We start from the raw sequence: 48,496 nt of genomic DNA, 5'->3' as shown, positions 1-48,496 counted from the left end.
TGCTGTTGGTCGTGCTCAGGCCGGTCGACAGCGATGTAACGCCGCTTTGCGCCGTGCTGATACCCGTCGACGCCGACGTCGACAGCGACGTGATCGAGCTGTTGGCCGTCGACAGACCCGACGATGTGGACGTCGACAGCGAATCCAGGTTGCTGTTGGTCGTGCTCAGACCCGTTGACAACGAGCCCACGCTGGATGCCGTCGAGGTCGACAGCGAATCCACGTTGCTGTTGGTCGTGCTCAAGCCGGTGGACAGTGACGTGACGCCGCTTTGGGCCGTGCTGATGCCTGTCGATGCCGACGTCGACAGCGAGCTCACCGAGCTGTTGGTCGTGCTCAGGCCGGTCGACAACGACGTGACGCCGCTTTGTGCCGTGCTGATGCCGGTCGACGCCGACGTCGACAGCGACGTCACCGAACTGTTGGTCGTGCTCAGGCCGGTGGACAGCGAACCCACGCTCGACGCTGTCGACGTCGACAGCGACGTGACCGAGCTGTTGGTCGTGCTCAGACCGGTGGACAACGACGTGACACCGCCTTGTGCCGTGCTGATTCCCGTCGAGGCCGACGTCGACAGGGAACTCAACTGACTATAGTTCACGGCGTCAGTCGGGTTCACGCCGGCCGCCACATTGGTCAGCGTGACGGGTGTCGCTGCGCCCACCCCACCCAACGTAACGGAAGAGTGTGCGGAATTGTCGTATTGGACTGAATTCGCAATACCTGTCGACAACGAGCCGACTGCGGTCGATGTCGATGTCGACAGACTTGCCACGTTGCTATTGGTTGTGCTCAGGCCGGTGGACAGCGACGTCACGCCGCTTTGTGCCGTGCTGATGCCCGTCGATGCCGACGTCGACAGCGAGCTCACCGAGCTGTTGGTCGTGCTCAGACCGGTGGACAACGACGTGACGCCACTTTGTGCCGTGCTGATCCCCGTCGATGCCGACGTCGACAGCGAGCTCACCGAGCTGTTGGTCGTGCTCAGACCGGTGGACAACGACGTGACGCCGCTTTGCGCCGTGCTGATCCCCGTCGAAGCCGACGTCGACAGCGACGTCACCGAACTGTTGGTCGTGCTCAGGCCCGTCGACAACGACGTGACGCCGCTTTGTGCCGTGCTGATGCCCGTCGATGCCGACGTCGACAGCGAGCTCACCGAGCTGTTGGTCGTGCTCAGGCCCGTCGACAACGACGTGACGCCGCTTTGTGCCGTGCTGATCCCCGTCGACGCCGACGTCGACAGAGAATACAGTTGAGAGCCGTTCACCGCGTTAGTACTGGTCGCGCTTATCGCACCGGCTGCCACCCCATTGAGGAGAACACCGCCCGAGACGCTAGCCATGGTCAAAACATTACCGCTTGTATTACCCGAGGTGGTGCCGCCGGGCCGGAAGTATATGAGACCGGTATCAGCACTGACTTCAACCATCGTTCCGCCAGCGTCCATAACGACAAACTGGCCGGAGCTGGCGTAGGAGCCAACAATAGCTGTTGAACGATTACTGCAGTAGTTCAGCCCCCCTGTAGTACTATAGTCATAACAAGTGGTACCCATATTTACGGCTAAACCGGGCGCCGCATGCACCTTCGACAAGAAAGCACCTCCGCCAGAGAAAGCCAAAGCCCCCAACGCAACAGCGATTGCAACTTTATTTTTACTCGGCTTTCCTCTCGACGCATCATTTTCCGAGGCGGCGACCCAAGCACCAAGCGCTTCGTTCCAGATGGTTTTGTAGCACTTATTCATTTCATTTCTCCGCCAAAATCGCCGCCCAACGGCCGTTACACATCAATAAATATCGTTAAATTGATAACGAGAACATAATCGATTACAGAAGGCTAGCCGGGTGCAAATAAGACTTACCCAACCATCTGAATTTTGGTGTGATTATGAAATTGAGGATGACGAGGGAATCTGAACAAATGTCACATCCGCTTGACTTGGCAGACAAATTACGCAGAACCTTTAAACAATGTTAAATGTCGCCGTCTTTTCCGGCTTTCATATGACAATATGATGGCGACACCACCGGTCAGCGCCACCAAAAATGTAACGCCGCCCTTGCGCGATGAGCGCTTGATATTGAAGTTTGTCGAATCCGCCAGTGGCGAACGTTAGAGTCGCAACCGTCGCCCTTTGACGAACAAGCAACGGCACACCTTGGGCGAAGTATTTCGGCGACGCGCGTTGAACTCAAAATGATCGTCTTGAAGCGCGTATATGCGCACGCCAAGTCCGAACTTAGACGACCATTAGCGCTTGCAGAACGGACGTAGTATTCGCCATTGCGGTAAGTTATTAGATAGGTATTGTTTCGAATGCGGCAAGTTTTTCTCTCATCGATTTCACGCGAGCCATAATCACGCCATCAGCAAATTTTCCTCTTTAAACCGTTCACGAGCCACTACTTGGATCTATGAGCTCATGAAGGTCGGATAACAATGAGAACATCCTTTCCGTCCATTTCCGACGGAGCCGCCGCAGGTTTACCCTTTAGCAGTATCTTTGCTCATCGTTAGCAGAAACCTCGAGCGCCAACACTCGTCCGTTCGACGCCACGTAGATCTACCGGGATGAACAGCATGGTTCACTGCCTGCGGGCCCTCGGCATTGATCGCGCGCGCGGATCTGGCGACCGTCTTGCCGCCTCGCGCGGCACTTCCATGTGGTAGGCCGACGAATATACGGGGGCACCTCGCGCATCTTTTACATGCCGTGCCAGCCGTCGTCCGCTTCCTGCGAACTGCCATTTCGGAATGGCGCACACGACATCGCGGCACCGGCAGACAAGATCCTCAACGCCCTCGCGCCACGCCACCACATCGGTCACCTGACGCTATGCGAAGGTGCCTGGCAAGTGCTGGGCGGGTGTGCGAACCTGGAAGATTTCCGCAAATTGAGCAACACGCTCAAGCGGGGGTTAGGTATTCCGATCGCCAGTGCGTCAGCGCGAACGAGCTGGCGGCACGCATCGGTTCGCGACCGCCACGCGCCGCTGGCCGATCCCTAGTGCGTCCGTGAGCGGCGGCCTCAATTCTCAGAATTTGCTGTGATCGCGCGACATTCTAGTACCGCTTCGCCATGCGGTATGGCTCAAAGTGAGCTCACTCGTGACAATAGTTCAGAAATACATCGGTCATCCTATATATTATCTTCTTGCCGATTCCTCCAGTTTCGGTCCTGACGCGCCGTAGGTTACGGAGCTTCATGGTTGTCCCAAGTGTTTGGTATACGACTAAGCCCGCATCAGCATGCTGGTGCGGGCTTCTTTTTTTGTCATAATCTATTGTGACGAGTCGACACTTCGTCCCGCCAAGATTTCTTTGGATTTTTCACATCTTCAGGCAAAAAATAGCGAACGGTGACCGTCGAACGTGCCAGCGATATCGCATCCCGCCACAGTCTTCGCGCGCCATAGCGCTCCACCCTGCCTCAATCGCGGAAAGTCGCCGAACATTTCGTCGAACCCATATCCGCTGACGCTGTCTCTTCGGTTCCGTGGTCGAACGCTTTGCTCGTCACTTGCGGACTGGTCGACAATTGAGAACCCATTCGGCACTGAACCAAATCTCTCCTCCCCTAGGATAGGCCGGTCGAGGACCGAGGCGAGAATTCCAGAACTCGCTGGCCGGCGTATCAAAAGTTGGAGCAACAGTTGGCTGACAGTTCTAACGGTGTGCCTGCCGACATTGTCATCGACCAGCAGAACGTCCATCTCGATCAATAATTCGGTCCAACGCGTAAAACTGCCATGCCAGACATCTCTTGCTTCGACACCGAAGCGACACGAACATTCGACATCGAGGGGCACGAGGGTATTCCCGCTGGACATATCCGCGCGCCGACGCGCGTCCGCATCCGCGCGCGGTCAGGAACAGCTTCTTTGACTTGAAGACCCAGTCAGAAACCTTCAAGTGGAGTCGCCTTGGTGGCACGCGGTCGATCGTAGGCCGATTGGTAACGGCCGCGATTTTAGCGAGCCGCCAAATGTCATCTGCGGTACTCGAATGCCAATTTTTAGATTATATTTATGAATGAGTTATCGACTTTCCGTCGAACTCCGGCTGAAAAGCTCACAGATTCAGAATTAACTACGGTTATTCTGCGGATGCACGAAAATCGGAACGCTCCCCCGGCCTGCTGCGATTACGGCGCTATCGTGCAAGGTGAAAAGGCGAAAATGCTGGCTCGAATGTTCGGCAGAATTTCTGGCTATACCCCCCATCCCCGCGAGGATATTGGCCAGAGATTGAGTATGGCAATGTGGAAAGGGGATCCGCTATGTGATGCGGCAATGCTCAAGATGGTCGACCGAGGCGAGAGTCCACACGCCATCATGGAAAATTTGATCACTCGTGGCATTGACGCAATCGCTGATCCTACCGAAGAGCTTGTAGAACTTTGGAAGCAGATCAGCACTCGGCCGGAGTGGGTCGACTGGGATCGGATCGAGCGTGGAGCCCGCGTCTACCGCCGCTACGGCGTCCAGGGGTTCACCTTTCAAGGCATCGGCAGCCTCGACACATACCGCTTCGAGTCCATTGCCCGCACATTGATGTCCACAGGACAATACTCGGACGGAACAGCATTCGGCCGTTTTCTGCTTACGTGCAACTTCTGGATGGAGGTGTCGGAGCCTGGGGGTATGAATCTGTTCGCGCCAGGGTGGCAGGTCGCTGTCCGCGTTCGGTTGCTGCATTCACTGATTCGCCGATCGGTTATAGCGAGTGGCAAATGGGACGCGGAGAAGCTCGGCATGCCGATCAACCAAGTAGGCTTGCACGGTGCACCGATCGTGAGTTCCATCATGCTCGGACAGTTCACGAAGATTCTCGGCTATCGCCCCACAAACGCCGAGATCGAAGACATGACTCACCTCTGGCGTTACATTGCATACATCATGGGGGCCACGACAGAGTTTTTACCGAAGTCGGTACACGAAGGAATTCAGATCTCGTTCGATGCGTTCAATGTGGAACGTCAAACCGACGATGAAGGCTCGATCCGGCTTTGCCAATCGTTCATGAACTCGTTCAGCCCTAGGGGCAATTCTACCCATTGGGAGCGAGTGAAAGATTGGGTGCATCACAAGAGCGTTGTCGGACAGACGCTGCTTTTCGTCACACCAGAAACCATCAAGGTATCCAGCTTGCCCAACCCGTTGTTCTGGGGCCTGTTGTTTCTTCTTCTGCAGTTCCCCCGCAACTTCGTTCAGGACCTACTGCGCCATCGTTTCCCCCGGTATGCTGAACGCTTGGACGCGCGAAAGCGTCGTGAGCGCCGTGCTTGGATCAATCGTTATCTCGGGCCCTCTGTCAGAGAGTATCGCTACCAGCCGAAACAGTATTAACAGGGACTCGATCTGACAGATAGTCGGACCGACAAAGAAGGAGACATCAATGGGGGATGAGTTTCTCCGCCTTGGCGAGCTCGAGCGAATCGAGGAAAGTGCGCATTGGTGTCTTGTCGTAACACCAGCGCCCCTGATGCTCTCGGTCATTGTTGTACTGGTCGACCCACGCATCAAGATCCATCTGCAAGGTGGCGCTACGGTAGCCTAGACGACCGCGCCCACCGTCGTGCCCGCCTCAAGCTGGGCATGCGCGATGAACCTATGTTGCGAAAATCATGCCGATGATCCAGCATCAGGAAAGCAAAGTCCTGCTTCCCGCATCCTTCCATACGCCGGTGGTTGCCAAATACGCGCCCATTGGCAGCTAAGCCACCACCACGGGTACGGCCACACCATACCCGTGGTGCGATCAGCGACGCACGTCGAACACCGCGAAGGGAGCCGTCGCCGTGGCAATGCAGCGTGTCCTCGTCGCGTCATACAGTTCACCGCCCGCGAACGCCACACGCCCGCCAAGCCGCTTGATCCGCGCATTGGCCACAAACTCGCCGACGTAGCCGGGTTCCAGCATGTTAATCGTCAGGCTGATCGTGGCGCACGTGCGCCCATGCGGCAATTCCGACAGCAACGCAAGCGCCATCGCGAAATCGAGCATCGACGCCAGCGTGCCCCCCGCCACGACACCGTTACCCTGTACCGAGTGTGCGGGCGCAGTGAAGCCAATGGACAATACCCCCGGGCGCCCTGCCAGCAATGTGGCGCCGAGCGACGCCAGCGCCGGATTCATATCGAGCTTGATGTTCCGGGCCTGCGTCGCCAAGAGCGTATGGAGAAATGCGCGATCCGGGTTGTCTGGCATCCCAGTGTGGGCGCGAGACTCCTTGTTCGGTTGTGGATCACTCATCACGATGCGCGATGCAGACCTGCCGCTGACGCCCGAGCCCCTCGATCTCGCTTTCCATCACGTCACCGTCCTGCAGAAAGCGGCCGTAGTGGGTACCGTTACCCGCCGGCGACCCGGTGCAAATGATGTCGCCGGGCAGCAGCCGCGCGTAGCGGGAGATGTACTCGATCTGCCGTTCAATGCCGAACAGCATGTCCGCCGTAGTTTCGTCCTGCATCGTCCTGCCCGATACAGTCAGCCGCATCGACAACTGGTGAGGATCGGACACGAACTGCTTCGGGACGAAATACGGACCCAGCGGCAGGAAGCCCGGCTGCCCCTTCGAACGCAGCCAGTCGGTGCCGAGCATCTTGTAGTCGGTACGTGGAATAAGGTCGCGCGCAGAAATATCGTTGACGATCGCATAGCCGGCCACGTGATCGAGTGCACGCTCGCGGTCGATCATATAGCCGCCGCGACCAATCACCACGGCCAATTCGAGCTCCCAGTCCGGCTTCGTGGTGGTCGGCGGCAGCACCAGCGGATCGAACGCGCCGGATACCGCGGACACGGGCTTCGTGAAAACGTACGGCTCGCCGTTCGCGACACGCTCGTCCATCATGTTCTCGGCCCAGCGGCGCAACTCCGCATCGTTCAATCCTTCCGGCCCGACCTTTGCATCGACGGTGAGATCGACCACATGCTTGCGATAGTTGGCACCGGTGCAGAAGATCTGGCGCGGCAGGTCGATCGCCGGATGCGTATGCAGCTCGCGCAAGGCATACCAACGCACGCCGTCTACCGGCATCGCATCGACGATGCTCGCGAGCTTCGGCTCGCTGTCGCCCCACGCGTCGAGCAGCGACAGGACGGTCGTTGCATCGGTAAACGACTGCTCGCCGACCGACGCAGCGGCCCGGGCCAGCGGCGCGATTCGATCGTCGACGACGAGCCCGGCAAAGCGGGCGCCGTCGCCCGCGGAAAACGTACCCAATGCATATCGCTTCACTGATCTTCTCCCACCCATCCTTCGACTAACGAATCATCGACGACCGCCGCATGGTCGTCGTCACCGCCGACGAGCCCCAGCGCACGTCGATGCGCGATCAGCAACGCGATACCCGCTCGATCGGGGCTCAACGACACGGGCGTGGTGGCCAGCATTGCGTTACCGGCAGCCGGCGGCAGGCCGGCAGCAATCACCGCGCGTTCGGCACGTTCAGCGTTTGCTGCAACGACCAAGCGCGCGCGCTCGAGATCGGCAAGCCATGCAGCAACGCTGGCTCGTGCCGCACAACCGGTGCGCATCACGACGCCCTGCCCGGGAAATGCCGGATAGATTTGCTGAACACTGGAGATAGAAGTTAGGCCCGCGCGAACAGCCATCGCATCGAACGGTGGCCCCAGCAATGTTGCCGCGCCCTGCCCGGCCACCAGCGCGTCCAATCGCTCTTTCACGCCACCGCACGGGACGAGCCCGTACTCATCGTCCATCAATCCGGCGTCGCGCAGCAGCATGCGCAGCGCCACGACGAATCCGTTGTCGACGGCGTCGACGAGGATGTCGGTGTCGCGCAGATCGTCCAATGTGGCCCGGGACGCTTGCCCGACCACGCTCAACGGTGTCGTCCGCTCGATCTGCGCCACCACGCGAAAATCGCGCGGCCCGGCGCGGCGGTTCCAGCCGATCACGTTGTCCATCGATGTGACGACCGCGTCGACCTCGCCCGACACGAGCGCGTCGAATTGCTCGTCTGACGAGCGGTTGCGACGCGCGTCGACGCGGATCGCGCCCGGCTCGCCGCCAGCCACGAGCGCGAGCAGCGGCGGCACGAACCACATGACGCGCACGGGTGTTGTCTCCATGAATTCCACTCTTGTTGTCTGTCAATGGGATCTATTACAAAACGCATCGTTCCGTTTTGTCAAGAAGAACCATGGCCATAACGTACGCGCCTTTTCCCTATTGACATGCCTCTGTCGGTCATTAACGATACGATACGAATCGACTCGATAATGAAGGAAAACATGGAGGCAACATTGATGGATAATCACGCGCGACAGGCGGACGTCGACGACTATCGGCCGGTCCGGCGCATCGTCACGGGCACGCGCGCCGACGGCAAGTCATGCATCGTGTCCGACGGACCGACGCCGAACCGGACCACACGCAAGGGGTTGCCGCTCGCGCATGTCGTGTGGGCGACCGGCGAAGCACGAGCGGCGGGCGGCGAGCCCGCGCCCGCCGGGCACGCATTCAGCTTCCATTCGAAAGGCGGCTCGTTGCTGCGTATCGTCGATTTTCCGCCGGACGAAACGTACGACGAAACACAGCTCGCGCAATTTCTGGACGCGAGTGGCGTGCGCGACTCGAGCGGTGCGCGGCATTTCTGGTTCCACAAAACCGAATCGCTCGACTACGCGATCGTCCTCGACGGCGAGATCTGGGCGCTGCTCGACGAAGGCGAGACGCTGATGCGCGCGGGCGACGTGCTCGTGCAGCGGGCGACGAACCACAGCTGGGCGAACCGTTCGGGCAAGCCGTGCCGCATGGCGTTCGTGCTGCTCGATCTCGTCGAAGGAGAGCCGCTGTGAGCAAGGCGATCATTACCTGCGCAGTCACCGGCGGCGCGCATACGCCGTCCATGTCCGAGTTCCTTCCGATTACGCCCGAGCAGATCGCGGCCGAATCGATCGCCGCCGCCGAGGCCGGCGCCGCGATTATTCACCTGCACGCCCGCGATCCCGAAACCGGGCGCCCGTCCGGCGATCCCGCGCTGTTCCGGCGCTTCGTGACTGCAATCAAGTCATCGACGGACGCAGTGATCAACATCTCGACGGGCGGTGGCGGCCCGAACATGGTGATCGCAGAACGCGCGGCCGCGGGCGAAGCACTCAAGCCGGAAATGTGTTCGCTCAACATGGGATCGATCAATCTCGTGCTGTCCGAGATGGCCGCACGCGACCGGCCGTGGCGCCACGACTGGGAAGTGCCGTTTCTCGAAGGTACGCGCGGCCTCGTGTTCCGGAACACGTTCGAGGACATCGAATGGACTCTCGAGCACATCGGCCGTGCCGGCGGCACGCGCTTCGAGTTCGAATGCTACGACGTCGGCCATCTGTACACGCTGCACCACTTCCTCGAAAAAGGACTCGTCAAACCGCCGCTCTTCATCCAGTCGGTGTTCGGCCTGCGCGGCGCGATGGGTGCGCACGTTGAGGATCTGCTGCACCAGAAGCGCACGGCAGACCGGCTGTTCGGCAACGATTACCACTGGTCAGTACTGGCCGCCGGCAAGCATCAGATGCCGTTCGCAACGATGGCGAGCCTGATGGGCGGCAACGTGCGGGTCGGACTCGAAGACAGCCTGTACATCGGCCGCGGGCAGCTCGCCCGCAGCAATGCCGATCAGGTGCGGAAAATTCGACGGATCCTCGACGAACTCGGTATCGAAATCGCCACACCGGACGAAGCGAGAGCAATGCTCGACCTGAAGGGCGCCGATCAGGTCGGCTTCTAGCCGCGCACGCATCGGCACGGGCACGACGCGGCAACGCGCCGCCCGTGCCGATGCGCGTCGATCGTTCATGGCGCATCGCATATCACAATATTGGAGACATCATGGCAAACGCATTTCCCGAAGGACACGCGCCGCGCGTCGCCGGCAACGTGCATGGATGGTTGCTGATGGCGAGCTGCTGGCTCGCATCGACAGGCGCCGTGCTTGTTGCACCCGTTCTGCCGCTGATGCGCCACGACTATGCGCAAGTCCCGCAGGCGGAGTTGCTCACGGTAATCGCGCTCGTGATTCCCGCATTGATGATCGCGCTGTTCAGCCCGCTTGTCGGTTCTCTGGTCGACTTGTTCGGCCGCAAACCGCTGTACCTGGCGGCCGTTGCGATCTACGGCATCGCTGGTGTGATGCCGTTCTGGCTGAATGACCTGCATGCGATCGTCGCGTCGCGCGCTGTCATTGGGCTCGCGGAAGCGGCGATCGTCACCATCGCTACCGCACTCGTCGCCAACTACTTCAGCGGCGTGCAGCGCCAGAAATGGCTGACGATGCAGCACGCATCGGCGTCGGTCGTCGCGGCCGTGATGTTCTCCGTCGGCGGTGCGCTCGGCAGCCTTGCGACCGGCTGGCGGACGCCGTTTCTGGTCTACGGTTGCGCGTTCGCGTTTCTCCCGCTGATCGCATGGTTAATCTGGGAACCGGAGCAAGCGGCGGCAACGCAACGCCCCGCTCACGCGCTACCGTTCCCGTGGCGCGAAATCGGTCCGCTCTGCGCGCTTATCCTGTTCGCGTCGATTCTGTTCTTCGTCGTGCCGGTGCAGATCAGCTTCCTGCTCAACGCGCGCGGCGTGACCGAGCCGGCGATCCTCGGCCTCGGCGGTGCGATCGCCAACGCGGGCATTCCGGTCGGCTCGTTCGTCTTTCACCGGTTTGCGCGCGTCGCGATCAACCGGCTACTGGTCGCCGCGTTCGGTCTGTTCACGGTGGGCTTTGTCGTGGTCGCGTCGTTCGGCGGCGTGAGCGCCACGATCGCCGGTGCGTTTCTCGCGGCCGCGGGCGGCGGCATGGCGCTGCCGCTGCTGGGGACCTGGACGCTGGCGCGTGTACCGTTCGAGCAGAGCGGCCGCGCGACTGGTGGTTACATGGGGGCGTTCTTCTTCGGCAACTTCCTGAGTCCGCTCGTCGTGGAGGTCGTGTCGAAGCTGACAGGCGGGCTCTTTGCGGCGGTCGCCTGGCTGGCGCTCGTGTCGATCATCGCGACCACAGCCGTGCTGATCCTCACGCTCGCGCGGCGCGGGCCGACCGAATCCGTGCACGCAGCTCAGGAGGGACGCGCGTCGCTCGGTTGATGCCGTGGCGTGCCGGCCCGGCGCATGGCGCGAGCCGCAGGTACGTGTTGCCCGCCTCAACGAGCGGCGGCTTTTTTCGATACGGCGACGCCGCGCTTGAGTTGCGCGCTCAGTTCGGCGACGTCCGGCGGCTCGACACCGAGCAGGCCGAACACGTAGCCGAGATGCTCCTGCGCGAAATGGTCGTCCAGCGTACCGGTGCCGACGAGCAACCGCATATAGACCGGCGCATACAGAAGTTCGCCGAGCGTCTCGATGTTCGGCGGCGTCGGAATGCGCGCGTCGCTCCGCCATTCCTCGAGCATTTCCCGCACGAGGGCGCGTCGCCCATAGTGAAAGCGCTCGCGGAACTCGCGCAGCACCGCGGGATCGGCCTGGCCTTCGGCAATGATCTGCGCGACGATCCGGCCCGACCACCCCGCATATTCGTGTATCAGCGACAGCAGATGCATCGCAATCGCCTTGCCGGGCGGCAGATCACGCGGCATCGGCGTCTTCACCACATGGTGTTCGATGAACGCATCGATCACGACCAGCGCTTTCGAATCCCACCAGCGATAGATGGTCGCCTTGCCGACACCTGCTTCCTTCGCAATGGCTTCAATCGAAATGGCCTGCACGGTGCGGGTTTCGAGCAAACGCACCGTGGCCGCGAGAATCTGCGTGCGTGTTTCCTCGCTGCGCGGGCGGCCTACGCCTCGGGGAGCAGATACGGCGACGGGAGACTGGGCTTGTGTCTTCATTAGCGGAACTGACTGACGGCGAGTGACGGATAGCATGCGCGCACCATGGCACGACGACAACGAATGCCGGACATGGGCACGGCACGCGCATGGCAGCGCGAATTATAAGACACATCGTATCTTAATTATCCGCGCGACATGAGGTCAAGCTGCAAAGGCAATCGCGACCGGTGTGAAAGAACCGGCTGCAAACGTGGGACGCAGTGCGCGTCGTCGCGCGTGGGTTCAGCGCAGGCCGAACAAATGTGTCCTGACCGCGCGCAGATGCTCGCGCATTGCGTCTTCCGCTTTGCCCGGATTGTGCGAGCGGATGCTCTCGACGATCGCGATGTGCGCCTTGTCCGTCGTCTGCTTCGGCGTCGGCGCGTGTCCGTACACCTCCTCGATCCGCGTATCGAGACTCGCCTTCACCCACGAGCGCAACACGTCGTACATCATCACGAGCAGCGCATTGTGGGTTGCCTCGGCGATGGTTCGATGCAGCGTTTCGTCGAGGCGTTTCCAGTGGGGAAACGAATCGGTCGCCGCCATGTCGGCAAGGCAGCGATCGAGCGTCGCGATGTCGGCCGCCGTCGCATGAATCGCGGCCTGCCCCGCCAGTTGCGGCTCGAGCAGCAGCCGCGCTGCGATGATGTCGTCGACGCTGATCGACGTGGCCGCGTGCTTGTCGTCGACCGCCATCGGCCGTGGCCCGACGAATGTTCCTTTGCCGACATGGCGCCAGATGAGCCCTTCATCCTCGAGATGCTTGAGCATCGTGCGCAAGCGACCACGCGACACGCCGAGCGCGTCGCACAGCTTCGGCTCCGGCGGCAGACGCTCTTCCCCGCGCTGCGATGCGCGATCCACGTATTCGCGCAGCCGGACCACGTCGTCTTCGATCATCCCCACCCGCATTCCACCTTCCCGTTCGCATTGATGCGCAATCTTAGCGTCACTTGATGACCCTAATCAATCCGATTGATATCGAATCAATCTTCCCCTAGGCGGCCGTCATGGCGGATCGATTCGCCAAACGCGAATCTAAGCACGTGCCTGCACCGAGCGAAGGCGTTGATGCCTCGACCGCCAGTCGTCGACGCTATCGTTTACCCGATATAACTCAATATACAGATTGATATGCATCAATTCGGGTTTAATATTTGTCCTGCACGACGCTCGACACAGCTGCCGCATCGCCCTGGTGGCGCCGTACAAGTCCGCCCACCAGCCGGCCGTTCCGCGACTGTGCAGCACTTTCCCCCTTGGCAGGAGCCACTGATGACGCTTCCGATTTCCCCTCCGGTGTTTATTTCGAGCGAGGCCGCACGTGCGGTGTTTCGCTGGAAAGATGCGGTCGCCGCCTTGCAGACGACATACGGCCAGCCGGTCGCCGCGTCGGCGGTGCCGTCGCGCACCATTGCTAGCGGCGACGGCGCGTGGCTGCGCGCATTACCGGCGATGCCACCCGGCGGCCGCTACTTCGGCGCGAAGCTGATGGGAATAGCCGGGCACGCGCCGGCGCCCGGGATCGATTACGTGATCGTGCTCTTCAACCGCGACTCGAGCCGCATCGCCGGCTTCGTGGACGGCAATCTCGTAACGGGGTTTCGCACCGCGGCCACGTCGGCGGCGGCGCTGGATCGACTCGCACGCCCGGGTCCGGCGCGCCTGGCCGTGCTGGGCAGCGGGCTCGAGGCATCGATGCACGCACGCGCGTTCGCGAGCGTACGGCCGTTGACCGACATCACGGTGTTCAGCCCCACGCCGGCGCGCCGTGAAGCGTTCGCGGCCGATCTGCACCGCGATCTCGGTATTCACGCACGCGCGGCCGCATCGCCCGAAGCGGCCGCCGACGGCGCCGATATCGTGCTCGCCGCGGCCCGCTCGCTGGGTGAGCGCCCGATCCTGTTCGGCGACTGGTTGACACCGGGCGCGACGGTCGTCTCGATCGGCTCGACGATCCCGCAGCAGCGCGAGATCGACGTATCGGTCGTCCAGCGCAGCGACCTGATCGTGTGCGACGTGCTCGACGAAGTGCTGCACGACACCGGCGACATGATCGCCGCGCGCGCGGCCGGCATCGAGGTCGAACGCGTCGCAGTGAGTCTGGCCGACGTTATGAGCGGCGCGTGCGCCGAGCAGCTCGCGACCTCCCGAAACCGGTTGTTCAAGTCGGTCGGCAGCGGCCTGCAGGACATCGTGGTCGCCGGGCTCGTGCTCGACCTGGCGCGCGAGGTCGGCCTGGCCGTGCCGCTGCCGATCGCGTTCGACACCAAACCCATGTAACCGGAGAACGACATGGCCCGCTACCACAAGCATGAAGCCCGCGACTGGGCACGCGAACACCTTATGGGGGTCGCGAACGTGACGATTCCGACGATGACGTCGGATTTCAGGCGCATCAACGAGAAAGCGGTTCGACACGACGTCGAGCTCGCAATCGAACACGGCTTCGTCGGCTCGCTGTCGTGTTCGGAAGTCGCGATCACGCAGGCGCAGTACGGCGAGTTCTGCCGGATCATGGCGGATCAGGCGGCCGGGCGGCTGCTGGTCGTCCATCACGCGGTGTTCAACACGCTGGAAGACAACATCGATGCGGTGAAGCTCGCCGAAGACGCTGGCGCCGATGTCGTGCTGCTCGGCTACCCGCCGTATTTCTATCCGACGTCCTACGACGAAGTGTTCGACTACACGCAGGCGATCTGCGCGGCGACGAATCTCGGCGTGATCGTGTTTCCGCTGCCCGCATGGGGCTTCGGCCGCCTTCACCCCGCCGACATTCCGCTAGCCGTGCTGCGCCGGATGGTCGACGAAATCCCGAACGTCGTCGCAATCAAGGCGGAAGGCGGGTTGCCGTACATCATGTCGGCCATCGAGGTGCATCGCGAATTCAACCGTGAAGTCGTGATCTCTTCGCCGCTGGAATACGAGTACGTGCCACTCGCGCAGGTGATGGACATCCCGTTTTGCGGCACGAACTATTCCGCGTACTACGGTCCGCTGCTGCCGCGCATCCACAAGCTGATCCGCGCTGGCCAATACGATGAGGCGACGCAGCTGTGGTACGGGATGGATCCGGCGCGCAAGGCGTTCGCGAGCCTGCCGATGGCCGCCAACGGCCTGCTCAACCGAATGATGTGGAAGTACCAGGGCTGGCTCCAGGGCTATAACGGCGGCCCGCTGCCGCACCCGACGCAGCGTGTGTTCCAGCGCGACATGGCGGTCCTGCGCAAGGGGCTCGAAGCCGCCGGCCTCAATCCGACTCGCGACCCCGACGAGGCTTTCTTCATCGGCCGCCGCCCCGACTAGACGACGATCATGACCGAACCCACCAAACTTCCCCTGAAGGACCCCGATCTGCTGCGGCAAGCCATGCTGATCGACGGCCGTTGGGTGCAGGCCGACAGTCAGGCCACGCTCGACGTGCGCAACCCGGCCACCGGCGAACTGGTCGCGCGCGTGCCGCTGGCCGGCGCGGCGGAGACGACGCGTGCGATCGAAGCGGCGGAACGGGCGATGCGCGACTGGCGCCGCGTGCTGCCGAAGGAACGCTCGCGCATCCTGCGCACGCTGTACGACCTGATGCTCGAGCACATCGACGATCTCGCCATCATCATGACCGTGGAGCAGGGCAAGCCGCTCGCCGAAGCGCGCGGTGAAATCCACTATGCGGCCGGCTTCATCGAATGGTTCGCCGAAGAGGCCAAGCGCACCTACGGCGACATCATTCCGCACAATGTCGACGGCCGCCGGCTGCTTGCGCAGAAAGCGCCGATCGGCGTGTTCGCCGCGATCACGCCGTGGAATTTCCCGTCGGCGATGCTCACGCGCAAGGCGGGGCCCGGCTGGGCCGCAGGCTGCACCGGCGTGATCAAGCCCGCGAGCCAGACGCCGCTGTCGTCGCTCGCGCTCGGCGTGCTGGCTGAACGCGCCGGGTTACCCGCCGGCGTGTGCAACATCGTCACCGGGTCCGCGCGCGCAATCGGCGCGGAACTGACGCGCCATCCCGCAGTGCGCAAGCTCTCGTTCACGGGATCCACCGAAGTCGGTGCGCAATTGCTCGCTCAATGCGCACCGACGGTGAAGAAGACGAGCATGGAGCTGGGCGGAAACGCACCGTTCATCGTGTTCGACGACGCCGATCTCGACGCCGCCGTCAAGGGCGCGCTGCTTGCGAAATACCGGAATACCGGCCAGGCATGCGTCGCCGCCAACCGGCTCGTCGTGCAGTCCGGCATCTACGATGCGTTCGCGCGTAGGTTAGCCGATGAATCGGCCCGCCTGAAGGTAGGCAACGGGATGGAAGCCGGCGTCGAACTCGGGCCGCTGATCAACGAGGATGCCGTACTGAAACTCGAGCAGCACATCGCGGACGCGCAAGCCAAGGGTGCGCAAGTCGCGACCGGCGGGCGACGCCATGCGATGGGCGGCTCATTCTTCGAGCCGACCGTGCTGACGGACGTGTCGCGCGACACGCTGATCTTCAGCGAGGAAACTTTCGGTCCGGTTGCTCCGCTGTTCCGTTTCGACACCGAGGACGAAGCGATCTCGCTTGCGAACGACACGCCGTTCGGTCTCGCATCCTACGTCTATACCCGTGACGTTGGACGGATCTTCCGCGTGGTGGAAGGTCTGGACTTCGGGATGGTCGGCGTCAACGAAGGGCTCATCTCGACGGAAGTCGCGCCGTTTGGCGGCGTCAAGCTGTCCGGGCTCGGCCGGGAAGGCTCGAAGTACGGGATCGATGAATATCTCGAGATCAAGTACGTGGCGCTTGGCGGCCTCTGACCGAATCGTCTACCTGGAGCGCGTCGGCAACCACGCCGGTGCGCACCATCGCATGCGCCTCGGTGCATCGCAATCCGTCATACGCCAACGGACAGATGAATGAACCGGCAAACGAAAAAGCCGGCGCACAGGAACGACCGCGCGCCGGCTCCGGCGAAATCCGCACGTTTGGCCGCGCATGCGCGGCCAAACGCTTGCTGCCTAGAACGGCCCGGCCAGCACGCCATACCCTTCGAGCAGTAGCTCGACGGCACGCCGCGGGTCCGCGTTCGGGTCCTGTTCGGTCTGGCAAATCGCGAGCGAGATGTCGAACACGCGCTTGACGCGCTCGCCGCGGCGTGCGGAATACGCCGACAACGCGGCGTCGACCCCGGCTTGCGTCGACAGTTCCTCCGCGAGCACCACCGCATCCTCGATTGCCATTCCGCCGCCGGAAGTGAGCTGCGGGGTAACCGAATGCGCGGCGTCGCCCAGCAGCACCACACGTCCGCGATACCAGGGCTGCGGCATCATCAGAATATCGAACGGACGATAGCTGATGTAGCGTGTGCCGTCGCAACGCGACGCTGCGGCGACTAGGTCGGGGGCGGTAAACCCCTCAAGCCGTTCACGGAACATCTCGCTCAGCCGCTCCTCCGGCATATGCGAGCGCTCGCGGGCGTTTTCGAGGAAGAAGTAATAGCACAGCGTATCCGACAGCGGCAGACCGCCCACCATCCGGCCGTCCCGGTGCTTGTACAGCACGAGCCCGTCAAAACCCGCCGGTCGCTCGACGGTCAGCCGCCATGCGCCTTGCCCCGCGTATTGCGGCTGGTACTGCGTGCCGAAGGCACGCGCACGCGTCTTCGAGTAGGTTCCATCGGCCGCGACGAGCAGGTCGCACCGCCCCGTCTCGCCATTCGACAGACGGTACGACACCCCATCCGCGTGCTGCTCGAAATCATCGACGGTCGTCCGGTAGTCGATCCGTGCGCCGCTCGCGAGCGCATGCGCTTCGAGCACCTCGGCCAGTTTCGGCCGCATGACGCCGATTGCACCGGGCGCATCCGGCCGGAACGTGCACGGCGAACGGCGTTCGTTCACCACGTCGCCTGCGGCGCTACGCGCACTGACGGTATCCCATCCGGAACCGGCGGCGACGCAGCTATCGGCCAGTCCGATCCGGTCGAGCGCACGCAGCGCGTTGCCGAGCAGCGAGATGCCGGTCCCCTGCTGATCCGTGCGATGGCTGCTTTCGACCACCCTCACGTCCATGCCGGCCCGCGCGAGCCCGTGCGCGAGCGTCATCCCGCCGATTCCGCCCCCGACAACGAGCACCTTGTATTGCGAAGCCATGGCTTGTCTCCTGATTGATGGTTGTTTTCGTATCGATCACATGAAAGGCGCGCGCTCCTGCGGCCACCACAGTCCTGCCTGTGGCTGCCCCATCCTGTTGCGCAGCACGCCGATGCCGCCCACTTCGAGCTCGACCACGTCGCCCGGCTCCAGCCGACGGTCGAGTTCGAGCGCGGAGCCGCCGCCCATCGTGCCCGAGCCGATCACGTCGCCCGGCTCCAGTACCTCGCCGAGGCTCGCCCACGCAATCAACTCGTCGACGCTCCACAGCTTGTTCGCGCTCGTCCCCTTCCCCCAAGTCTCGCCATTCACGCGCACTTCCATCGGAATCGCGTCGAGGTCGGCGAATTCGTCGATCGTCGTGATCCACGGGCCGATACCGTAAGCGAAATCTTTGCACTTGGTCGGCCCCATCTGGATCGGCATCTCGATCGCCTGACGGTCGCGCGCGCTGAAGTCGTTGAATACCGTGATCCCGAACAGGTACGGACGTGCGTGTTCCGGCCTCAGGTTGCCGCCACGCCGGCCGATCACGTAGCCGAGCTCGAGTTCATAGTCCATCCGCTCGATATAGCCGGGCCACGGCACTTCCGCATCTTGGCCGATCACCGTGTGCGGCGTGCCCTTGAAATAGCCGGGCACCTTCAACAGGCTCTCATGCGGCGCGTGGCCAATCTTTTCGTGAAACCCCTTGATATGGCCGACAAAGGTCAGTCCGTCGCGCACCACCGACGGATCGCTGGCTGGCAGCCATTTCACTTCGTCAATCGGCAACGACGCCGCGTCCGGACGTTCACGATCGGCGCGCTGCGCGGCGTCGAGGAATCGCTGTCCAAGCCCGATCGCCGCCGACATGCTGCCCGGAAACAACGCGTCGGACAGTCGATGCGCGGCTTCGCGCGTGGCGCCCTGCTGTTCCAGCGCCGCGATCGATGCCCGCTTCAGATCGATCACACGCCCTTCCTCCGGCAACACCAGAACCAGGCGTGCAACGTCGCCGTCCGGCCCGCTCACCGCAATTCGACCCAATTTCATGCTTTGACTCCAGATTGGGATGCGCCGCCCCGGAAGCAAAGGTCCGGGTCCGCCATCCAAGTTGATGTTAGGCCGATTATATATACGATACGATTCGTATCGTTAGTGCGGGTTTTTCCTCATGCCGCGAGGGCGTCTTTGCGATGATTTGCGCTTGATCGTCTCTAACGATGGGTACTATTATGATCCACACCGTATCGTATATATCGGCTTCTGCGAACGACCTTTATCAATAGGACAATGCAATGAGAATCCTCGGACCCGACACCCTTGTCTTCGGTGTCGACGATGTCGAAAGCTGTATGACGTTTCTGACTGACTACGGTTTGATCCCGAAAGGCAACGGTGCGTTCGACGCGCTGGACGGCACCGGCGTCGTCATCCGTCCCAAGGACGACCCCGCGCTGCCGCAGTGGCGATTTGCGACGGCCAATCAGTTGCGCAAGACGATCTACGGTGTAGCCGACCAAGCCGCGCTCGATGAAATTGCACGCGAACTCGCGACCGACCGTGAAGTAAAACGCCTCGTGGACGGATCGATCGAAGCTGTCGATGACGCCGGTTTCTCGCTCGGTTTCCAGGTATCGGTGCGCACGGCGCCGACGTTGCCGGCAGAAACAGTTAATGCACCGGGCGATGCGCGCCGGGCGGTCAACGTGCCGGGCACGCCACCCCGAAATGACGAGCACCTTCCGGTGCCGCGAACACTTTCTCATGTTGTCTATTTCGTGCCTGATGCGGAAAAAGCCGAAGCGTTCTACGTCAAGCGACTGGGGTTCCGGGTGACCGACCGATTTCTCGGGATGGGTCCGTTCCTGCGGCCTGCCGGCACGCAGGACCACCACACGCTGTTCCTGATCCAGACGCCGCCGGCCATGCAGGGCTGCGACCATTTCACGTTCCATCTCGGCGGCCCGTCCGAGGTACTGCGCGCCGGCTACGCGTTCGCGTCGAAAGGTTATGAAACCTTCTGGGGGCCGGGGCGCCATCGATTCGGCTCCAACTGGTTCTGGTATTTCAACAGTCCGCTCGGATGCCATATCGAATACGACGCCGACATGGACCAGCACGACGATGCATGGGTGCCGCGCGTCGCACCAGCCATGGTCGATAACGCGCAGGAATTCCTGTTCCAGTGGCGCGAGAAATGGGCACCTGGTGGGCCGCCGCCAGCCGGCGACGTAGACGCACATTGATGCACTGACGCATCGGCCACGATGAATGCACTTCAGTGGATTCGGCTCTGCGCGATCGGCGAGCTTCCGGTCGTCGGAGCACGGGGATTCGACCTGTTGGGCAGCGGCACGGACGACATGTTCGTCGTTCGTACGCACGACGTCGTGCGTGGCTACCGCAACAGTTGCCCCCATTGGCCGGGCGCATCGCTTCCGTGGCGCAAGGATGCGTACCTCAACGCGAGCAGCAGCGCAATCGTCTGCCACGGACATGGTGCGCAATTCGACATCCCCACGGGTCGCTGTATCGTCGGCCCGTGCGAAGGCAAGCATTTGACGGCCGTCCCGGTGAAAGTCGCACGAGACGGTTCAGTATGGGCATCACCGCAGGAGCGCGTGCCCGATGCCCGTCGCGACGGCTCGCACTGCACGCTGGCGGCGTCGGAATAGAAACCCGAACGGGGCGTTTAGACGGAGAAAGATTCATCAAAATTATTTAGTACAACCATATTATCAATATTAGACTGGAGACAGAATCATGTTCAAGCGCCACGCTTACGTCGGCACATTCGTTCTCGCGTGCCTGCCGGCCACTCATGCTCTTGCACTGGAAAACGGAACCAGCAGCTACCCCGAAGGGATCATGACCGTCATGAGCGGCGCGCTCGGCGGTCCGGGAACGTACCTGTACAGCTATAACAAGTTTGCGAACATAACGTCGCTGCGCGACAGCAACGGGAACAAAAGTCCGGTCGGCGCGAACGGCGGCGTGCAGGCCCATGCGACGCGGCTCGTTCACGTATTTGAACAGCCGACCGTGCTAGGTGCCAACGTAGCGATACAGGCCGCGCTTCCGTATATCGACGGTACGCTGCATTTTCCGTCGTTCGGAATAGCCGGTGGCGGCCGCGGCTTCGGCGACCCTCTTTTCGGCGTCATGCTCGGTTGGCAGTCTCCGTCCTACATGCAGACACTGGAGTTCGATATCGTCGTGCCGACGGGATCGTATCGGGCCGATCGGCTCTTCAACCCCGGCAACAACGTCACCAGCGGCTATGTCGCCTATTCATTCACGTGGTTTCCATTACGGCAGCTGGAAGTCAGCTCGAAGATCAATTTGGCCTACAGTAGCGTTAACTCGGCCACGCACTATCAGTCCGGTCTTCAGTTGACCGCGGACTACGGCGTGAACTATCACATCAACCAACAATGGTTGGTGGGCATCGGCGGTTATGCGAATACCCAGCTCAACGACGACAAGATCAACGGTGCGGCGGCATTCGGCGACGGACATCGAACCCACGAGCTGACGGTCGGCCCCCAAGTTGGTTATGGCACGCAGAAGTACGGCGTGATGTTGCACTGGCAACAACACGTGTACGCGCGCAACGCGGCTTACGGAAACGCGCTCTGGCTGAACGCGTACTACAAGTTTTAGCGTCCTGCAGCACACCGTCGCTCGGCGGACCAACTCTGCGTGAGATCCGTCAAGCCTATTGACACCCAGTAACCGTCGGCGCTGAACTCGGCGGCCATCGTCAGATGGCCGCTAATGGATCAGGCTTTTCCGTATGGGCAAACCACAGAGCTTAACGACTCAAGTCCTAGCGCTGTTCGTACTTCACGCAAAATCATCCTCATTTTTCCGCACCGTACACGTCGTCTCAGCCGGATAGCTCCTCGAGACGCTTGCCGTTCGTGTTGGGCCCGAAAATCCCGATCGACAACACGACGACCAGCATGCATGCGGTGATGCCGGCAAACACGCCGACCACACCGAAATCCCGCAGGAGCGCCGCGATGATGAAGCCGGACATCATTGCGCCGACACGGCTCGCCGAATACACGAGCCCGTTCGCGCGGCAGCGGATCGCGGTCGGAAAGAGTTCAGCCTGGTAGGTGTGGTAGCAAACGGAGATGGTCTGGCCCGCGAGGCTGATCAGTACGCCGAGCGCGATCAGCAACGCGGCGGAGCGCGCAAAGGCAAAGGCGATGCCGCATACGATGACCATGACCGCACCGCCGACGATCAACCATTTGCGCTGAACCCGATCGGCATACAGTATCGCCAGCATCGGCCCCACCGGCAGCGCGAACGCAATGACGAACGAATACAGCAAACTCTTCGTCACCGTGATGCCCTGGCCGATCAGCAGTGTCGGCACCCAGTTGGCGAAGCCGTAGTATCCGATCGCCTGGCACAGATTGAACACGACCAGCATGACGAATCGCGACCGATACGGGGGATGCAACAGCTCCGCGAACGAAGCGCGACGATGCAGCGGCTGGTCGACGATCGGCAGCGGCGGCGACAGCGGCGCCCTCGCCTGCCGCGAGACGATCGTCTCGATATGGCTCACGATCGCGTCGGCCTGCTCGGGACGGCCATGCGATGCCAGCCAGCGCGGGCTTTCCGGCACCGAGCGGCGAATGAACCACACCAGCACCGCGCCGGCGGAACCGGCCAGCACCACGACGCGCCAACCGTCGATGCCGAAGACCGTCGTCGGCACGAGCCAGTACGACAGGATCGCGGCCACCGGGGCCGCCGCGAACATCACCATCTGGTTGAACGCCATTGCACGTCCGCGCATGTGTTGCGGCACGATCTCGGTCACATAGCTGTCGATCGTGATGATCTCGACACCCACACCGATGCCCGTGATGAAGCGCCAGAGAATGACCGCTTCGGGCGTCGTCTGGAACGCCATGATCGCCGAGCCGACCGAATACCACAGCAGCGAAATCGTGAACACCGATCTTCGCCCGAAACGATCCGGTAGCCAGCCGAAACAGAACGTTCCAACGAACAGGCCAGCGAAGGTCGCCGCGATGAACCCCGCGATGCCGGTGAATCCGAAGAACGCATGCGTAGTCGTGGCGAGCAGCCCGCTCTTGGCCATTCCAGGCGCGATGTAACCGGTGAAGATCAGATCGTAGATTTCGAAAAAGCCGCCGAGCGAGATGAGCAATACGAGCACCCAAAGGTGTCGCGTAACGGGCAAGCGGTCCATCCGTGCGGAAATGGCCGCGCCAGGCTGAATGCCGACGGGCACACTGGATGCGGCGAGCGGGCGACCGCCCGCGGTAACGGTCTGCTGCATGGCTATTCTGTCTCCATATGATCGTTTTTTTGGCCTGGCTCAATCGGCCGATTCGCGGGCCGCAGCCGACGGCGTGCGCCAGCCGGCATCGCGTCCCGCACCGCGCTACAGTTGCCAGAGAGCGCCGACCTCCAGCTCGCGACGATAATGCGCGGCGCGCTTGGCATAGTCCGCGGCATTCTTCGCGATGGCGGCGATCTGCTCGTCACCCAGTTCACGCACGACTTTGGCGGGGCAGCCGAGGATCAGCGACCGGTCGGGAAACACCTTGCCCTCCGTCACGACCGCCCCCGCCCCGACCAGACACTGTCTGCCGATGACGGCGCCGTTCATCACGATCGCCTGAATACCGATGAGCGACCCGGCGCCGATCGTGCATCCATGCAGCATCGCCTGGTGTCCGATGCTGACATGCGCGCCGATTTCGAGCGGATAACCCGGATCGGTATGCAGCACCGCGCCGTCCTGCACGTTGCTGCCTTCCCCGATCGAAATCGCGGCGTTATCCGCACGCACCACGGCGTTGAACCACACGCTCGCATGCTCGCCGATCGTCGTGCGACCGATCACCACCGCGCGCGGCGCCACCCACGCGGACGCCGCCACGCGCGGCCGCTCGCCATCCAGTTCGAACAGCCTCATGCAACCACCTTGCCCCTGAGCCGTGAAAGCACTTCCTGCGTGTGTTCGCCGATCCGCGCGAGCGCGTGGCGCACCCCGGGACGTCGGCCGCCGATTGTGATCGGCAGCAGCACCACGTCGGTCATGCTGCCGTCGTCGGCCTGCATCGGAGCGAGACCTCCGCTTGCCTTGAGGTGCGGGTCGTCGAGCAACTGTTCCGGCCGCACGATCGGCGCATACGGGATGCCGGCCGCTTCGAGCTTCGGCGCCAGCTCGCCGGCGCGATGGTCTTTCAGCACCGCGCCGAGGCAGGCGAGCAGTTCGGGCCGTACCGCGACCCGCATCGCATTGTTCGCGAAGCGCGGGTCGGCCGCGAGGTCCGGACGCTCGAGCACGTCGCACAGCGTGACGAACTGCTTGTCGCTCACGGCGCCGATGAACAGCTGCTCGCCGTCGGCCAGCGTGAACACATCGTAGACGCTCCACGCCGACACCCGTGCGGGCATCGGCGGCGGCGGCTCGCCCGTCATCGCGTATTGCTGCATGTGCTGCGCCGACAGGAAGACGCAGTTTTCGAACAGCGCGCTCTGGACTTCCTGGCCGCGCCCGGTAAATTCGCGCTCGCGCAGGGCCGCGAGGACACCGATCGCGCCGAACATGCCGCCCATGATGTCGTTGACGGACGTTCCCGCACGCAATGGCCGCCCCACCGGGCCCGTCATGTAGGAAAGGCCGCCCATCATCTGCACGACTTCGTCGAGCGCGAGACGTTTTTCGTACGGGCCGGGCAGAAAGCCCTTGTGGGATACGCTGATCAGACGCGGATAGCGTTCCGACAACGTCTCATGGTCCAGCCCGAGAGACTTCATCAGGCCGGGCCGGAAATTCTCCACCATCACGTCGCACGTGCCGATCAGCTCGGCCGCGGTTTCACGGCCTTGCGACGTGGTGATGTCGATGACGACGCTTTTCTTGTTGCGGTTGAACGACCGGAAAAAACCGACGCCGAGGCCCGGCAGCGTACGCGTCTTGTCGCCGCCGGGCGGCTCGACCTTGATCACTTCGGCACCGAGGTCGGCGAGGATCATCCCGCACGTGGGCCCCATGATCATGTGCGTGAATTCGACCACGCGCACGCCATCGAGCGGAAGCCTTGCATTGACTGACATGATGCGAAACCTCAGATGGAAAGCGCGACGCCGTTGGCGTCGCGTGAATAGGTGTTCGGCAGGCCGGCACGCCAGAGCGCACCGTGCAGGGTTTCGCCGTCGAGCCAGTCCGCGACCTTCGCGCGCAGCGCGAGCAGCGCGGGCAGGTCGATGCCTGTCGCGATTCCCATGTCGGCGAGCATGAATGCCAGATCCTCGGTCGCGGCATTGCCGCTCGCGCCCGGGGCGTGCGGGCAGCCGCCGATCCCGGCAAGCGACGTGTCGAAGCGGGCAACGCCTGTCTCGAGCGCCGCGTACACGTTGGCGAGCGCGAGGCCGCGCGTATCGTGGAAATGGCCGCACCACAGGCGCTCGCCCACCCGATGGCGCGCGTTACCGAACAGGTCGGCCACCGCGTGCGGGCCGGCATAGCCCACGGTGTCGGCAATGCTGACGTAATCGGCACCGGCGTCCAGCAGCGCCTGCATGTAGCGCAGGACGTCGTCGGGCGCCACGCGACCTTGCATCGTGCAGCCGAATGCGGTGCCGATACCGCCTTCGATCAGCGTCTTCGCGCCCGACGCGTCACGCTCGGCGCGAATCCGCGCGACTTCCGAGACGACTTCATCCGGTGTCTTGCGTAGGTTCGCGACGCTGTGCGCGTGGCTCGCGGACAGCGGCACGAGCAGCAGATCGGCGCCGGCGTCCAGCGCGGCCTGCGCGCCTCTCAGGTTCGGCACGAGCACCGATACGGACAGGTCCGGCAACGTCTTCGCGAACGCCACGAGTTCGGCCGTGTCCGCGAGTTGCGGCAGCAATCGGGCCGGCACGAACGAACCGACTTCGATTTCGCGTTGGCCGGCCGCGTACGCGTCGCGGATCCATTCGATCTTGTCGTGCGTCGGCACGATGCGCTGAATGCTCTGCAGACCGTCGCGCAGCCCGACTTCCCGGATGACGACGTCCGGCGGGAACAATGGCATGGGTGTCTCCGTGTTTTCGCCGGTCATGGAAACGCCGACGCTGTGATAACTTTAGACCTGCCAATATCTCAGTAAAGAGACGATTCGGAACCTTCGTCGTTCCGAACCGGAATGTCACCGGAGACCCTTCGTGCGGGACATCGATCTGAAGACGTTGCGGCTGTTCGTTTCGGTATGCGATCACCGCAACATTGCCCGCGCGGCAGAAGAGGCCCATATCGAGCCATCCGCCATCAGCAAGCGCATCGCGCAGCTGGAGGCGGATCTCGGTGCGCCCCTGCTGGCGCGTTCGCGACGCGGGGTCGCGCCGACGAGTGCCGGCATGGCGCTGCTCGAACACGCGCGCACCGTGTTGTTCACACTCGAACGAATCGGCAGCGACATCGCCGCATTCGGCGGCGGACTCCAGGGGCGCGTGAGCATTTGCGCGTCGGCCTCGGCGATCGCGGAAGCCCTGCTCGACGATATCGCGGCGTTCATGAGCGAAGCGGCGAACGCCAATATCCGCGTCGACGTGGAAGAGCGCCTGTCGAACGAGCTCGTGCGTCAATTGCGCGAAGGGGCGGCGAGCGTGGGAGTGTGCTGGGACAACGTCGATCTGCAGGGGCTGCAGTACCGGCCCTATCGACGCGACCGGCTCGCGCTGGCCGTCCCCCCCGACCATCCGCTGGCGCGGCACGCACAATTGAATTTCGATCAGACGCTCGCATACGAGCACGTGGGGCTGCCGCCGTCCACGGCCGTGCACACGATGTTACGGCGCGCGGCCGCCCGCGCGGGAAAGGGGCTGTCTTATCGCGTCATCGTGTCGAATTTCGACGCGGCGTTCCGGGTCGTCGCGGCGGGTCTCGGTATCAGCGTCGTACCGGTCGAAGTGGCCACGACCTATCAGGCGGTGTTTGGCGTCAAGACGATTCCGCTCGTCGATCCGTGGGCGGAGCGGCAGTTCATCGTCTGCTTCAAGCATTTCGAATTCCTGCCGCCTGCCGCGCAACGCATGGTCGATCACCTGGTATCCCGGGCGGCACCCTTGATGCGTGCGCCGATGTGATCAGCCGGCTTATTTTTCCGTGTGTAGAGAGAAGGCGGGCAACTTCGCCCCTAGATATCTAGCGGCCCAGAGTCCATGTGCCGCGAGCCCCATCGTCCGAGCGCGACGTCGACTTCCCAGCTTCGCCCGCGACATCCGACGAGTCCTGGTAACTACCTTGACCATTTCCCAGCGCCCCTAATTCCCCTCCGCTGGAAAAATCAGAGTACGAGCTTCAACCGCGGACCGACCTCCACGAACCCGTTCAATTTGTAGAAAGCCACGGTTCGATACCAGTTTGGTTGGTGCGGGGCGCCAACATCGATTCGACACCAGCCTCTCGCTCTGCCCAGCCCCGTCACCTCGCGAAGCAGTTCGGCAGCCACCCCGGCCGATCGATGAACAGGCGTGACGTAGAGCTCAGTGATTTGACCGAATGCACCGCCGGCAAACATCGCTATACCCTCGTTCACCAGAATCACACCAACGACGTCTTCTTGGAGGCACGCCAGAAAGCAGAAAACACTGTCTGTAATGGATAGAACGCTTCCCGCGAGCAGCGCCCTATCGCTCGAACTTACCTTCCCTTCGCCTAGCTCTACAAAAAGATCGTCCACAAGATTTCCAACCACCTTTGCATCGTCAGTCGTTGCGCGTCGTATCTGAATCATTGTAGGCTCCTGCGCTTGCATCACGAATAGTGTGGCGGTGCCTCGCCGTGGCTATCTATAATGGACCCTTGCCGGCATCTTTCTCGAACACCCAGATAGGGCTCCCAGGTTCAATGGTCAATTCTCAATTCAATGACGCTGAAGATAGCGACAGTAGCCCGCCCGAGAAGCAGCGAGAGCCGGCTGTTGAAAAAGTTTCCCGAGCCTTGGCGGCGCAAATTCATACCTTTCGAACAGCCGAAGGTCTGACATCTGGCGCGCTCGCAAAGATGGCTGGGATTTCACACTCGATGCTCTCACGTATCGAAAAAGGCACCGCAACTCCATCGATTGAGACGTTGACCCGAATCGCAATGGCGTTGGGCAAGCCAGTATCGCGTTTTTTTGTCGACCAGAGCGAGCGCCACGATTGCTCATTTGTGCCAGCTGGCGAAGGTGTAACCGTTGACCGCGAAGGCTCATCGTACGGTCATATCTATCGATTGATTGGCCACGTCCTATCAGGCAATCTGTCCGTCGAGCCGTACGTCGTTACGCTAGACGAAAAATCCCAACCTTGGTCAACTCACCAGACAACGGGCATCCAGTTCCTCCACATCCTCGAGGGCAAAATGAAATATCGGTACGCGAATCGCCTCTACGAGGTTAAGCCCGGCGATAGCTTGCTATTTGACCCAAACGCAGCACACGGTCCTGAAGAAATTCTCTCTACACCGGTCAAGTTCCTGGCTGTCTTCTTCAACATTCGCGAATTCAGCTAGCCGTCGCGCACGCATGTACTGCGTGCGCTCTTTCCTTTCGCTAAACTCAACGACGCAGCATCTTGGCGAATTGCATCGACACCGGACTCTTTCGGTCTGCAACAATCTGGTCGCCGACGACCCTCTGTCGCCCGTAGACGACCCATGCGTCGTCGGGCGAGCCGATTGTCGCATCGACTCGCAGCGCTTCCGGGTTCGCCTCATAGTAATAGAGGTAGACCAACGCCGAGTCGCACTCTCCCTTCATCAGCCGTTCAAAAGCGAACGGGATCGAGACTGCAGGAATGAGCTTCGAGTACGAACTCAGATCGGCATAGTCATCCGTCGCCGGGGAGACTAGCGAAATGGTCTGGGGTTTAACGACCTCCTTACGCGTCAAAACTGCTAACGTTTGACTCGGCGAGATGAATGTGTCCACAACAAAACGCGAGTGGAAGTTGCTGCCCATGACGCGTGGCGTATCGGGGTGTACCGCGCATTGAATCAGAAAATCGATTTCTTGAGAGTCAAATGCGGCCATCGCATCATCGAAGTTATTGAACAACCTGACTTCACCATCAATTTCGTGGAAATCGATGTAACGGTGTGTGACGTATTCGTGGTTCGTGCCCGATGGGCCGAGCGTGCCGAATATGATTCTGGACATCCTCTACTCCTTTAGTATCTGACTTCCATGCCTCATCAGTTGCCATCAGGGCACAGCGCTTTGCTCGAATTCTGATACGACCGACAACGTTCATACACGGCCCCCACAAGCTTGGGGAACGACTCCAGGACTGGGCCACCTGAAGAATATCTCCGACACGCCGATTCATCTGGTCGTGTTCGTGTAGCGCCTTTATGACTTTCTGATATGCGTGAGGCAGCGAAGTAACCCCAGCGCCCCCGGTAAGATCAACATTACGACGGTCTTCCATGCCCCCGAGGTGTACCCTTCCGCCCCGCGCCGGTATGAGTTGAGGGGTGAATCGGGTGGCGTGATGCGTTTGTCAAAAGCCCTCGCTCTACGACTTTCTACAATCTTCTCCCCAACGGGGTCGGTTTGGAGACGATCCCTGGCTTCATTTGTCAATCATCTGGCTAAGAAACTTCCGCGCTCTTTCCGTTTTAGGCTGCACGAAGAACTCCTTAGGCCTGTTGTCCTCGACAACTTCGCCTTGGTCAAGGAACAGAATGCGGTCAGCTACTGCCCTCGCGAAACTCATCTCGTGCGTCACACAGAGCATCGTCATGCCATCCTGCGCGAGCAGCATAAGCGTCTCGAGCACCTCCCTCACCATCTCGGGGTCAAGCGCTGAAGTCGGTTCATCAAGCAGCATGATTGTCGGCGACATGCACAGCGCGCGAGCAATCGCTACACGCTGCTGCTGACCTCCGGACAGTTGCGACGGATACTTCCTCGCGTGCGCGGCAACTCGGACGCGTTCGAGCATTTCGAATGCACGTGCTTCGGCTTCCTTGCGCTTCAGAGCGCGCACGCGCATTGGCGCCAACGTGCAGTTCTCAAGGACGGTCATGTGGGGAAACAGGTTGAAATGCTGAAATACCATGCCCACATCGGCCCGAACCATCCGTACGTGTTTCGCATCGTCGGTCAGCTCGATTCCATCAACTCGGATATCACCCGAGTCATGCCTTTCGAGACGGTTTACACATCGAATAAGCGTCGATTTCCCCGAGCCCGACGGACCACACAGGACAATCTTCTCGCCGCGTCGTACATTGAGAGAAATCGACTTGAGCACGTTGACATCTCCGTAGCTCTTCGTGAGCCCCGTGATGGATATAGCCATTTCGTTGGTCGGCAGAGTGTTCATAGAAGTAATCCTCAGTAAATCGCCTGGTTCAACCGCCGAGCGATGCGGGCAGTCGAGCATGAAACGCGCGTCCGGCAGGACCTTCCGTCCATGCGATGAGCTCGCTCTTCGACAGCCGCTCACGGCCATAGACAATCCACGCATCGTCGACAGTGCCGATACGCTCGTCGATTCTGAATCGGGTGGGGTTATCCGTCGCGAGCGAGGAGTACGTCAACCCACTTTCATATCTGCCGGACAAAAGTCCTTCCGCCACCGAGCCAGTAGATGTCTCGGGAATAAGCGTTAGCCCGTCGGTGTTCACGTAGTCTCGTGTCGCCGGTTGGAGGGCGAGCGTCCGAGGAGCTTCGACATCCACGCGCGTGACGACCGACATGTCCTTACTCGGAGACACGAACGCGTCGATGATGTACAACTGCTTGCGGTACTTCGCCACGATTTCAACGGTGGAGAGGTGAACTGCAACTTGCACGATGTGGTCGGCGCGGCCGTCGATGACCGCTTGGGCCGCATCTTCAAAATTTAGCACCAACTCCAACGATGAATGCCCTTCAAGCCCATGATGTCGGATGTATCGTGCAGTAACAAATTCGTGATTGCTACCGCTCGGGCCAAGCGTAATAAATCGAAGCAATTTCCGTATCTCCATAAAACGTGTTGATGCGGTCAACCCATATCTGGTCACGCCTGCAAGCACTCAGCCGTAATTAGGCGGCATGAGCTCCACCGGAGCGCCGCGAACGCACCGCTGCTTTCCGCCTTGGACTTCGGGGCCCCACCGTGCTTCGCTCATTGCCGGTATGTCGCGCCACAAACAGCTCAAGAAGTCGAAATGCTTGGGACACGATGAACGTCATCGCGAGGTAGACGAGCCCGGCTGCCACGAAGATTTCATACGGCGCGTAGGTCTCACTGACCAGCAACTTCGAAGTGCCCGTGAGTTCCATGATGGTTACGGTCGACGCGAGCGACGTAGCCTTGAGGTTGAGGATGGTCTCGTTCGCATAGGCAGGAAGCGCAATTCGAATCGCAATCGGTGCCTTGATGCGGGTCAGGATCGTTGCGCGGCTCAAACCCAGCGCTTCGGCCGCCTCCGTGATTCCCTTGGGTACTGCTGACAATGCACCTATGAGAATGCGGGCTGTATAGGCGCCAGAGTTCAGCCCCAGCGCAATCACTGCACATGCAAATGGGTCGCGCAGCAAAGGCCACACTACGGAATGTCGGATGAATGCAAACTGCCCGAAGCCGTAATACAGAAAGAACAACTGAACGAGAGCGGGTGTGCCGCGAAACGCACCAATATAGAAGTTGACACCGCCACGGAGCGTCTTCGACGAGCTCATCCCGATGAGCGCCGTCGGAATGCCCACTGCAATCCCGACAACCACAATTGCAGCAAAGAGTTCGAGTGTGATGGGAATCGCGGTGAACAGCCTAGGCAGGCTCGATATGAACAGAGAAAAATCGAACATGCGTCACCTCTCCAATGCGGCTGACGTGTGGCGTCGCACACTGGCGAACGCATTTGTCATGGCATAGCTCAGGACGAAATAGAGCACACCAGCGACAAGGTAAAAGAAGAATGGGCGATTGGTCGCCTCGACCGCGAAGCCGGTTCGTCGCATCAAGTCTTCAAGCCCCACAAGCGACACCAGCGCCGTTTCCTTGAGGAGTACGGTGAGTTGGTTTCCGAAGGCAGGTACTGCGAGTCGCCAAGCTTGCGGCGCAATCACGTGGACGAAACTGGCTATCCCTGGCAACCCTAACGCCGCAGCAGCTTCCACTTGACCACGCGGCACCTCGAGAATTGCCCCCCGGAAAATCTCCGTGGCGTATGCGCCGAAAACGAGGCCGAGCGATATCGCACCGGCACCAAATGCATTGATTTCTACGGGCCCGCCCATTAGGTGCGAAAGCGTCGAACTACCGCCGTAATAGACCAAGAAGATGACCAGCAGGTCCGGAACGCCCCGTATCGTGGTCGTGTACGCGCCAGCAATCTGTCGAAGAATTCTCGATGGCGACAGCTTCGCTGCCGCCATGAGGATTCCGATGACCGTCCCGAACGCTGCTGCCGCGAGTGCGACGAGCAGGGTCGTGACGGCACCGAGCAGAATGAGAACGCCATACCCATTCAGCGTGAAACTTGACATGGCATCACCCGGTTACATCAGTGGGAACGGGAAGTACTTCTTCCTGATTTGGTCGTAAGTACCATTCGCGATGATTGAGGCCAATGCTGCATTCAAGCGATTGCACAGCTCCGCGTCGTTGAGCCGCACGGCAATGGCATTGCCCTCACCGAGGATGCCTCCTTTGAACTCAGGTCCAACGAACGCGAAGTCTTTCGAATCGGGTCGTTTGAAGAAGTCGGCAAAGAACGTCGCCTTGTTTCCGATGATGAGGTCAACGCGGCCCGAAATCAGGTCGAGTTCCGGTTGGCGCGTATCGTCGTACAGCACAAGTGTCGCGGTTTTGTCGTACCCGTTTGCGACCAACCATTGATGTTGTGACGAGCCGCGTTGCACGCCGATACGTTTCCCCTTCAGGCCCGTGGGAGAAACGTCTTTCAAGCCGCTGTCCTTTGCCGCAATGAAGCTCGATGTCGTGTCCTTGTACTTGTTCGTGAACAGGACCTGTTTGCGCCGCTCTGGCGTCGTCGACATCGAGGCAACGATTGCGTCGTACCGATTCGCCTGGAGGCCAGGAATGATGCCGTCCCACGCCTGCGCGACGATTTGGCATTTCATCTTCATTTGGGCGCAAAGGGCGTTTGCGATGTCGACGTCGAAGCCTTGCAACTGCCCGGTCGCGTCTTTGAAACTCCACGGCGGATACGTGCCTTCGGTGGCGACTCGAAGCGTGTCGCCCGCGGAATACGCGGGAAGCGACAGTACGAGCGCCGTTGCTGCGAAAGCGCAGGAAATCAAACCTCGAAGCCGTTGAATCAGGGTGTGTGACATGGCGTGTCTCTCATCGCGAGTGCTGCGCCCGGACATCCGTCGCATTAGCTACAAGGTAGTTCGACTTTAATTTGCCGTCAATTTTTTAATTTTATGCAAATCCCTAATCGGGTAAACGCTAGATCGGCCACCGTCCTAATCGTGGGAGGCACACCGGCGGTACGTCGCCATGCGATTGTTTTCGCAATTCGAAATAATCACATCCTCGCTCGGTCCTGCGCCCGACGAGGACCGCTACGCCTTGAAGCACTCGCGCAACCTGCATCAAACGGATAGGACGCTTGTGCTCAATGGCGGCGTGTCGGTCGTTTTTGGCCGGAGGGTCGCACTCCCGGCAGTTCACCACACGGTCGTTGCCTGGAACTCGATCCGCCCCATCCGGGTAGTCCCACAACTCGTCCCTGCGGTCGAACAAATTCCCGCTCCCCTAGGCGCGTCCTTCAGCAAATACATCACCCAGTCAGGCGATACCGTCACTTTCCGCAGCCCACACTACATCAGCGCCAAGTCCCGACTCTCGTCAGCCCGTAGCAGTCGACGGGCGTTGACGTCGGTTCTCAGCAGCTTCGAGAAATGCGCGATGTGGACGGCCATGCAGGAAGCTCAGAAGCATTAGCGTCGGATGCGCTCGCTCCTCGCGGCCCTTGGTAACGTCCTATTTGTATGCGAATCGCTCCCGGCCGCCGGGTCGATTACACCTCGATCACGCGCCCCGTTTTCCACGACGTCATTGCGGCTTCGGCCAGCTCGAGCGCGGCGAGCCCGTCGTCGATCGTCGTCCGGACCGGCGTGCCGTCGCGCAGCGCGTCGACGAAGTGCGCGATCTCGGCCGCGTACGCGTGCCGGTACCGTTCGAGGAAGAACGGCTCCGGCACGTCTGTCGCGATGCCGCCCGCGAGCCAGGCGCTCACCTCGGTCGGCCGCACGTTGCCGGCCTGCAGCATCCCGTGGCTACCGAGCAGCTCGAAGCGCTGGTCGTAACCGTAGGCCGCGCGCCGCGACGTGTTGATCTGGCACAGCAACCCGCGCCGCGTGCGGATCGTCACGGCGGTCGAATCGATGTCGCCCGCGTCGTGCACGGCCGGATCGGTCAGGCAACTGCCCGTCGCGTGCAGCGTCTGCGCTTCGTCGCCGAGGATCCAGCGGAACACGTCGAAGTCGTGGATCAGCATGTCCTTGAAAATGCCGCCCGAGCTGCGAATGTAGTCGGCGGGAGGCGCGCCCGGATCGCGGCTCGTGACGACCAGCATTTCCGGCGCGCCGATCTCGCCGCGCTCGACGCGCGCCTTCAGCGCCGCGAAGGTCGGGTCGAAGCGGCGCTGAAAGCCGATCATGCAGGTCACGCCGGCGCGCCGCACGACGTCCGCGCATGCACGCGAGCGTTCGACGGTGAGGTCGACCGGTTTCTCGCAGAACACCGCCTTGCCCGCGTTCGCGGCGGCGACGATGAGATCCGCGTGCGTGTCGGTGCTCGACGCGATCACGACAGCCTGCACCGACGCGTCGCCGAGCGCGCGCTCGACGTCGGCGACCTGCGCGCCGTGCGTGCGGGCGAGCGCTTCCGCCGACGGCGCGTGCCGGTCGATCACGTATGTCAGTTTCGCGCCCGGCTGGCGCGCGAGATTCGCCGCGTGGATCTTGCCGATGCGGCCCGCGCCGAACAAAGCGAATTCGATCATTCCGTTCTCCTGTGGATTGCGTTGTCTTGCCGATGCGCTCAGTGATCCGCCAGTTCGCCGCGCACGTAATCGATGCTCGCCCGCAGCCGGTCTTCGATGTCGTCGGCTTCGGCGATCTCGCTCGCGAACGGCTCGAACGACATCGCGCCGCGGTAGCCGCGCGCGAGGAGTTCGCGCAGTTGCCGGATGTTGCCGAGCCGGTCGGCGCCGCCGACCAGCACGCGGTGGCCGTCGCGCATCCGCTCGATCGGCAGGTCGGCTTCCTCGACGCCCGAGATGTGCACGAGGCCCGTCAGGTTCGGGAAGAAGATGTCCTCGCCGGCGAGATGATGGTGGAACGTGTCGTGCACGAGCCGGAACACCGGCTCGCCCGCCGCCGCGTAGATGCCCTTTACCGCGTCCGACTTGCGGCGCAGCGCGCATTCCTCGAAACCGAGCGGCTCGATGAAGCCGAGCAGGCCGCGGGCCGCGAGGATCGGCTTCAGCGCCTGCAGCGCCGTCACGAGATCCGCGTGGCGGGCGTCTGCGCTGCGCGTGTCGGCGCGGCTGTTGGTCGGGCACAGTACCAGCGCACGCGCGCCGCATTGCGCCGCGTAGTCGGCCAGCGCGGTCGCCTCGTCCGCGCGCTCGGCGTTCCACTGCTCGAAGCGCTGCAGCGCGTTGATCGTCAGGATCGTGACGCCGCCGGCGTCGGCCGTCGCGCGCACGGCGGCGGCCGGCGTGCCGTCGGCGAGCTCGACGCCATCGAGATCGTTGCGGATTTCGATCGTGTCGACACCGAGGCGCCTGCACAGCGCGACGTAGCGGTCGAGCTGCAAGCGCGGCGCGCTCATCCGGTTCAGCGAAAAGTGGCAGGCTTGCGTCATCGTTCTGTCCTTGGAGCTTGAGTGAGGCGTGGGGGGCGAATCAGGTGCCGGCATGCGCGGCGAATGCTTGCCACGTGTCGCGCAGCCATTGCGCGCACGCGACGTTGTTGTCGAAGATCGAATAGCGTGCGCCGCCGCCGTAGTCGGGAAACGGGATGAACTCGCAGCTGATCTGCTCGAGTCGTGCCGGCTGCGCGGGAGCGGGAGCGTGAACCTCGGCCTGCGCCTTCGCTTGCGCGTGCAGCAACTGGCGCAGCGCGGCTTTCCACGGATCGAGCGACGCCGCACGCCATTCGCCGTGATAGGCGCCCGGCGCGGGTTCGACGAACGGGTACTGGATGCCGCGGCCGGGCCTGCCGTCCGCGCGGCGCATCCAGGGGTTGGCGGGATTGTTCGGCGTCACGCTGCGCGCATGCGCATGCCGGACCCAGCCGCGCGCGATCCAGTCGGTGTAGATCGCGGCGGGCGACGCGGGGTCGAGCATCGCGTAGCCGCCGTCGGCCGATTCGCGCAGCCCCAACGCGTCGAGCTCGGCGCGGTTGCCGATCTTGAACAGCAGATGCGAATGATCGAGCGTGATCCGGAACGGCGCGCCGGCCTGTTCGACCAGCCGCGCGACGCGCGCCACGCGGGCGACATCCTCGCTCCACATGTCGACGTGCACTTCGAGGCTCGGCAGGCAGCCGACCGGCTCGCCCAATGCGTAGGCGCGCAGGTAGAAATCGGCGACTTCGCGGTCCGATAGCGGATGGCCGTCCGCGTGATGCGCGAACAGCTGGCAGTTGAGCACCGTGCTGCCGAAGCGCGCGCCCGCCGCGACGATCTCGGCGACATGCGCTTCGTCGCGGCCGGCGCACCAGATGCCGCCGATCACGCGAATCGGCAGCGCGTGGCGGTCGACCAGCGCGAAATACGGCGACAGGTCCTCGCCGCGTACCGGGTTCTTTTCGATGTAATCGAACACGCCGGCGCCGGCGATCATCCGAAAGCGTTCGGCGGGCGTTGGCGCCGGCAGCCCGTCGTGTTCGAGCACGCCGTCGAGGTTCACGCCGATGAGGATCGGTTCAGCCATCGTCTCCTGTCCGTTGTCGGTTATCGATGGCTGACCAATGTACGGAGGCGCGGCGCGACCCGCATGACAAACGTTGGCGAAAAATCGCCAACGCGACGGTCGATTTTTTCGCCGCGAGCACGCGGCCCGCCGCGCGGCGCGATTCACGGCTGCAGGTACGCGCTCGTCCTCACGTTCGCCGGACAGAACACGCGGAATTCGACCGGATCGTCCGGCGGCGGTTGTTCGACGATGCCGCATGCATGCAGCACGTGCTGCAGCGCGGAAATCGCCTGTCCGTCCGGATCCTGGTCGATCGCGAGATCCATCGCGCCGGCTTCGATGAAGGCGCGATGCTGGTCGATCATCTCGTGGCCGATCCACACGACGCGCCCGATCGCGCCGGCCTTGCGCAGCGCCGCTTCGATGCCGGCCGAACCCGCGCCGCTGTTGTAGATCGCGACCACGTCGTCGTGCGCCTGCAGCGCCTTCGACACCGCGCGGTAGCAGCGGTCGTCCTGGTCGAGCGTCTCGACCGGCGCGTCGTCGCAGCGCACGGCGGCGAACGCGTCGGCGAGCTGGTCGCGGCAGCCGGCCATCCGGTCGACGTGCGCGCGGTAGCCCATGCGCCCGCCGAGCAGCAGCACGCGGCCGGGGCGCGCCGCGAGGCGGCCGATGTAGTAGCCGGCCGTGCGCCCGGCGCGATAGTTGTCGATGCCGGCGAAGTGCGTGCGGTCGATGCCGCCGATGTCGGTGACCATCGTGACGACGGTCTCGCCCCGCGCGATCGCGCCGGCCAGCGCGTCGCGCACGCGGGCCGTGTCGTGCGCGGTGACGATCAGCGCCGCGCGCCGGTACGCGGGCCGTTCGATCAGCGTCGCGGCGCGCACGTCGTCCGCGGCGGGCAGGATCGTCCGGTGCACGACCACGCGCCGGTCGAGCATCTGCAGCGAGCGCTGCAGCGCCTGCTGCAAGCGTCGGAAGAATGGCGCGTCGGTGTCCGGCAGCAGCACGTCGACGTGGATCAGCCCGTGCCGCGTGTCGGGCAGCTGCCGCGGCACGCCGAGCTGCCGCGCGGCCGCCACCACGCGTTCGCGCGCCTGCGCGGAGACGCTGCCGCGCTCGTTCAGCACGCGGTCGACGGTGGTCGTGCTCACGCCGGCGAGCGCCGCGATCTCATCAAAGCGCGCGGTGCGCTTGCGCCAGCGGGGACCGGTGGGGTCTGCCATGCTTGTCTCCATGTCATCGTCGCCATCGGTGCGTGGCGCTGTGCGCAACGCTACGGTGATGGCGAAATTTCGTCAACGTTTCGATTGAGCGGAGGCGGCCGGACGCCTAATTTTGATCCATGGCAGCGCGCGTTGCGCTTTCATCGCACAAGAACCGCAGGAGACAGACGTGACCCCTACCGACGACCCGGCACGCGAGCGCAATACGGCGCGCCGCCAGGAATACCGAATGATCGGCGGCGCCGGCGAGCGCGCACACGCGGCCGGGCTCGTCAACGCCGCGTGGTACCGGTGCGCGGTGCCGCGGCCGCTGATGAAGCAGCTGATGCAGCGCGGCGATGCGCGGGCGATTCGCGACACGCTGATCTGGTATGCGGCGATCGCGATCAGCGGCGCGCTCGCGTGGCTGGCTTGGCGCGCGCATTCGGCGTGGGCGATTCCTGCGTTCTTCGTGTACGGCACGCTGTACTGCAGCCCGGCCGATTCGCGCTGGCACGAATGCGGGCACGGCACCGCGTTCCGCACGCGCTGGATGAACGACGCGCTGTACCAGGTCGCGTCGTTCCAGGTGTTCCGCCGCGCGACCGCCTGGCGCTGGAGCCATGCGCGCCATCACACCGATACGCTGGTCGTCGGGCGCGATCCGGAAATCGCCGCGCCGAAGCCGACCGACTGGCTCGCGCTCGCGCTGAACCTCGTCGCGCTGAAACACGTGGCCGGTGAGCTGCGCAAGATGGTCGCAGTGTCATTCACCGGCCGGCTCGACGACGAGGAGCGCACCTACGTGCCCGAATCGGAATGGCCGAAGGTCGTGCGCGAGTCGCGCATCCATCTCGCGATCTACGCGCTCGTGACGGGCGCGGCGGTGTACTGGCACACGCTCCTGCCGCTGCTCTACATCGGGCTGCCGAGCCTCTACGGTGCATGGCTGTACCTGTACTTCGGCCTCACGCAGCACGCGGGCATGCCGGAGAACGTGCTCGATCACCGGCGCAACTGCCGGACCGTGATGATGAATCCGGTGTTCCGCTTCCTGTACTGGAACATGAACTACCACGTCGAGCACCACATGTTCCCGATGGTGCCGTTCCATGCGCTGCCGAAGCTGCACGAAGCCGTGAAGGCCGACATGCCGCCGCCGTACCGCAGCACGCTGGCGGCCTATGCGGAGATCGTGCCGGCGCTGGTCCGGCAGACGCGCGACCCGTCCGATTACGTCGTGCGGCCGGTGCCGGATGCCGCGCGTGCCTGACCACTATCGAACCTCACAACGAAGGAGACACGCACCATGACACAATGGATCGACACCGGCGCGCTCGACGACATCGACGACGAAGACGTCGCGCGCTTCGATCACGCCGGCCGCACGTATGCGATCTACCGGATCGACGGCGAGGTGTACGCGAGCGACGGCCTGTGCACGCACGAGCAGGTGCATCTCGCGGACGGGCTCGTGATGGATCACGTGATCGAGTGCCCGAAGCACAACGGCCGCTTCGACGTGCGCGACGGCCGGCCGCTGTCGGCGCCCGCGTGCGAGAAGCTGCGCACGTACCGCGCGAAGATCGAGGACGGTCGCATCCTGATCGAGGTATGACGCGATGACCAGCGACCGGGTGATGGCGATCGTCGGCGCGGGCCATGCCGGCGGCCGCGCGGCGCAGGTGCTGCGCGCGTCCGGCTGGCGCGGGCGCATCGTGCTGATCGGCGCGGAGCCGCATCCGCCGTACGAGCGGCCGCCGTTGTCCAAGGGCGTGCTGACAGGCGAGCGCAGCGCGGTGCAATGCCGGTTGCGCGACGCCGACGCATGGACGGTCGACCGCATCGAGCGGATCGTCGCGACCGTCGAGCGTATCGATCCGCACGCACGCGAAGTGCGCATGTCCGGCGGACACGTGTTCGGCTACGACGCGCTGCTGCTGGCCACCGGCGGCCGTGCGCGCCGTCTGGCCATTCCGGGCGCGGCGCTCGACGGCGTAGTCGCGTTGCGCACGCTCGACGATGCGGCGGTACTCGGCGCGCGGCTCGTGCCCGACGCGCGGATCGTGCTGATCGGCGGCGGCTTCATCGGCCTCGAAGTCGCGGCGTCGGCGCGTCGGCGCGGCTGCCGCGTGACCGTGCTCGACGCGGCGCCGCGACTGCTGGGCCGCGCTGTGCCGGAAGCCATCGCGACGCGCGTGCATGCGCTGCACGATGCGCAGGGCGTGGCGATTCGCCTGAACCGAAAGCCGGTTGCGATCGAGCGGACGTCGGGCGGTGCGCTGGCCGTCGTGCTCGACGACGGCGACACGCTGCTCGCCGACACGGTCGTGGCCGGCATCGGCATCGAACCGGTCGATGAACTGGCGCGCGATGCGGGCCTCGCGGTCGAGCGCGGCATCGTCGTGAATGCGCAGCTCGAGACGTCGGCGCGCGGCATCTACGCGGCCGGCGACGTCGCCGTGTTTCCGAGTGCGTTATCGGGCCAGCTGGTTCGACAGGAGACCTGGCACGGCGCCGAGACGCAAGCGCACGTCGCGGCCCGCAACATGCTCGGTGCGGGCGAAGCGTATCGCGACGCGCCGTGGTTCTGGTCCGATCAATACGATGCGCAGTTGCAGGTGGCCGGGGAACCGGCGCTCGGCACGCAGTCGGTCGCGCGCGTGCTCGGCGACGATGCGGAAATCCATTTCCATTTCGACGCGCGCGCGCGACTCGTCGCGGCGAGCGGCTTCGGCCGAGCAGCGGGATTCGTGAAGGAAATGCGCGTGGCGAGGATGCTGGTCGAGCGCGGGATCGACGTGACGCCGGCGGCGGTTGCGGACGTCGACGTGAAGCTGAAATCGCTGGTGGCGACCGCAGGTGATCGATAGCGGCCCCCCCAGGAGAAGATGGGCCGATTGCGCGCGGCGACCGCTGCCGCGGGTGAAAGCCATCGTGTGCGGGTGCGGTACCGCCTAGCATCGCGCCGATCAACGGCACCTCTGCGTAGCACCAATCGCTGTCGCGCCTGCCCGGGATCGGCAGCACCACATTCATCAGGCGCGGCGACAAGTCGTACGCGGGTCACCGCACAGCCGAGCGCACGCAGGTCGACGGGTAGCGCGGCGAGTGTACCGAAACCGAGAGGCATGACTGTCAATGTCGTCGCGCCCGGCACAACCGACACGCCGTTTCAACGTAATCCGGCGCACGCGGCAATGCCTCCCCCGCCTGCCGCCGATCGGACGCATCCTTACATCTGACGAAATCGCCGCCCATGACGATCTGTTGCTCCTTGCGCAGGCGCAATCACGGGCAAACTGATCGTCATGGGCGGCGATGCATGGCTTTAACATAGCGCGGCGCCGCCGCAAACCCGCGCAACACCGCTGGCGGCGCGAAATCTAGGCCGTCGATGTCCGGTCCCATTCGCTCACCCAAGCGAACCGCTGACTCGCTCGCAAGCATTCGGCCGGATCAGGAAAGCAGCCAAAATGACGTCGCCGCGCGAAATACCGGTCTCCCGGCATACCAGCGATTCCGAACCGTCACCCGAGCCACGACCGGATATTCGCGCACATCGCGCTAGCCGAGATCCCGTACCGCTCGTGCAGCGTCGGCAGCGCGCCCGCGGCGAGGTACGCATCCGGCAGCGCGATCTGACGGAACGGCACCGCGACGCCGGCGCCGAGCAACGCGGTCGCGACCGCTTCGCCGAGCCCGCCGATCGTCGTATGATTCTCCGCGACGACGACCATGCGCCCTTTTCGGGCGGCCTCGCGGACGATGGTCGCCGTGTCCAGCGGCTTGATCGTCGGCACGTGCAGCACGGCGACATCGACGCGATCGGCTTCGAGCGCCTTCGCCACCTCGAGCGCACGCATTGTCATGATGCCGGACGAGATCAGCAGCACGTCGTTGCCATCGCGCAGCAGCTTGGCCATGCCGAGCTCGAAGCGGTAATCGTATTCGTCGAGCACGGCCGGCACGTTGCCGCGCAGCAGACGCGCATACACCGGCCCCTTGTGCGCGGCGATGGCCGGCACCATCTGTTCGATGTCGAGCGCGTCGCACGGGTCGATCACCGTCATGTTCGGCATCGCACGCATCAGCGCGAGATCCTCGGCCGCCTGGTGGCTCGGCCCGTAGCCGGTCGTGAGCCCCGGCAACGCGCAGATCAGCTTCACGTCGAGATTGTCCTCGGCGATCGCCTGATGAATGAAGTCGTACGCGCGGCGCGTCGCAAACACCGCATAGGTCGTGACGAACGGCTGCGCGCCTTCGTGCGCGAAGCCGGCGGCGGCCCCCATCAGCAGTTGCTCGGCCATGCCCATCTGGTAGTACCGCTCGGGGAATGCCTTCGCGAAGATGTGCAGGTCGGTGTACTTGCCGAGATCGGCCGTCATGCCGATCACGTTGGCGTTGGTGCGGGCGAGTTCGGTCAGCGCATGGCCGAACGGCGCGGAGCGGGTCGCCTGCCCTTCCGCGGCGATGGAGGCGATCATCGCCGACGTCTTCAGGCGCGGCTTGTTGTCGGCGGTGCTCATGCGTGTCTCCCTGCTTCGAGTGCGTCGAGCGCGAGTTGCCACTCGTGCGCATCGACGCGAATGAAATGGCTCTTCTCGCGTGCTTCGAGGAACGGCACGCCGCACCCCATCTTCGTGTCGCAGACGATGATGCGCGGCTGCGGCGCGTCGTGCCGGCGCGCATCGTCGAACGCACGTTTCACCGCGTCGATGTCGTTGCCGTCCACCCGTTGCACGTACCAGCCGAACGCCTCGAGCTTGTTGACCAGCGGCTCGAACGCCATGACCTGCGTCGACGGGCCGTCGGCCTGCTGGTTGTTCACGTCGACGATCGCGATCAGGTTGTCGAGCTTCCAGTGCGCGGCCGACATCAGACCTTCCCAGATCGCGCCTTCGTCGAGTTCGCCGTCCGAGAACAGCGTATAGACGAACGCATCGGAGCCCTTGCGCTTCAGGCCGAGACACCGGCCGACCGCGATCGTCAGCCCCTGCCCGAGCGAGCCGCCGGACATTTCCATGCCGGGCGTGTAGCTCGCCATGCCGGACATCGGCAAGCGGCTGTCGTCGCTGCCATAGGTTTCGAGTTCCGCGGCCGGCAGGATGCCGGCTTCGAACAGCGCCGCGTACAGCGCGATCGCATAGTGCCCGTTCGACAGCAGGAAGCGGTCGCGCCCTTCCCAGTCGGGATCGTCGGCGCGATAGCGCATCGCGCCGAAATAGGCGACGGCCAGCACGTCGGCGATGTCGAGCGCCTGGCCGACATAGCCCTGCCCCTGCACTTCGCCCATCAGCACGGCGTTTCTTCGGATGCGGTACGCGCGCTCGGCGAGCGTGACCGCTTCATGGATGGTTTCGGTTTCCATCGATCACTCCAGTATCGGGTCGGAAGGAATGCAAATTAATCAGCGGTGATCAGCGGTTCACGGATCGGGGCACGAGGAACACCAGCAGCGCGCCGGCCGTGATCGCGACGGAGATGAACACGAGCCCCGCGGTGGACTTGCCGGTCAGGTCGTTCAGCCAGCCGACGATCGCCGGCGAGAAGAAGCCCGCCAGGTTCGCGAAGCAGTTGACCGCGGCGATGCCCGCCGCCGCCGACATCCCGCCCAGCAACGCGGTCGGCAGCGACCAGAACTGCGACGACGACGCGAGGATGCCGGCGGACGCGATGCTCAGGCACACGATCGACGCGCCGACGCTGCCGAGCATCGGCAACGTGGCGAAGCCCGCCGCCGCGACCAGCATCGGCACCGCGAGATGGAAGCGTCGCTCGCGGCGACGATCCGCGCTGATGCCGATCAGCGGCAGCGCGACGATCGCGCACGCATACGGAATCGCGGTGAACAGGCCGACCCACAGCGGATCGGCCACGCCCGCCTTGCGAATGATCGTCGGCAGCCAGAACGTAAGGCCGTACTGCCCGAGCACCACGCAGAAGTAGATCGCGGCCATCAGCCACAGCCGGCGGTCCGCGACGAAGGTCCGAATCGACAGGTGGGCGGTGGTGTGCGCGGCGTCGGCCGACACGTTGCGCGCGAGCAAGGCTTTTTCGGCGTCGGTCAGCCATTTCGCGCCGGCGATGCCGTCGTCGAGATACAGCAGGATCGCGAAACCCAGCACGAACGACGGCAGCGCCTCGAGCAGGAACAGCCACTTCCAGCCGGCCATCGACATCGCGCCGTGCAGCGAATGCATGATCGCGCCCGACAGCGGCCCGCCGATGATCCCGGCGAGCGGAATCGCCATGAAGAACAGCGACAGCGCCTTCGCGCGCCGCGCCGACGGGAACCAGTACGTGAGATACAGGATCACGCCCGGCGCGAAGCCGGCTTCGGCGACGCCGAGCGCAAACCGCAGTACGTAGAACGCGGTAGGCGACTTGACGAACACGAAGCTCGCCGAGATCACCGCCCAGGTCAGCATGATGCGCGCGAGCCAGCGGCGCGCGCCGACGCGATGCAGGATCAGGTTGCTCGGCACCTCAAACAGGAAATAGCCGAGGAAGAAGATGCCTGCGCCCATCCCGTAGACCGTCTCGCTGAAGCGCAGGTCGTTGAGCATCTGCAGTTTCGCGAAGCCGACGTTGACGCGGTCGAGATACGCGCCGAGGTAGCACAACATCAGGAACGGGATCAGCCGTCGCGCGACCTTCGCGTAGGTGGCCGCTTCGAACGTCCGCGCGTCGTCGCGTTGCAGCATCTCGCCCTCGACGGGCGGTGCGGGGTACTTTGCTCTCATCCTTGTCTCCTGCCATGGCCCCGGGTTGTCCCGGGTGCATGATGGTCGGCGCCGCGCATCGGGCGGCGCCGTTCTCAGTGAATCAGCATCCCGCCGTTGACGTCGAGCGTGATGCCCGTCAGGTAGCTCGACAGGTCGCTCAGCAGGAACAGGCACGCATGCGCGACGTCGGCGGCCTCGCCGAGCCGGCCGAGCGGAATGCCCTTGATGATGTCCTCGCGCATGTCGGGCGTCAGCTTGTCGCCGGTGATGTCGGTCTGGATCAGGCCCGGCGTGATCGAATTGACGCGGACCCGGTCGGCGCCGAATTCGCGCGCCATCGCCTTCGCGAGGCCGAGCACGCCGGCCTTGGCGGCGCTGTAGTGCGGGCCGCCGAAAATGCCGCCGCCGCGTTGCGCGGAGACCGACGACATGCAGACGATGCTGCCGCCGCGTTGCTCTTTCATCGCGGGTAGCACCGCTTGCGACATGTACAGCGTGCCGCGCAGGTTCACGTCGACGATCGCATCGAAGTCGCGCGCCGAGATCTCCAGCGTGCGCACCGGCTGCGTGATGCCGGCGTTGTTCACGAGGCCGTCGATGCGGCCGAAGTGCTCCAGCGTCGCGCGGGCGGCCGCCGCGCACGCGTCGCGGTCGGTCACGTCGCAGGCGAGGCCGAGATGGCCGGCGCCGAGTTCGGCGGCGGCCGCTTCCGCGTCTTCGCGGCGCAGGTCGAGGATCGCCACGCGTGCGCCGTGCGCGGCCAGCGCGCGGGCCGTGGCCTTGCCGATCCCGCGCGGCGACGCGGCGCCGGTCACGATGATGGTCCGGTTGTCGAGCAACATCGCTTGTCTCCTTGTTGATGTGTTGTCCGGAGTGTCGGCTCACCGGGCACCCGCATCAACGCGGAAACGCTCAGCCATAGTTGAGAAAATTTCAGATGACGGCGAATAGCCGGTGCTGCAGCGCAATATCGCGGGGCGTGCCGCCGGATGGCGCGGTCAACCCGCTTGCCGATGAGCGGCGACTTCCCGCTCGATCCACGCCAGGAAGCGCTTCACGCGCGGCAATTCCGCGTTCTGCCGCGGGTAAACGAGATGATGAGCACCGACTTCGACCGCATGGCGCTCGCCGAACACCGGCACCAGCAGCCCTTGACGGATCTTCACCGACGCGAGCATCAGGCTTTCGAGCGCGATGCCGAGGCCGAGCGCGGCGGTTTCGAGCGACATGTACGAGCGGTCGAACGAGAAGTCGAAGGTTTTCTGCGCCGCCAGCGGCACGCCGGTGCGGCCGAACCACTGCTTCCACTGGACCAGCGGCGTTTCGGAATAGATCAGACGATGGGCGAGCAGGTCGTCCGGCGCGTGCACCGGATGTTGCTCGAGGTACAGCGGCGACGCGAGCGGCGCGATGAACTCGCCGCGCACCGTCTTCACCTCGAGGTTGTCCCAGTTGCCGTAGCCGTGCCGGACGTCGATATCGTAGAAGCCGTTCGAGAACGACACGTTTTCGTACGAGCACGCGAGGTTCAGCTGGATATCGCCGTTCGCCTCCTGAAACGACGACAGCCGCGGCAGCAGCCACATCAGCCCGAAGCTCGGGCTCGAATGCACGCGCAGGATATCGACTTCGGTGCGGCTCGAAGCGCGCTCGGTCGCGCGGCTGAGGTCGGCCAGCGAGCCGGTGACGTCGGCCAGGTAGCGTTCGCCGGTCGGCGTGAGGACGAGGCCGCGCCCCGAGCGCTGAAACAGCGGTTGACCGATCTGCGCTTCGAGGTTGCTGAGCTGGTGACTGACGGCGGACGCGGTCAGGCCGAGCTCTTCCGCCGCTCGGTTGACGCTTTTAGTCCGGGCGACGCTTTCGAACGCGATGATGGCCTTGAGCGGCGGGATACGCATGTTGAAGTCTTGGAGAATTTGTCGAACGCCAGCAAAGCGATATCGTGCTCGGGTGATCGCCCAAGCAAAGCCAGTCCAATATATTACGCGTCAATTCTGGGCCGCCGGAGCACGTCCAGTCACCGCATTGTCACCGAGCCCAGAGTCGCGAGGAGCGGTGTCAACTTCCCGGGAAGCTGGAATCAGCAACCACGCGGTATGCGGAACCTGAGTTTGAACCGACCATCGCGCCATGGTGATAAGGTTCCCTATGCTAACTGCCCTCAACCGAGCGCTTGGTGACCCTGAGAAACGAACGCGAGCACCGATGCTGGATCATTGAGTTTGAGTGGTACTCGGGACGGAAGGCGTCGTGGCGACGACAGTCGCGATCCCCACTTCCTTGAACCCCTTGGCCAGCAGCATTGGCCTAAGTTCCTTCATAGCACTGTCCGGTACAGCCACCCACAGCAGATCTCGGGCCCGGGTTGCCGCGACGTAGCCAATGCGCCCGACCTCCGTGCTGACACCATCCAGCAGTGCCTGCGCATGCTCTTTGAGGGTGATATACAGCACGGCGTCCAGACTTTCTCCCTTAGCCTTGTGAACGGTATCGACTCGCAACGTTGCGACATCGCTGGAGGCCAGGTCCTCGGCGTTTGCGAGCGGCGCGCTTGGCAGGGACTTCTTGGACAGCTTGCGTCCGATGTTGTCGGTCGACTTAAGGCCGAACTTCGACTCCAGGCCGGCTAGCAAAACCTTGATGCGGGCCAGCAACAAGGGGTGCCATTGGGTGTCTGCAACCAGCGACGCGGAAGGTAGGCCGGCGGCTGCATTGCGCGTAAATGCCCAGATTGCTTTGCGGATTTCCAGGGACGCCACATCACCAGAGGGTTGTGTGATTTGACTCACCATCCCATGGGGCACGTTTTCGAGCAGTGCGACGACAGCGACGACTACGCGCTGAAACGCCCTAAGGAAGTCCTTTCGCCGGTCGCGCAACACCGCTGCAGCCGCGAATGCTTTGACTAGGCCTTGGCCGGCCGGCGCTTCGTCTCCACGCAGCGTGTCGGCGAGACCCTTTCCCCTGCAGAGAACGGCTGAGCGCGTGACGTCGGCTCCAACGGCGGACATCGCGCCCTGAAACGCGGTGATGAGTTGTGAGTGCTGTGTCCGCTTGTAGCCGGTGAAAAAGGCGCCATGCGGCGTGCTGGGTGCGGCTCGCTCGGCAACATCGCTACGGCCGCACAGACCGTTGGCAAGATCCACTATGCTCGGGGCAGACCGGAAGTTCCGTTGAAGTGAGTACTGCTTGATACTTTCGCGGTGGTGGTAGTCGGTCAGGAACTTACCGTTGGCGCCTGCGAACTCGTAGATGCCCTGGTTTGGATCACCTATAAGTGTCACGCAAGACCCGGCACCGATGAGCAACTCCACAATAGCTTGGTGCGCCGACCCAATGTCCTGCGCCTCGTCGATCAGGATGTGGGGGTAGCGGCGAGCCAGAGCGGCGAGGAGCTCTGGGCGCTCCTTCAGCGCCCGGTACGCCCAATACCGTCCCAAGTCGTGCGTGTAGGCGCCAGTACGGCCAAGCTTTGCAATCAGGTTGCGTGCTGCAGACGCGTCCACGACCTCGATCTGATCGTTGTAGACGTGGAAGAATACCTCTTCACCGTTCACGAATGCCATGTGCAGCGCCGTGATTGGCTGAGGAAAGGACGATGTCGAGAACTTGAATCCCTCCAGGTGTAGTGGTCTAATGAATCCGGACACTGATTTAGGCGAGAATGGTCGCCATGAAGAGGTGTCTGATGAGCAAGCAAC

44 protein-coding genes are annotated in these 48,496 nt (G+C 63.0%); 15 read left to right on the top strand and 29 right to left on the bottom strand.

Annotated features, from left to right (window positions below; translation table 11 throughout):
* On the bottom strand, positions 1 to 1,750 hold a 1,750-nt coding region (locus DIE16_RS32615), incomplete at its 3' end, for an ESPR-type extended signal peptide-containing protein (protein WP_260434503.1).
* Between the two features lie 2,284 nt (positions 1,751 to 4,034).
* Between DIE16_RS32615 and DIE16_RS32610 the strand changes: the two genes are divergently transcribed.
* Positions 4,035 to 5,354 carry an oxygenase MpaB family protein gene (locus DIE16_RS32610; RefSeq protein WP_260434502.1) on the top strand — a complete coding sequence of 440 codons (1,320 nt, stop codon included), beginning with the start codon at positions 4,035 to 4,037 and terminating at the stop codon, positions 5,352 to 5,354.
* A 412-nt stretch (positions 5,355 to 5,766) separates the two neighbouring features.
* On the opposite strand, the gene DIE16_RS32600 is transcribed toward DIE16_RS32610, so the two are convergent.
* From DIE16_RS32600 to DIE16_RS32590, 3 genes are read right to left on the bottom strand one after another with little or no spacing between them, the layout of a single operon-like run.
* A complete protein-coding gene (locus tag DIE16_RS32600) occupies positions 5,767 to 6,216 on the bottom strand; it encodes a PaaI family thioesterase (RefSeq protein WP_260433714.1) in 450 nt (149 codons plus the stop codon).
* 37 nt (positions 6,217 to 6,253) lie between these two features.
* Complete coding sequence (locus tag DIE16_RS32595) at positions 6,254 to 7,234, bottom strand: fumarylacetoacetate hydrolase family protein (RefSeq protein ID WP_260433713.1); 981 nt, start codon at positions 7,232 to 7,234, stop codon at positions 6,254 to 6,256.
* 11 nt (positions 7,235 to 7,245) lie between these two features.
* The gene (locus DIE16_RS32590; protein WP_124894180.1) at positions 7,246 to 8,106 is read right to left on the bottom strand and encodes an ABC transporter substrate-binding protein; all 861 of its coding nucleotides are present in this window, start codon (positions 8,104 to 8,106) and stop codon (positions 7,246 to 7,248) included.
* 177 nt (positions 8,107 to 8,283) lie between these two features.
* Here DIE16_RS32590 and DIE16_RS32585 point away from each other — a divergent pair, with 177 nt between their 5' ends.
* From DIE16_RS32585 to DIE16_RS32575, 3 genes are all read left to right on the top strand, one after another.
* Positions 8,284 to 8,835: a cupin domain-containing protein gene (locus DIE16_RS32585; RefSeq protein ID WP_260433712.1), complete on the top strand. Its 552-nt coding sequence runs from the start codon at positions 8,284 to 8,286 to the stop codon at positions 8,833 to 8,835.
* Positions 8,832 to 9,761 (top strand): 3-keto-5-aminohexanoate cleavage protein, encoded by a 930-nt coding sequence (locus DIE16_RS32580; RefSeq protein WP_124634047.1) that lies wholly within the window; start codon positions 8,832 to 8,834, stop codon positions 9,759 to 9,761. The genes DIE16_RS32585 and DIE16_RS32580 overlap by 4 nt, the downstream gene beginning before the upstream one ends.
* A 101-nt stretch (positions 9,762 to 9,862) precedes the next feature.
* A complete protein-coding gene (locus tag DIE16_RS32575; protein WP_185643682.1) occupies positions 9,863 to 11,104 on the top strand; it encodes an MFS transporter in 1,242 nt (413 codons plus the stop codon).
* 56 nt (positions 11,105 to 11,160) lie between these two features.
* On the opposite strand, the gene DIE16_RS32570 is transcribed toward DIE16_RS32575, so the two are convergent.
* Positions 11,161 to 11,907 carry a TetR/AcrR family transcriptional regulator gene (locus tag DIE16_RS32570; protein ID WP_260434501.1) on the bottom strand — a complete coding sequence of 249 codons (747 nt, stop codon included), beginning with the start codon at positions 11,905 to 11,907 and terminating at the stop codon, positions 11,161 to 11,163.
* Between the two features lie 165 nt (positions 11,908 to 12,072).
* A complete protein-coding gene (locus DIE16_RS32565; protein WP_260433710.1) occupies positions 12,073 to 12,732 on the bottom strand; it encodes a FadR/GntR family transcriptional regulator in 660 nt (219 codons plus the stop codon).
* Positions 12,733 to 13,107: 375 nt separating this feature from the next.
* Here DIE16_RS32565 and DIE16_RS32560 point away from each other — a divergent pair, with 375 nt between their 5' ends.
* The 3 genes from DIE16_RS32560 to DIE16_RS32550 are packed head-to-tail and all read left to right on the top strand — an operon-like array spanning position 13,108 to position 16,617.
* On the top strand, positions 13,108 to 14,115 hold the full coding sequence (locus DIE16_RS32560; protein ID WP_124634063.1) for an ornithine cyclodeaminase family protein: 1,008 nt from the start codon (positions 13,108 to 13,110) through the stop codon (positions 14,113 to 14,115).
* 12 nt (positions 14,116 to 14,127) lie between these two features.
* Positions 14,128 to 15,138 carry a dihydrodipicolinate synthase family protein gene (locus DIE16_RS32555; RefSeq protein ID WP_124894179.1) on the top strand — a complete coding sequence of 337 codons (1,011 nt, stop codon included), beginning with the start codon at positions 14,128 to 14,130 and terminating at the stop codon, positions 15,136 to 15,138.
* 9 nt (positions 15,139 to 15,147) lie between these two features.
* The gene (locus tag DIE16_RS32550) at positions 15,148 to 16,617 is read left to right on the top strand and encodes an NAD-dependent succinate-semialdehyde dehydrogenase (RefSeq protein WP_124634043.1); all 1,470 of its coding nucleotides are present in this window, start codon (positions 15,148 to 15,150) and stop codon (positions 16,615 to 16,617) included.
* A 201-nt stretch (positions 16,618 to 16,818) separates the two neighbouring features.
* On the opposite strand, the gene DIE16_RS32545 is transcribed toward DIE16_RS32550, so the two are convergent.
* A complete protein-coding gene (locus tag DIE16_RS32545; RefSeq protein ID WP_124634042.1) occupies positions 16,819 to 17,952 on the bottom strand; it encodes an FAD-dependent monooxygenase in 1,134 nt (377 codons plus the stop codon).
* Positions 17,953 to 17,988: 36 nt separating this feature from the next.
* Entirely contained in the window at positions 17,989 to 19,047 is a 1,059-nt protein-coding gene (locus tag DIE16_RS32540) for a fumarylacetoacetate hydrolase family protein (RefSeq protein WP_260433708.1), read from the bottom strand.
* Positions 19,048 to 19,232: 185 nt separating this feature from the next.
* Between DIE16_RS32540 and DIE16_RS32535 the strand changes: the two genes are divergently transcribed.
* From DIE16_RS32535 to DIE16_RS32525, 3 genes are all read left to right on the top strand, one after another.
* On the top strand, positions 19,233 to 20,183 hold the full coding sequence (locus tag DIE16_RS32535; RefSeq protein WP_124634041.1) for a VOC family protein: 951 nt from the start codon (positions 19,233 to 19,235) through the stop codon (positions 20,181 to 20,183).
* A 21-nt stretch (positions 20,184 to 20,204) separates the two neighbouring features.
* A complete protein-coding gene (locus DIE16_RS32530; protein ID WP_124634040.1) occupies positions 20,205 to 20,612 on the top strand; it encodes a Rieske 2Fe-2S domain-containing protein in 408 nt (135 codons plus the stop codon).
* Positions 20,613 to 20,700: 88 nt separating this feature from the next.
* Positions 20,701 to 21,600, top strand: a complete 900-nt coding sequence (locus tag DIE16_RS32525; protein ID WP_124634039.1) for a transporter — start codon at positions 20,701 to 20,703, stop codon at positions 21,598 to 21,600.
* A 226-nt stretch (positions 21,601 to 21,826) separates the two neighbouring features.
* On the opposite strand, the gene DIE16_RS32520 is transcribed toward DIE16_RS32525, so the two are convergent.
* The 4 genes from DIE16_RS32520 to DIE16_RS32505 form a co-directional block, all read right to left on the bottom strand.
* On the bottom strand, positions 21,827 to 23,266 hold the full coding sequence (locus DIE16_RS32520; protein WP_124894178.1) for an MFS transporter: 1,440 nt from the start codon (positions 23,264 to 23,266) through the stop codon (positions 21,827 to 21,829).
* A 105-nt stretch (positions 23,267 to 23,371) separates the two neighbouring features.
* Positions 23,372 to 23,908, bottom strand: a complete 537-nt coding sequence (locus tag DIE16_RS32515) for a gamma carbonic anhydrase family protein (protein WP_124894177.1) — start codon at positions 23,906 to 23,908, stop codon at positions 23,372 to 23,374.
* A complete protein-coding gene (locus DIE16_RS32510) occupies positions 23,905 to 25,056 on the bottom strand; it encodes a CaiB/BaiF CoA-transferase family protein (protein ID WP_124894176.1) in 1,152 nt (383 codons plus the stop codon). The genes DIE16_RS32515 and DIE16_RS32510 overlap by 4 nt, the downstream gene beginning before the upstream one ends.
* Positions 25,057 to 25,067: 11 nt before the next feature.
* Positions 25,068 to 26,018, bottom strand: coding sequence for a hydroxymethylglutaryl-CoA lyase (locus tag DIE16_RS32505; RefSeq protein WP_124894175.1), 951 nt, complete (start codon positions 26,016 to 26,018; stop codon positions 25,068 to 25,070).
* 130 nt (positions 26,019 to 26,148) lie between these two features.
* Between DIE16_RS32505 and DIE16_RS32500 the strand changes: the two genes are divergently transcribed.
* Positions 26,149 to 27,069 carry a LysR family transcriptional regulator gene (locus DIE16_RS32500; RefSeq protein WP_124894174.1) on the top strand — a complete coding sequence of 307 codons (921 nt, stop codon included), beginning with the start codon at positions 26,149 to 26,151 and terminating at the stop codon, positions 27,067 to 27,069.
* Between the two features lie 200 nt (positions 27,070 to 27,269).
* Here DIE16_RS32500 and DIE16_RS32495 read toward each other — a convergent pair whose 3' ends face one another.
* Positions 27,270 to 27,719: a GNAT family N-acetyltransferase gene (locus tag DIE16_RS32495; RefSeq protein ID WP_185735544.1), complete on the bottom strand. Its 450-nt coding sequence runs from the start codon at positions 27,717 to 27,719 to the stop codon at positions 27,270 to 27,272.
* A 113-nt stretch (positions 27,720 to 27,832) separates the two neighbouring features.
* Here DIE16_RS32495 and DIE16_RS32490 point away from each other — a divergent pair, with 113 nt between their 5' ends.
* Complete coding sequence (locus DIE16_RS32490; protein ID WP_124894172.1) at positions 27,833 to 28,480, top strand: XRE family transcriptional regulator; 648 nt, start codon at positions 27,833 to 27,835, stop codon at positions 28,478 to 28,480.
* 46 nt (positions 28,481 to 28,526) lie between these two features.
* Here the strand turns inward: DIE16_RS32490 and DIE16_RS32485 are convergent, their stop codons facing one another.
* The 10 genes from DIE16_RS32485 to DIE16_RS32440 all read right to left on the bottom strand — a co-directional run bounded on the left by DIE16_RS32485 (position 28,527) and on the right by DIE16_RS32440 (position 38,088).
* Positions 28,527 to 29,126 (bottom strand): hypothetical protein, encoded by a 600-nt coding sequence (locus DIE16_RS32485; RefSeq protein ID WP_124894171.1) that lies wholly within the window; start codon positions 29,124 to 29,126, stop codon positions 28,527 to 28,529.
* Between the two features lie 415 nt (positions 29,127 to 29,541).
* Complete coding sequence (locus tag DIE16_RS32480; protein WP_124894170.1) at positions 29,542 to 30,297, bottom strand: amino acid ABC transporter ATP-binding protein; 756 nt, start codon at positions 30,295 to 30,297, stop codon at positions 29,542 to 29,544.
* Between the two features lie 28 nt (positions 30,298 to 30,325).
* Complete coding sequence (locus DIE16_RS32475; RefSeq protein ID WP_124894169.1) at positions 30,326 to 30,967, bottom strand: hypothetical protein; 642 nt, start codon at positions 30,965 to 30,967, stop codon at positions 30,326 to 30,328.
* Between the two features lie 37 nt (positions 30,968 to 31,004).
* Positions 31,005 to 31,772, bottom strand: coding sequence for an ABC transporter permease (locus DIE16_RS32470; protein ID WP_124894168.1), 768 nt, complete (start codon positions 31,770 to 31,772; stop codon positions 31,005 to 31,007).
* A 3-nt stretch (positions 31,773 to 31,775) separates the two neighbouring features.
* On the bottom strand, positions 31,776 to 32,453 hold the full coding sequence (locus tag DIE16_RS32465) for an ABC transporter permease (RefSeq protein WP_124894167.1): 678 nt from the start codon (positions 32,451 to 32,453) through the stop codon (positions 31,776 to 31,778).
* A 12-nt stretch (positions 32,454 to 32,465) separates the two neighbouring features.
* Positions 32,466 to 33,263 (bottom strand): transporter substrate-binding domain-containing protein, encoded by a 798-nt coding sequence (locus DIE16_RS32460; RefSeq protein ID WP_124894166.1) that lies wholly within the window; start codon positions 33,261 to 33,263, stop codon positions 32,466 to 32,468.
* A 692-nt stretch (positions 33,264 to 33,955) separates the two neighbouring features.
* Positions 33,956 to 34,942: an inositol 2-dehydrogenase gene (gene iolG, locus DIE16_RS32455; protein WP_124894165.1), complete on the bottom strand. Its 987-nt coding sequence runs from the start codon at positions 34,940 to 34,942 to the stop codon at positions 33,956 to 33,958.
* Between the two features lie 38 nt (positions 34,943 to 34,980).
* Entirely contained in the window at positions 34,981 to 35,808 is an 828-nt protein-coding gene (locus DIE16_RS32450) for a TIM barrel protein (protein ID WP_124894164.1), read from the bottom strand.
* A gap of 40 nt (positions 35,809 to 35,848) precedes the next feature.
* Entirely contained in the window at positions 35,849 to 36,880 is a 1,032-nt protein-coding gene (locus DIE16_RS32445) for a xylose isomerase (RefSeq protein ID WP_124894163.1), read from the bottom strand.
* 143 nt (positions 36,881 to 37,023) lie between these two features.
* Positions 37,024 to 38,088, bottom strand: a complete 1,065-nt coding sequence (locus DIE16_RS32440; RefSeq protein ID WP_124894162.1) for a LacI family DNA-binding transcriptional regulator — start codon at positions 38,086 to 38,088, stop codon at positions 37,024 to 37,026.
* A 169-nt stretch (positions 38,089 to 38,257) separates the two neighbouring features.
* Between DIE16_RS32440 and DIE16_RS32435 the strand changes: the two genes are divergently transcribed.
* The 3 genes from DIE16_RS32435 to DIE16_RS32425 are packed head-to-tail and all read left to right on the top strand — an operon-like array spanning position 38,258 to position 40,940.
* A complete protein-coding gene (locus DIE16_RS32435; RefSeq protein WP_124894161.1) occupies positions 38,258 to 39,340 on the top strand; it encodes a fatty acid desaturase family protein in 1,083 nt (360 codons plus the stop codon).
* Positions 39,341 to 39,376: 36 nt separating this feature from the next.
* Positions 39,377 to 39,685, top strand: a complete 309-nt coding sequence (locus DIE16_RS32430) for a non-heme iron oxygenase ferredoxin subunit (RefSeq protein WP_011546150.1) — start codon at positions 39,377 to 39,379, stop codon at positions 39,683 to 39,685.
* Positions 39,686 to 39,689: 4 nt separating this feature from the next.
* The gene (locus DIE16_RS32425) at positions 39,690 to 40,940 is read left to right on the top strand and encodes an NAD(P)/FAD-dependent oxidoreductase (protein ID WP_124894160.1); all 1,251 of its coding nucleotides are present in this window, start codon (positions 39,690 to 39,692) and stop codon (positions 40,938 to 40,940) included.
* A gap of 657 nt (positions 40,941 to 41,597) precedes the next feature.
* On the opposite strand, the gene DIE16_RS32420 is transcribed toward DIE16_RS32425, so the two are convergent.
* The 6 genes from DIE16_RS32420 to DIE16_RS32395 form a co-directional block, all read right to left on the bottom strand.
* Positions 41,598 to 42,596, bottom strand: coding sequence for a transketolase family protein (locus DIE16_RS32420; RefSeq protein ID WP_124894159.1), 999 nt, complete (start codon positions 42,594 to 42,596; stop codon positions 41,598 to 41,600).
* Positions 42,593 to 43,438, bottom strand: coding sequence for a transketolase (locus DIE16_RS32415; protein ID WP_124894158.1), 846 nt, complete (start codon positions 43,436 to 43,438; stop codon positions 42,593 to 42,595). Before DIE16_RS32415 ends, DIE16_RS32420 begins: the two co-directional genes overlap by 4 nt.
* 49 nt (positions 43,439 to 43,487) lie before the next feature.
* Positions 43,488 to 44,813: an MFS transporter gene (locus DIE16_RS32410; RefSeq protein WP_059907632.1), complete on the bottom strand. Its 1,326-nt coding sequence runs from the start codon at positions 44,811 to 44,813 to the stop codon at positions 43,488 to 43,490.
* A 74-nt stretch (positions 44,814 to 44,887) separates the two neighbouring features.
* On the bottom strand, positions 44,888 to 45,637 hold the full coding sequence (locus tag DIE16_RS32405; RefSeq protein WP_059619735.1) for an SDR family NAD(P)-dependent oxidoreductase: 750 nt from the start codon (positions 45,635 to 45,637) through the stop codon (positions 44,888 to 44,890).
* Between the two features lie 156 nt (positions 45,638 to 45,793).
* On the bottom strand, positions 45,794 to 46,693 hold the full coding sequence (locus DIE16_RS32400; RefSeq protein WP_059619736.1) for a LysR substrate-binding domain-containing protein: 900 nt from the start codon (positions 46,691 to 46,693) through the stop codon (positions 45,794 to 45,796).
* A gap of 315 nt (positions 46,694 to 47,008) precedes the next feature.
* Positions 47,009 to 48,361 carry a UvrD-helicase domain-containing protein gene (locus DIE16_RS32395; protein ID WP_260434500.1) on the bottom strand — a complete coding sequence of 451 codons (1,353 nt, stop codon included), beginning with the start codon at positions 48,359 to 48,361 and terminating at the stop codon, positions 47,009 to 47,011.
* Positions 48,362 to 48,496: the final 135 nt, after the last annotated feature.

Origin of the sequence: Burkholderia sp. Bp9090 (assembly GCF_003857985.1) — a bacterium.
Lineage (GTDB): Bacteria > Pseudomonadota > Gammaproteobacteria > Burkholderiales > Burkholderiaceae > Burkholderia.
Note: the sequence above shows the minus strand (reverse complement) of the source record. Positions and strands in the feature narration are given on the sequence as shown.

What these genes read in the sequence shown, in the direction of transcription:
- DIE16_RS32610 (WP_260434502.1), top strand. Translation starts at nt 4,035, where the DNA reads ATGAATGAGTTATCGACTTTCCGTCGAACTCCGGCTGAAAAGCTCACA.
- DIE16_RS32600 (WP_260433714.1), bottom strand. Translation starts at nt 6,216, where the DNA reads ATGCCAGACAACCCGGATCGCGCATTTCTCCATACGCTCTTGGCGACG.
- DIE16_RS32590 (WP_124894180.1), bottom strand. Translation starts at nt 8,106, where the DNA reads ATGGAGACAACACCCGTGCGCGTCATGTGGTTCGTGCCGCCGCTGCTC.
- DIE16_RS32585 (WP_260433712.1), top strand. Translation starts at nt 8,284, where the DNA reads ATGGATAATCACGCGCGACAGGCGGACGTCGACGACTATCGGCCGGTC.
- DIE16_RS32575 (WP_185643682.1), top strand. Translation starts at nt 9,863, where the DNA reads ATGGCAAACGCATTTCCCGAAGGACACGCGCCGCGCGTCGCCGGCAAC.
- DIE16_RS32565 (WP_260433710.1), bottom strand. Translation starts at nt 12,732, where the DNA reads ATGATCGAAGACGACGTGGTCCGGCTGCGCGAATACGTGGATCGCGCA.
- DIE16_RS32560 (WP_124634063.1), top strand. Translation starts at nt 13,108, where the DNA reads ATGACGCTTCCGATTTCCCCTCCGGTGTTTATTTCGAGCGAGGCCGCA.
- DIE16_RS32555 (WP_124894179.1), top strand. Translation starts at nt 14,128, where the DNA reads ATGGCCCGCTACCACAAGCATGAAGCCCGCGACTGGGCACGCGAACAC.
- DIE16_RS32550 (WP_124634043.1), top strand. Translation starts at nt 15,148, where the DNA reads ATGACCGAACCCACCAAACTTCCCCTGAAGGACCCCGATCTGCTGCGG.
- DIE16_RS32545 (WP_124634042.1), bottom strand. Translation starts at nt 17,952, where the DNA reads ATGGCTTCGCAATACAAGGTGCTCGTTGTCGGGGGCGGAATCGGCGGG.
- DIE16_RS32535 (WP_124634041.1), top strand. Translation starts at nt 19,233, where the DNA reads ATGAGAATCCTCGGACCCGACACCCTTGTCTTCGGTGTCGACGATGTC.
- DIE16_RS32530 (WP_124634040.1), top strand. Translation starts at nt 20,205, where the DNA reads ATGAATGCACTTCAGTGGATTCGGCTCTGCGCGATCGGCGAGCTTCCG.
- DIE16_RS32525 (WP_124634039.1), top strand. Translation starts at nt 20,701, where the DNA reads ATGTTCAAGCGCCACGCTTACGTCGGCACATTCGTTCTCGCGTGCCTG.
- DIE16_RS32520 (WP_124894178.1), bottom strand. Translation starts at nt 23,266, where the DNA reads ATGCAGCAGACCGTTACCGCGGGCGGTCGCCCGCTCGCCGCATCCAGT.
- DIE16_RS32515 (WP_124894177.1), bottom strand. Translation starts at nt 23,908, where the DNA reads ATGAGGCTGTTCGAACTGGATGGCGAGCGGCCGCGCGTGGCGGCGTCC.
- DIE16_RS32510 (WP_124894176.1), bottom strand. Translation starts at nt 25,056, where the DNA reads ATGTCAGTCAATGCAAGGCTTCCGCTCGATGGCGTGCGCGTGGTCGAA.
- DIE16_RS32505 (WP_124894175.1), bottom strand. Translation starts at nt 26,018, where the DNA reads ATGCCATTGTTCCCGCCGGACGTCGTCATCCGGGAAGTCGGGCTGCGC.
- DIE16_RS32495 (WP_185735544.1), bottom strand. Translation starts at nt 27,719, where the DNA reads ATGATTCAGATACGACGCGCAACGACTGACGATGCAAAGGTGGTTGGA.
- DIE16_RS32490 (WP_124894172.1), top strand. Translation starts at nt 27,833, where the DNA reads ATGGTCAATTCTCAATTCAATGACGCTGAAGATAGCGACAGTAGCCCG.
- DIE16_RS32485 (WP_124894171.1), bottom strand. Translation starts at nt 29,126, where the DNA reads ATGTCCAGAATCATATTCGGCACGCTCGGCCCATCGGGCACGAACCAC.
- DIE16_RS32480 (WP_124894170.1), bottom strand. Translation starts at nt 30,297, where the DNA reads ATGAACACTCTGCCGACCAACGAAATGGCTATATCCATCACGGGGCTC.
- DIE16_RS32470 (WP_124894168.1), bottom strand. Translation starts at nt 31,772, where the DNA reads ATGTTCGATTTTTCTCTGTTCATATCGAGCCTGCCTAGGCTGTTCACC.
- DIE16_RS32465 (WP_124894167.1), bottom strand. Translation starts at nt 32,453, where the DNA reads ATGTCAAGTTTCACGCTGAATGGGTATGGCGTTCTCATTCTGCTCGGT.
- DIE16_RS32460 (WP_124894166.1), bottom strand. Translation starts at nt 33,263, where the DNA reads ATGTCACACACCCTGATTCAACGGCTTCGAGGTTTGATTTCCTGCGCT.
- iolG (WP_124894165.1), bottom strand. Translation starts at nt 34,942, where the DNA reads ATGATCGAATTCGCTTTGTTCGGCGCGGGCCGCATCGGCAAGATCCAC.
- DIE16_RS32450 (WP_124894164.1), bottom strand. Translation starts at nt 35,808, where the DNA reads ATGACGCAAGCCTGCCACTTTTCGCTGAACCGGATGAGCGCGCCGCGC.
- DIE16_RS32445 (WP_124894163.1), bottom strand. Translation starts at nt 36,880, where the DNA reads ATGGCTGAACCGATCCTCATCGGCGTGAACCTCGACGGCGTGCTCGAA.
- DIE16_RS32440 (WP_124894162.1), bottom strand. Translation starts at nt 38,088, where the DNA reads ATGGCAGACCCCACCGGTCCCCGCTGGCGCAAGCGCACCGCGCGCTTT.
- DIE16_RS32430 (WP_011546150.1), top strand. Translation starts at nt 39,377, where the DNA reads ATGACACAATGGATCGACACCGGCGCGCTCGACGACATCGACGACGAA.
- DIE16_RS32425 (WP_124894160.1), top strand. Translation starts at nt 39,690, where the DNA reads ATGACCAGCGACCGGGTGATGGCGATCGTCGGCGCGGGCCATGCCGGC.
- DIE16_RS32420 (WP_124894159.1), bottom strand. Translation starts at nt 42,596, where the DNA reads ATGAGCACCGCCGACAACAAGCCGCGCCTGAAGACGTCGGCGATGATC.
- DIE16_RS32415 (WP_124894158.1), bottom strand. Translation starts at nt 43,438, where the DNA reads ATGGAAACCGAAACCATCCATGAAGCGGTCACGCTCGCCGAGCGCGCG.
- DIE16_RS32410 (WP_059907632.1), bottom strand. Translation starts at nt 44,813, where the DNA reads ATGAGAGCAAAGTACCCCGCACCGCCCGTCGAGGGCGAGATGCTGCAA.
- DIE16_RS32405 (WP_059619735.1), bottom strand. Translation starts at nt 45,637, where the DNA reads ATGTTGCTCGACAACCGGACCATCATCGTGACCGGCGCCGCGTCGCCG.
- DIE16_RS32400 (WP_059619736.1), bottom strand. Translation starts at nt 46,693, where the DNA reads ATGCGTATCCCGCCGCTCAAGGCCATCATCGCGTTCGAAAGCGTCGCC.
- DIE16_RS32395 (WP_260434500.1), bottom strand. Translation starts at nt 48,361, where the DNA reads ATGGCATTCGTGAACGGTGAAGAGGTATTCTTCCACGTCTACAACGAT.